Genomic DNA, 57,289 nt, shown 5'->3' with positions numbered 1-57,289 from the left:
AATGTGCTGCTGCTAACGAGATCGGCGAAACCCCCCGTTATGCTGTCCGTCTTTACGGGTGGCTCCGCGACCGCCACGCCCGCCGCCTCAAACCTGGTGAGTGTCTCATACTTCACATACAGCGGATTCGGTTCGACCTTCGATGAGCTGAACACCCGCAGTGCATGTCTCCTATATTCCTTCAACCACGTGGGTTCACCAATGATTTCGGGAAGGTCCGACTCGGCCGGTTTGAGCAAGTCGCGTGTTGTTACTGCCATAACGGAGCACCGTCGTTTCAGGTTCACCCGACGGAACCGGTCATTTCGAGCTGTATCAGTCTGTTCAGCTCGACCGCATACTCCATGGGAAGTTCCTTCGAGAATACGTCGAGGAAACCCATGACGATCATGTTGAGGGCGTCTGCCTCGCTCAGTCCCCTGGACATCAGATAGAACAGCTGCTCCTCACTTATCTTTCCGACTGTTGCCTCGTGCGTTGTCGACGCAGTCTCCTCATTAATCTCATTGTATGGATATGTGTCCGTTCTGGACTTTTCGTCAAGCAGCAGTGCGTCGCATCTGACGCTGCTCTTTGACGCAGTGGCGCCCTTCTCTATGTGCAGGAGACCGCGGTATGTTGTCCTTCCGCCGTCCTTGCTCACACTCTTCGACGTGATCCTCGACGTCGTCTCAGGCGCGAAATGCAGTATCTTCGCTCCGGCATCCTGATGCTGGTCCCTGCCAGCAAAGGCTATGGATATCACCTCACCCTTTGCTCTTGGTCCCAGCAGGTATACGGACGGATATTTCATTGTCAGTTTCGATCCTATGTTTCCGTCAATCCACTCAACGGTCGCGTCCTCATGCGCAAACGCCCTCTTGGTTACCAGATTGTAAACATTGTTGGACCAGTTCTGAATGGTGGTATAGCGGACGTATGCACCTTTCTTCGCCAGTATCTCCACGACCGCGGAATGCAGCGAATCCTTGGAATATGTCGGTGCCGTGCAGCCTTCGATGTAGTGTATGCGGCTCTTCTCCTCCGCTATGATCAGCGTCCTCTCGAACTGACCGACGCTCCTCGCATTGATCCTGAAATACGCCTGCAGCGGTATGTCGACCTCGACGCCTTCCGGCACATAGATGAAACTGCCACCGCTCCAGACGGCGCTGTTGAGCGCCGCAAACTTGTTGTCTTCTGGTGGTATGATCGTGCCGAAGTATTCTTTGAATATTTCTGGATGCTCTCTAAGGCCCTCGTCGGTGCCCATGAAGATGACACCCTTCTTGCTCAGGTCCTCGCGTATCTTGTGGTAGACGACCTCGCTGTCATACTGAGCCCCGACGCCGCCTAGGAACTTCTTTTCCGCCTCCGGTATCCCGAGTTTGTCGAATGTTCTCTTCACGTAATCGGGCACATCGTCCCAGCTGTCGCTGTTCTTGCCCGATGGCGCCATGTAGTAATAGATGCTATCGAAGTCTATCTCGCTCAGATCCGTGCCCCATGCGGGGAGCGGTTTCCGGTTAAACAAGTCCAGCGAGCGGAGTCTGAAGTCCAGCATCCACTGCGGTTCATTCTTGTGTTTCGATATGGCTTCCACGACTTCTTTGCTCAGACCTCTCTTGGTCTGGAAGACGTACTTCGCGTCTTCATCATAGAATCCATACTTGCTGTAGTCACGATCTATTGCCTGTTCGTTTACCATTTAATCACTTCCATTTCATTACCTGCCACATTGATATTCATCGTCAGTACCTCGGCAAGGACGGATCCACTTTTTCCGCCCATGCATTGATGCCGCCCTTAAGATTCCTGACCTTTCTGAAACCGATATCCTTCAGGAAATTCATTACGTATGCGCTGCGCTGTCCCGCCTTACAGTACACAATGATGTCGTCAGCCGTATTGAGTTCGCTTACCCTTGCCGGGACATCATTCATCGGAATGAGCTTCGCGCCGTTTATGCGGCATATGTCCCATTCCTGCGGTTCCCTTACATCGAGGAGCACAAACGATTCGCCTGCGCCGAATTTTCTGTTCAGCTCCTCAACAGTAATCACATCTCCTTCGGCTTCGGCATTATGTGTTATGCCGCAGAACTGCTCGTAGTCTATGAGCTCGGTCACTGTCGGATGGGTTCCACAGACAGGACAGTCCGGATTCTTTCTGAGTTTCAGTTCCTTGAAGCGCATTTTCATCGCGTCGAACAGAAGAAGCCTACCAATCAGCGGTTCGCCCTGGCCGAGTATTAGCTTGATTGTTTCCATCGCCTGAAGCGTTCCGACCGTTCCCGGAAGAACGCCGACGACTCCTCCTTCTGCGCAGGATGGAACGAGTCCTGGAGGCGGGGGATTCTCATACAGGCACCTGTAGCATGGACCCCTTTTTGCATCGAACACCGACACCTGTCCCTCGAATCTGTAAATGGAGCCGTAGACATTTGGTTTTCCGAGCAGCACGCAGGCATCGTTGACGAGGTAACGCGTCGGAAAATTGTCTGTGCCGTCTATCACCACGTCGTAATTGCGTATGATGTCAAACGCATTTTCAGAAGTTATCTGAACTTCATGCTTGACGACCCTGATGTGCGGATTTATTCCCTTTATCTTCTCTTCCGCAGAATCGATTTTCTTCCTTCCGACATCCTTCTGTGAATGTATAATCTGCCTCTGAAGGTTGCTGAAGTCGACTGTGTCGAAGTCGACAATACCAATTGTTCCTACGCCCGCGGCGGCCAGATAAAGCAGCAGAGGTGAGCCGAGACCGCCCGCGCCGATAACCAGCACACTGGAATTTCGCAGCTTGAGCTGGCCCTCCAGACCCACTTCGGGCAGAAGCAGATGGCGGCTGTATCTCTGTATGTCTTCGTACGAGAATGCTTCCTCCAGTCCGGCAGCGCCGCCGGCGATAGATGGAATGATCGCTATCACGTCGCCTTCCCTGACCTGTGTCCTGCCGCGTTCAAGGTAGCGTATGTCCTCCTCGTTCAAGTACACGTTAACGAAATTCCGTATCTTCCCTCCGTCGTCATACAGGTGTTTCTTCAGCTGTACGCTTGAATCGGCCAGACTGCGCAGCACTTCGTCTACCGTCTCGCCCCTGAGTTCAACTGTGTCCCTGTTACCCACATACTGCCTTAGCGGCGTGGGAATCATTACCTTTACACTTGATGCAGTCATAGATTGTCCTCCCAGAACTTTTCGCCAAGATACCGCTGACCGTTGTCCGGAAAAACCGTCACAATGTTTCCTCTCCCTTCTCTCTCCGCTATGTCCATGCACGCCTTTAGCGCGGCTCCCGAGCTCACGCCGAGAAGCAATCCTTCCGTCCTGGCGGCTCTGATTACCGTCTTCTGCGCGTCCTCGGTGCTGACATAGACGTGCTCATCAGCGATAGACTCGTCATAAATGCCGGGCCTCACCGATGCGTCCATTCTTTTCAGACCCTCTATACCGTGCAAGGGGGAATCTGGTTCGACAGCCACCGTTCTTATTGATTTATTTCTCTCTTTCAGCAGGCGGCTCACACCGGTAAACGTTCCGCCTGTACCGAGCCCGGCTACGAAATAATCAATTTCACCTTCTGTCTGTTCGAAAATCTCCCGTCCAGTGCGTAAGTAGTGAGCCTTCCAGTTGCTTTCATTGTTGTACTGGTCTGCATAAAAGTAGAGATCAGGATGCTGCTCGGCCATCTTTTTCGCAAGTCTCTGCGAGCCGTCTGTGCCTTCCATCGGGCTGCTGAGAACTACTTCTGCTCCGTATGCCCTGAGTATCTCGAGCTTCTCCTTCCCGATGTTGCCGGGAACCACTATAGTCGATCTGAATCCCTTGACAGCGCATATCATCGAGTATGCTATGCCAGTGTTTCCCGAGGAAGCATCCAGCAGCACTTTGTTCTTTGTGAGTTTGCCCGAGACTATTGCCTCATCCACGATACCCAGCGCCGTTCGGTCCTTCACACTTCCTCCAGGGTTGAACCATTCCGCCTTTGCGTAAATGTGAACTCGAGGCATGCCTTGCGTGATCCTCTCGAGCCTCAGGAGAGGCGTGTTGCCTATCCTGCTCAGTATGTCGTCACCATACTGCATTCTCACTTCATTGCAAATCACCGTACAGCCCCTCCTGCTGTTGCTTCATGAATCGTGTTAAGAGAAAGAGTCGCACACTTCATTCTAACAGCACTGAGTGGAATGTGCAGCATCTCCTTTATGTCGTCTGCGGTGAGCTTCGCAACATCCGCCAGCTTCATGCCCTTCACCTTTTCTGTGAGCATGGAGGCGGACGCCTGGCTTATGGCACATCCGCGTCCGTCGAACTTGACATCAGTGATTGTATCGTTGTTGACTCGAAGGTACACAGTTATGTCATCACCGCATACCGGATTATTGCCGTGGCTGAACATGTCCGGATGCTCTATCACACCCTTGTTCTGAGGCTTCTTGTAATGTTCTATTATTTCTTCCTGATAAATGTCAAATGCCATGTCGATGTCCTCTACCCGGTTATAGCCGGTTCTTTGAGCCAGTCATATCCTTTTTCCTCCAGTTCCTTTGCCAGCTCTCTTCCGCCGCTCTTCACTATTCTGCCATCCACGACAACATGCACAAACTGCGGTGTGATGTACTGCAGAAGACGCTGGTAGTGTGTGACCAGCACGAGACCGATGCCCGGACCGGCCATGGTGTTTATCGCGTTTGAAACAATTTTGAGAGAATCAATATCCAGGCCGCTGTCTGTCTCATCGAGTATTCCGAATTTGGGCTGCAGCACGGCCATCTGCAGCACTTCAGCCCTTTTCTTTTCGCCGCCGGAGAAACCTTCATTCAGTGAGCGCCCTATGAAATTCTCATCGATGCCAAGGAGATTTACCTTTTCCTTAAGCAGCCTGAAAAACTTTGTGGGGCTGAGCTGATTGTCGGCGTGAGCGCCGTTATAAGCTATCCTGAGAAAATTGCCCAGTCTCACGCCGGGCACTTCCACCGGGTACTGAAAGCCTAGAAAGAGGCCCAATCTGGCCCTCTTGTCCGGCGCCAGGGCCATGATATCCTCGCCGTCCAGCAACACCTGTCCACCGGTCACATGATACTTGGGGTGTCCCATCAGAGCGTAACTCAGAGTGCTCTTTCCCGAGCCGTTCGGTCCCATGATTGCGTGGACCTCTCCCTGCCTCACAGTGAGATTGATCCCTTTAAGTATCTGCTTTCCCTCTATGCTGACCCGCAGGTCCTTTATCACGAGTTCTGAAACCATTGCAACGCCTCTTTTTTGAAGGATTTTTTGGGGTGTATGCTATTCGATAAGTCATTTCCTATTTAAACATATCTTAGTGTTTAAATTGCATAAAATTAAATAGCTGCAGATAGCTGAAGAATTACAGTGAAACTATGGACTCTGACCTCTCTATGCTCGGCGAATCGAAAGCGAAGATCATAGCGAGCCTTGGGGAAGGGGAAAAGACTGGCCAGCAGCTTGCCGGCCTGCTTGGCATAAATACGACTGCCGTCAGGGAACACATGGATGCCTTGGAGCGAATGGGCATCATCTCATCGCGCTTTGTCAATCTTGGTGTCGGAAGGCCGAGGAAGGTTTATCACCTCACCCCGCTGGGAGTTGAGCTGTTGCCGAAGCATTACGACACACTGTTGAACGTACTGATGCGGAAAATACACGAAAAAAGCGGCGACGTGCTTCTTAGTCAGCTCATTTCAGAGGTCGTCAAGGATTTCAACAAGGACTCAGAGGGTGAAAGCACTCTGCCAGTTGAAGAACGCATCAGTAAAGTTGTGAATTTCCTGAACATGATGGGATTCATGGCAACGGTGGAAAAGGACGGCGAAAAGACATTTGTGGTCAGGCACAACTGTATTTTCAACAAGACTGCAAAACTCTTCTCAAGCGTGCTGTGCAATGAGTGCGACACATCATTTGTAAAGGAACCGATCGGGAAGGCGGAAGTGGAACTCGTCTCGTGTATAGGCAAAGGCGACACATCCTGCAAGAACCTTATCAGAACCTGAAAGAAACCAGACAGGCATTCCACGTAAGGGTAAATCAATTCGAAACGTGTTAAAGAAGTCTTTTATACCCCGCTGATTGATTTTGTGTGAGAATGTATAAGCACATCTCGCTCAAGATTGGCGCGATACTGATCGTTGCCGTACTGCTCGTTCCTCTGGCATACAGCTCTATTGCCAGGGCAGACAACGGCTCTCAGGACAGGGAAGTTTCAGTCGATGCATCAAACAACGGATATTTCAGCATCGACTCGAAGTCGATAGCGCCTCCGGGGCACAGTAACGAGTTCGAACTTGTTTTTGCAGGAAACACGCTTCTCATGACGTTCAGAAACAGCACCAATCAGCAGAATTCTTCGCTGGAGTTTGCAGTAACACTAAACAAACTTGTCTATAGCACTGCATCAGGCGGAAATGAGACGCTGATAGATTTCGGCGATTCCGGTTTCTCACTCATGGACAGCTCCATGTACAGCAATATGAGCATGTCCATGAACAACAATTTCAATAGCTCATATAGGGAATTCGGCGTATATGTGTTGCATGAAAACACGATGTTTGCGATGATCGCCCAGGTCAACGGAGCACCGTCGTCTGTGCAAACACCGGCAATGCAGGGCAAAATGATGACACTCACACCGAATGAGGTGAAGCTGTCGTTCATCATAATCAACACAAGCATAACCTCCCCGATGAATCTGCAGACAAGTCCGCCAGTGTCTGGTAACATATCGTTGCAGATGAAAATAAGCGCACCATCTGGAATACCGCCGGCAGTCAGCACGCATAATGGTTTCGCGCTCAATTTTACAGAAGGCAATAATTCTGGTTACTTTGCCTGGAACAAGACCGCCTATGTGTCCAACGGTGGTATGCAGGGCTGGACGCGCGCGGTCGTGGGCTATTCATTCTCAGGCCAGGAACTCACGCTTACTTATCCTGCAGCCCAGAAGATAGTACATGATCCGACGATAGGCATTAGCGCCCAGACGATTACCTCAGCTGTATACAATGCCGTCAAGGCGGCAGGAAACATAATAATATACGGCATTGCGCTGACACTCGCGATCGTGCTGGTGGCGGCTTCAGCAGCCTACAGGCGCAGGAACTGAATCGGCACGGCCGGAAAGTGCAGGGAATGTCCCTTCTAAGCTTCGCAACAGTCCAGAATTTCGTGGCGGCATGGGTCACGGTTGTTGCCTTCGTCCTTTTCATCATTTCGATACTCGCGTTCAGGAAGAAGAGGAATGCAAGAATAGCAATGATTTCGGTCTCCTTCTTCCTATTCTTTATTCAGGGCATCATCTTCACCTATGAGCTCTTCCAGCCTGTTTTCGCTCTTCCGGTCTTTTTCACGGCAGTTGGTCTGATAGACATTGCAATATTACTACTGATATTCGGCGCAACGCTGAAGAGATAGGGGGATTCTTAATTGGAGGATGACGTCCTCGAGCTGCAGACAAGGAAGCGGATTTTCGAGGAGGTCTGCAAGTTCCCTGGACTCCATCTCAGGGAGATCGCAAGGCAACTGGAAGAGAGCGTTCCGCTTGTGGATTACCATCTGAATTCACTTGAAAAGCACGGCATAGTCACTGCAATATCCGACGGGCAGTACAGGCGTTATTATCCGAAAGATCCCATAGGTGCAGAACAGAAGAGGGATGCCCTCTCCCAGGACGAGAAGAGGGCGATAGCGCTGCTCAGACAGAGGATTCCACTGCAGATTGTTCTCTTTATTTTGAAGAATGGCACCGCGCAACACAAAGATATGCTGCCGGCCATGGGCATTTCCCCTTCCACGCTGTCACATCATCTGAACAAGCTCGCCAGGAGGGGCATCATAACAAAGACTTCTACTGGAGAGGACAGAGGGTACAGGCTGACCAACGAGGCACAAACGGCGCGGCTGCTTTTGAACTACGAACCGCCGCCGGGAACAATAGTGGACAGTTTCATCGAGATTTGGGAGGAACTCAGGCAATGAAGACGCATCGCTTAAATATGCATAAACTGTCTGATTCTTGCACTGCTGAGAGAGAAGAATTCAATGAAAATATCCATAAACGGCTGGGACGCGGGCATCAGGTTTGTGGCCGGGCATTTCCTTCCATCCGTTGAGAAATGCAGCAGGCTGCACGGACATAATTACGCGCTGACAATAGTGGTGGAAGGCGAGCCGGACAGGAACGGCATAATACTCGATTTCATGAAACTGAAGGAGGCAGCCAACAAACTCATAGACAGAATTGACCACAGGATGCTTTTGCCCGGATCGGGAAAGTCTATGACTTTACGGCAGAGCGGCAATTCTGTTTCCGTGAAATTTGGCGGAAAGAGGTACATCTTTCCAGTATCGGATGTCGTGATGCTGCCGCTGAAGAATGTGAGCGCCGAGGAACTCTCGGCCTACTTCGCGGAGGAGCTCGCAGGAAGCGGCATTTTCGGCGGAAATGTGAAATCAATTTCAGTCGGCGTTTCTGAAGGCAGGGGACAGGAGGCATGGACGGAACGTCACCTGGCGTGAGAGAGGCCGTCCTGCTCCTCTCGGGCGGGCTTGATTCTACAACAGTTGCGGCGTTTCTGCATTCGGAGAACATCCACTTCATAGCACTGACGGTCGACTACGGACAGAGGCATTCCAGAGAAGTCGATGCTGCACGCCGCATAGCAAGCCATTACTGCGCCGAACAGATAACAATGAATGTCGATTTCTCCGAAATAGGCGGCAGCGCACTGACGGACCCGAGTGTCGAAGTGCCCGTGGGTGGAACAAAAGGCATACCTGTGACCTACGTTCCTGCCAGGAATACTGTGTTTCTGGCAGTCGCGCTTGCCATCGCAGAGGCAAGAGCATGCCGGCACATCTATACAGGCATCAACGCCGTGGACTACAGCGGGTACCCGGACTGCAGGCCGGAATTCCTGGATGCATTTAACAGGATGGCGGCAGTCGCGACAAAGGCGGGCATTGAAGGCAAATCGCCTGTGGTCCTCGCTCCGCTCATATCCATGAGCAAGGCAGACATCGTGTCGATGGGGAAAAAGCTTGGAGCTCCATATGAACTGAGCTGGAGCTGTTACAACGGAAGGGAGAAGGCGTGCGGCGTCTGCGATTCGTGCCTTCTCAGACTGAAGGGTTTCACGGAGGCGGGTTTTGAGGACCCGTTGGAATATGAGAATAAATGAAATTTTCAAGTCAATCCAGGGCGAAGGCATAATGATCGGCCTTCCAACCCTCTTCATACGCACGGCAGGCTGCGACCTCAGATGCAGATGGTGTGACACTCCTTACGCTCTGCTCACTGACCAGGGAACGGAGTGGACGGTGGAATCCATTGTAGCGGAGGCAAAACAAAGGCGCGTGCTGGATGTATGCATCACGGGAGGAGATCCGCTCATGCAGAGTGATGAAACGGCCGAACTTGCGACCCGACTGCTAGATGAAGGCTTCAGGGTCGTTGTAGAAACAAGCGGCGCGTACGATGTGTCTTGTCTCCCCTCGTCAGAGCGGCTAACGGTGAGCATGGACATCAAACTGCCCGGTTCGGGGATGGAGGACAGAAACATGCTCTCCAACCTGCAGCGACTCGGCAGGCATGATCAGGTGAAATTCATAATTGCAGACAGGAAAGACTATGAATATGCCAGAAGGGTGATGTCCGAAAACGGCATACCGTGTGAAGTCATAATGACACCTGTGGGTGGCAAAGAGATGGGATGGCTCGCAGAAACAGTGCTCAGGGACGGCCTCGAGGTCAGGGTGCTGCCGCAGCTCCACAAATACATATGGGGAGATGAAAGAGGGCGATAGAGACATTCATTGTTCGGCAAGTATCTGATCGAAAGTGAAGTCGGAAAACTTTCTGATGCCCAGTGCTATCTCTGTTTCTATGGGTGTGAGCAACGGCCGGGGGTATTTCGAAAAATCATCTATTGCGACCCGCGGACAGGCGGTGGACGTGAATGCGTCGAAGTCGTAGCTCATGATAAGTTCGGGCGATATGACGTTTGACTGAATCAGCGACGATCTTCTTCCTGTGCCCTGCACTTCGGATACGAGTTTTTCTGCCAGTGCCCTCCTGCGCTGCCCGACTTTCGTGCTCACCAGCACTCCGAACGACTTCGCACCCATGGCCCTCTCTATTGCCGTCAGGCGTTGCTTCATTATGATGTCCCGGAGCGCATCCAGCGTCCTCACAGTTCCGTTCATTGGATTAGCCGCAATGAGCGGTCTGTCGCTCAGCATAACAAGACCTATCGGATGAAAGTCGCCGTCCCCGACATAGAGAAAGGAGTCAACCCTGTCTTCTATGTCACGCGCGGATGTGTAATCACAACCCAGTAGTTGTGCGAATCCGCCGAGTCTCCGATCACCTCTTGAATAAAGCGCCTCCACCCCCCTGCTCCTCAGGAATGAGATGATGCCGTCGAGATAATGCATGTGCTGGGCCGTGGTCACAACACCAACCGTGCCGCTGAGAAGGGGTATAGCCTTCTCGACCACAGGTATCGGATCGATGTCGACAGAAATATTGGCAAAATACATGCGTGGCATAACGCCGATGCTCGGCATCTCGGTGTGGCCCAGCTGCACAACCATGTCCGCCGAACCAAACAGGTGCGTTGGTATGTCGCATGCGCCGAAACATGGCTCCGAATCAATGATTACGGCGACTGAAGCGGAAGATTCTATTCTACCGGCGATCTGTGACGCAAACGCCCTCAGTCCTTCGGGCAGCTGCAGCGCGACCGTTTTTGCTTTCCTGGATTTAGCCGCGCTGCTGATGCCGTCATAATCCACAAGCAGTCTTGATCCCTCAATGACAGGAACGAGCGCCATTAACAATCCAGGCCGTTCAATTCATATTCACAGTTATTAATCATTTGTATGAGACTGTGGATTAAGCGCACGATGAGCGATCAGCCGACGGCAGGCTGTTCCTGCGCTGCATCATCCATGCCTGAAAGAGATATGCCCATTGTCTCAGGTGCGAAAAAATATGTTATGGTGAGACCGCACATGGCGACGAACCCGTAAAGCAGGAACACAGAATGAATGCCGAAATCCTGTTTGAGAACCGGTTGAACCACAACGCCGACGACTGCTCCGAGTCTGCTCATTGTATTGGCGAATCCGGCACCCGAAGATCTTACATTTGTGGGAAACAGCTCCGGGGGCAGAACGAATTCTATTATACCAGGTCCGAACCCGGTTGAAAGCGCAAAAAGGAGGAGTATGCCGAGGGAGATGAAGATATTGTCGGATATGGAAGCGATAAACATTGAAAGAGCTATTCCTGCAAATCCAACAATGAGCAGTATCCTCCTTCCCAGCACATCCACATAACGCATACCTATGAGCGTTGCGACCAGTTCGATGGCGGCTATGAGCAGTGATCCGGCAAGAGATGACTCGTGACTCGCAAAACCAATTTCACTCACAACAGACGGGGCATATGTTGTTATGCCGTATTGAACTACATCGAAAATAAACCAGAACGAGGCTGCGAAAGCGGTCGCTCTTATCAGCGTCCTGCCGAATATCTGAGATGACTTTCCAGCCCTGGCGCTGCCCTTTACCTCCGACTGCCAGAGAGGCGATTCCATGGCCCTTTGTCTCATCAGTATGATGACTAGCGAGGGAATTGCCGGAGCGGCAAGCATAAACCGCCACGAATCGGCGCCGACGGGAAGGAATATCAGGCCAGTGAGTATCGCCGTGAAGAAACCCAGTGTCCATGAAAAACCAAGCTTGGCGGTCTGTCTCCCTCTCTTCGCCGCAGGCGAATGTTCTGCCACGAGCGTAGATCCTATAGGATAATCGCCGCCGATGCCGATGCCCAGAAGAAGGCGCGTAACAAACAGTTCCAGTGCATTGGATGAGAGAGCACTCGCAAGCGCGAATACAACAAAGAAAACAATGTCCCAGACCAGCATGTACTTGCGGCCCAGACGGTCGGACAGGTTGCCAAGGAAGAATGCACCGAAGAAGTTGCCTATGAGTGCCGAGGAGGCAATGAGAGTTGTGTTGAAATGGCTTGTAAAAGGCGTGCCGCCAAGTATGAGCAACACAGGTGCGATTATTATGAGATTGTAGCCATCTATGAAAGAGGCGGAAGATGCAAGGAGGGTTGTGAGAGAAGGCGCTACAGAACGAGCGGTCATGCCTGACCACTGGGAGAATATTACGATCGTTAAAACCTTTGGCAGTGGCTGATAGGGATAGGATGAAATCACATTGTATGAAGTCTATCGGCGCTGAAGGCGGCCGGGGAGTGCCGGCAACATAGTTCCGGTCTGTAACGGTTATGTCTGTGCAAGCAATGGCAACTCAATCTGGAAAATATCTCAAATCCGGCAATCCTTCGCAATTGTCTCTCCGAAATCCACATGTGCCGCAGAATGTCTGAGTGGAGGCATCGTCAAGCCAAATCGAACTCCTGCATTGAGGACAGCAATACATTGAGTCTGCCTCCATGATCAGTTTACCGCTGCCATTGATTTTTCTTGCCAGCACGAACCTTGTCGGCATCATTGGCATGCGGTAAAGAGAGAATGCCATCTTTTGAAAGAGCTCATCTGGTAACCTGTCGACAAATCTGTAATCTTCCAGGCCGGATGCGCTCTCAGCAACAGCCGCAAGGCCCGATTCGCTCATTAACCTGGCGAAATAACGGACACTGAATGAGAAAGCAGGAATAGACGAGGGGTGGATACGGACAACATCTCCGGTTGAAAATGTCACAGGTTTCCAGTTGTCCCCCACCATGCTGGAATATCTGAGGATTGCCTTCAGGTCATCAATGAAAGTGGCAATGGAAGGTTTCGGATTATACGACATTACCAGGCTGCCTCCGGGGGCAAGCACTCTTGTTATCTCTTGCATTGCCGATTCGGGCTTCGAGAGAAAATTGAAGACACGTATCATCACAACAGTGGTGAACGAATTATCCCTGAACGGCAGATGATAAAGGTTGGAAGACAGGAGTCTCATCTTCCTGTTTTCGCAAGAGCTGGAGATTCTGTTCAGAAAGGAGGGATTGATGTCGGTGCCCACATATTCCTGCGAATTTAACTGCACAACGCCGGACAGCCTGCCTTCCCCGGTCCCAATTTCCAGCGTTCTTCTTCCATCTGTCCTGCTGAGAAGAGAAGTGAGAATGAAACGCTCCGTTGAAATGACCTTCTCTCTTCCGCGCCAGAGGGATTGAAAGTCAAAACGCTCAAATGTGCTTATGGCGTCAGGATGTTCCTCGTCACTGCTCTGTTCACGCATTGTCAGACCATCGGACAAATACCATATCACTCCTGGCTGGCTCAGGTGCAACTATAGCAGCCTGTAACCTATCTATGGCATACGGCTTTCTTCACGTTTGCCGTCGATTTTGCCGTTGATTTTTATTGCGTTCTCAATAAGATCAATCTCATACCCCAGGTTTTCAACAACCTTGTCTCCTACAGGTCTCTTGCTGAAAATAACGCCTTTCTTTGAAAGAAGAAAGAGATACGAGCAGCGTTTCGTATCCAGACCAAAACAGATTCCCTTGTCTGAAAAGAGATACTTTATCGGAAACAGTTCCGAATATATTTTCATCCCTGATTCACCACAACTGTGTAATGCCAGAACCGGCGGCACGCTAACGCTGACGATTGTTACAATCCACATGATCCCGGTTAAGAATATAAACAATCGTAAATAGTGCGTTTTCACTCACGATTATACGACGCCTGATGCCAATGGCTGAACTCAGCACACTACCTCCGGTTGACATAGTTATACGTACATTTAATTCCGAAAAATATCTGTCGAAGTGCATTTCCTCAGCCATCTTATCACTGCCCATAAACAGAATATTGATCATCGATCACCACAGCACCGACCGCACAGCAGAGATAGGCGAAAGCTTTGGTGCAGAGATACATTCAGAGGACAAGGGCCTCGGTTATGCGACAACACTTGGCGCATCCCTCGCCAGCACCAAATTCACATTGTTCCTTGACGGAGATGTCATCATAACGAGGAAGAACTTCTATAGAGAAGCGATTGAGAGATTCGATAACCGGAGGACTGCGGCAGTTGTTGGTGTGGAAAACGGCCATCCGTTCATTTATGGTCTTCCGCTCGGATTAACGCTGTTCAGGTCAGAATTCATCAAGAGTGTTCGCATACCTGATGAAATTCAGGGAAGGGAAACGTACTTCATTCAGAGAGCTGTTTCGGCAGCCAGGCTGAAGGTAAGGTATGTCAAAGATTCCATGACTCATGATTCAATCTACCGGAGTTACAGGAACTGGCCGGAGTGGCAGGGGGCACAGATTAGGAACAGTGCCGGTTTGAGTCCGCATCAGCTCATATATTCGTTCATTGTGATACTTTTAATGCATATGAATAGCCGGAAGCCGAAAAACATTCTATATACACCAATATTTTATATCAAACTTCTGAGAGGGTTTTTTTCTCCGGTGAGATGGGGAGGAATGGATAGAAGGATAATCAAGATATCATGATTGCCCTTGAGGAGAGCCGTCAACTTTTATACTGTAAGCGGCTGTTTTAAGAGTGAAGATTCATGCAACAGCATTCCCAGCAGAGAAGCGACACTGTTGAACTGGCGGCGGCCGGCGGGTGGCTGACACTTTCGTACGTTGAAGGCTCAGACTGCCTGTTCCTTATGTCCACCGGGCATCACTCAAGATGGCCTTCGGAAATACTCAGAAAGGGGGAGGCAGTGGTGAAGCGTGAAGGACGAGCAATTTCAGGAAGAGCTGAACTTGTCGGGAATGAGGCGGAGAGAGAGAATGTAATCAAAATGTTTCGCAGGAAATATGGAGAGGAGAAATACAATCAGTGGTTTTCGGCACCGGGCAGGATCGTGAAGATCACCCCGTCCGTTCACGCCGCCGATGCAAAGGAAACATATTACAGGTGGCTGGAATCGGAGTTTGATGCTGTTGCGCATAATTATGACGGACACATCACTGGCAACAGTATCAACATGCTCCTCAGAGAACGCTCGCTGGCATTGATGAAAGATGTTTTTAGTCACTCAAAGAGACTGCTTGAGATTGGATGCGGATCGGGAATGGAAACACTGTCGTTGCTGAAGGAGGGACACGATGTTGTGGCTGTGGACATTTCCTCAGTCATGCTCGAAGTGGTAAGCAAAAAGGCTGCAGATGAGGGACTGAGGGAGCATATCATTACAAGGAAGTTGAGGGCGAGTGACATAGGATCGCTGGTTTCGGAGTTTGGGGAGGGTTATTTTGACGGATGCTACTCCACCTATGGCGCGCTCAACTGCGAGGAGTCACTCTCAGGAATACCGGAAGCAATACACGCCCTGCTCGTGAAGAATGGAAAGTTTGTTGCAGGCATATACAACAAGTACTGCCTCTCGGAAATTATCGGATACGGGCTTTCTCTCAGAATCAAGAGAATCTTGAGGAGAATGAATGCGCCCGTACGTGAGGGTGATTCAAGATTCTGCATCGACGTTTATTCGTTCGGTGTTAAGGATGTTGAGAAAATTTTTGACGATTTTTTTACAGTGGAGAGCGTAATCGGCGTTCCTGTGATCCTCCCTCCGTCTGATTTGGATGCTTATGCTAGAAAATTTTCACGCCATCAGGAAACGCTCAGGAATGCGGATCTGTGGCTTGGGAAGAGATGGCCATTCAATTCGCTCGGCGATCACTTTCTTATGACGCTTGCAAGACGCAGCTTGCGCTGAAGGTGACAATATGCAAGCATTATATTCTGCGGACCTGATGCCATTTACATGAGGCTGTCATTGATTGGTTCCGGATACGTTGGCATCGTCACAGGTGCATGCTTTTCATCACTGGGGCACGATGTCACACTTGTTGATGTGGTCGAAGAAAAGGTAAGGCTGATCAACTCCGGCATACCCACGGTGTACGAGAAAGATCTGGACACACTCGTATCAGGAGGTGTCAAAAGGGGAACGCTCAGGGCTACGAACCACCTTGAAAGCGCCGTGGCATCGACTGAAATCACCTTCATCTGTGTTGGAACCCCTTCCAGACAGGATGGAACACAGGACACACAATACATAGAGAAGGTTTCTGAAGAGATCGGTGCATCACTGAAAAATAAAGACGGTTACCACATAGTGATTGTCAAGAGCACCGTTCTCCCCGGCACGACGATTCAGACTGTCGGGAAAATTATCGAAATGACCAGCGGTAAAAAGGCAGGCAGAGACTTCGGACTGGGAATGAATCCGGAGTTTCTGAAGGAGGGAGATGCGGTCAGTGACTTCATGAAGCCCGACAGGATTGTTGTGGGTTATAATGGCGACAGGACCAGGGACTTCATGCAAAAGCTCTATGCCCCACTCGATGTGCCGATGCTCTTTACGGACTGCACGACTGCAGAAATGATCAAGTATGCGTCCAATGTCTTCCTTTCCGCGAGGGTCGCACTCATTAACGAGCTCGGAAACGTGGCAAAGAGGATTGGAGTCGACATACGCACCGTGTCCAAGGCCGTAGGCATGGACAGGAGGATTGGACCGTTCTTTCTGAATGCAGGTGCAGGCTTCGGAGGCAGCTGCTTCAGAAAGGATGCGTCTGCGATTTCACTGATGGGGAGGAAACTCGGTGCAGAAACACCGATTATCGATGCCGTGCTGTCCCAGAATGAAAAGCAACCACTCAAACTCCTTGAGCTTCTGGAGAAGCACGGACCCGTTTCCGGCAGAACCGTTGCCGTGCTCGGTCTCGCATTCAAGCCGGACTCCGATGACATAAGGGAGGCGCCGTCAATAAAGGTCGTTTCGGCGCTGATCGGAAAGGGTGCGAAGGTGGTGGCGTACGACCCGGCAGCAATGGAAAACTTCAAGAAACTCTTTCCTGCTATTGATTACGCCGAATCAGCCACCGCCGCCGTTGCACGATCAGACGCAGTGGTTGTGGTGACGGAGTGGAAGGAGTTCTCTGACCAGGAACTTTACGGCAGCAGGCTCGTGGTTGACGGCAGGGGGGTAACGAAGACGAAGAACTACGAAGGGATATGCTGGTGATGCGCTGAAGGCGATAATACCTGCCGCAGGAATGGGAACACGCTTTCTTCCACTGACCAAGGTGCAGCCGAAGGAGATGCTGCCGGTTGTGGACAAACCGGTCATTCAGTATGTGGTGGAGGAGGCGGTGAGCGCAGGCATAGAAGACATCATAATTGTCACCGGAAGAGAGAAGCGTGCAATCGAAGATCATTTTGATGCCTCACCCGAGCTTGAGAGGATTCTGGAGGAGAGGGGGAACGGCGACGCGCTCGACAGCATAAGGAGGATTACATCGCTCGCACATCTTCATTATATCAGGCAGAAGGCGCCGAAAGGGCTCGGAGATGCTGTTTACTGCGCCAGGCACCACATAGGAGAAGAGAGCTTTGCAGTCATGCTTGGAGACACGATAAACATATCAGGTGTTCCTGTCGTGAAGCAGCTCATGAATGCGCACAGAAAACTCGGCGCGTCGGTGATTGCCGTGGAGCATGTGCCTTACGAAAAAATCAGGGACTACGGCATAATCAAGGGAACTCTTAAAGACAGGAGAACGGTCGAAATACAGAAACTGGTCGAAAAGCCTAACCCGTCCAGTGCTCCGTCGGATATGGGCATAACAGGCACGTACGTGCTCACACCCGCCATATTCGACGCGCTTGAGCACACAGAGCCGGATGCCAACGGTGAGATACAGCTCACCAACGCGCTTGAGCTCCTCGGGAAGAAGGAGAAGATTTATGGCTATCTCTTCGATGGCACCAGATACGACATCGGCGACATGCTGCTCTGGATGAAGGTGAACATAGAATTGACACTGAGAAGCAAGAAGTACGGCGGGCGGCTGAGAAAATACTTTGGTGGTGCATGATGACGCGGACTGTGGTCATAGGAGGAGCAGGATTCATTGGCAATTCACTCTGCGAAAAACTGCTTGAAAGAGGGGATGAAGTAGTCTGTGTTGACAATCTGTCGAGCGGAAGAAGGATCAATATATCGCATATGGAGACCAACGAAAGAATGCGGTTCGTGAAACACGATATAACGGAGCCGCTGCACATCGAGGGAAGAATTGACAATGTTTATCATCTGGCGTCCATGGCTTCGCCTAAAGATTTCATGACGCACGCACTGGATATTGCGCTTACGGGTTCCCTTGGCACACTCAATGCATTGCAGCTTGCAAAGGAGAAGAAAGCACGTCTTCTCTTCACGTCGACATCCGAGGTCTACGGACAGCCGGCCAGACACCCGCAGTCAGAAGATTACTGGGGAAACGTCAATCCGGTCGGCGTCAGGTCGTGCTACGACGAGTCCAAACGTTTTTCAGAAATGCTTACGACTGTGTTCGGCAGCACGCATGACATCGACGTAAGGATTGCAAGAATATTCAACACATACGGACCGTCGATGAGACCCGGAGACGGAAGAGTGGTGCCAAATTTTGTGTCTCAGGCTATTGCCGGAAGACCCATCACTGTGAACGGCGACGGTTCACAGACGCGCTGTTTCTGCTACATTGACGACATGGTGGACGGGCTCATGAGGCTGATGGACAGGGACGGTCTCAGGAATGCCGGACCGATCAATCTCGGAAGCGACAAGGAGATAACTGTCCTGCAGCTGGCCAACATGGTGAGGGACGCGACCGGTTCCCAGAGCAAGATTGTGTTCCAGGAAATGCCTGGAGACGACCCTGTAAGAAGACGACCGGACATAAGGAAAGCGGGCCAGTTGCTCGGGTGGAAAACGAGAACACCGCTCGCAGAGGGGCTCAACAGAGTCATAGAACGGTACAGTGCCGCTGCGGCAAGGACTGCCCGGTGAGCCGGCGTAATTTCGATGCGGTCAGTCGGCGATTATCCTTTTATTCCTCTGACACATGACAGCCCTGGTGCGACATTGCCGGTTGAACAGACGCCACCAGAGCTAGTTTTTGCAAAGGAGGTGTTTTCACAGTATTACAGGAACACAGCCATACCCCCCATGGTGGACCTGGCGGCAAGGGAGTTCGGTTTCATGTTCTTCGACAGGGGTTTTGTGCACAGGCATGTCGGTTTCGCAAATGTAGACGAGCTGAGCCGCTACCTGTCAACGAGGGCGCCCTCCCATGCGTACTATTCGGTGGCATACTACAACGATCCGGACGCACATACGATGAATGAGAAGGGATGGCTTGGTGCCGATCTCATTTTTGACCTGGATGCGGACCATGTCACAGGTTCGGAAAAGCTCCCTTACGAGAAGATGCTGGCAAGGGTGAAGGAGGTCATGATAAAGCTGTACGATGATTTTGTTATTTCAGACCTCGGATTCGACGAAGATGAGACAGAAATAGTGTTCTCCGGCGGAAGGGGATATCACATACATGTCTACAGTGAAAATGTGCGCAAGATGGGAAGCCATGAACGGAGAGAGATTGTAGATTACATCACGGCATCCGAACTGGATATGAGTCTGCTGCTGAAAACAGACATAGTCGGCACAGATGAGGAAAGAAGGAGAAAAATTACCAGAAGACGGCTGCCCTCGGCGGACGACGGCGGATGGTACGGCAAGACTGCGGAGGCGCTTCACACCCTTCTTGGAGAGTTCGGCGATGAGGACCATGCGTTCTCTGCGCTGGTTTCCGCGGGCATCGGCGAGAAGCAGGCCAGACGCATGGCTTCAAAGCTTGCAGCCGGAGGAAGGGATATAATGCTGAGAACGGGGCTCGCGGATGTGTTTGACAGATCCGGACGGACTGACGACAACGCCGCTTTCATGGAAGTACTGAGAAAGCGCGTGACGGAGACAAAGGCGGGCCAGACAGATGAGCCGGTCACGAGCGATACGCACAGACTTATCCGCATACCCGGTTCGCTGCATGGCAAGACCGGTCTCAAGGTGGTTTCGCTCACAAGGAACAGCCTTGACATGTTCGACCCGCTTGTGGACGCGCTGCCCGGGCTGGGAAAGGAGGAAGTTACGGTCCGTTCAGACAGCGACTTCGATGCCACCCCGCTGGGCGGAGAGTCGGTGCACATAAGCAGTGGCACAAACTCGCTTCCGGTCAATCTGGCATTGTTTCTAATACTCAGGAGACAGGTCAGGCTGGAGCCCGGGCCCGTGCAATGAACGCAGGAAAGATTTTCTGATAACCGTTCAGAAACATATATAAAAAGTCCGCAAAAATGGTAGAGCCAATGAAAGCAAGAGATCTTGAGAACGATCCACGGCTATTCAGGATACTGAGGACACGGAGTCTGCTTTTTGGTATCCAGACGGGCATCATAGTTCTCTTCGCATTGCTCATAATGCTTCTGAACGGCCTCTCTCTGAAGCCGCCGTACTTCCCAATTTACAATGTAGTGCTGATGGTAATTTTCATAGTGCTGATCCTCGCGGTTGAACGGATATTTTTCTTCAGGCTTTCCATGAAGTACGGAAAGAGGAAGGGCGTCATGTTCCTGATTGCAAAGAGAGCGTTCAGAACATCAACAGCCCTGACAGTGCTGGGCGTGCTGTTTGTTGCTGCACTCTTCGTGGCCAACTATACACCGGTCTTTGACGTCCATGGTGCGGTTTCGGGCAATGTCGGAACTGCACAGTTCTCCACAGGAACTGTGTTCGGTCTTTTCACCGTAAGTTCAGTCACCATAAACAATCAGGGCGGAAACAACCTGACATTTGTTATCGTGTCGTCCGGTGATTATTTGTCTTCCGGGGCGACGCCACAATCGGCAAACGAGAGTCTGCTCATAAATTCGAATCTGGCGGGGGGAAACGATTTCGTACCAGCGGGCGGGACAACGACTGCACAGATAAGCACGGTACCCAACGCACATTACTACATTGTGATTTTCTCAAGCTCCGGCGGAGTGCAGGCGCGATATACATTGGACATGAAAGCCTCTCCCTCGATATTGGATGCGTTCATACTGGCTATAGGCATCATACCCGCCTCGGGATATCTTGCAGCCAGCTCAAGAAAGGAGATGGGTCTGCTTAAGTCCGAAACAATTTATACATGATTGCAACGTCTACAGTGGCTGGAGCAGGAATCGTCAACACCGCCCGTGGAAAAGCGTTTATGACACCTGTTGCTAACAGAACTTACGGGATGAAAGGAATGAAAGCATTCACAATAAAAGGTACGTTCAAGATATCGGAGAGAAGATGGCAGGCGTTCAGTATCGAAGTAGCATCTGCCGATGAAGAAGCTGCAAGAGAGAAATTACTGACCATTCTGGGAAGCAGACACAAGGTTCCGCGCAGACTCGTCAGGATAGATACGGTCACACAGCTTGCTAACGCCGACATAACCGATCCGGTAGTGAAACATCAGGTCGGTGCCGACGCGTGAATGACGACGAGCTGAGGCAGGCTGTCTCGGCAATGGATACGATGAGGGCGCAGCTGGAGGCGCTGTCCGAGCAGCTGCAGCTTATCCAGGCATCCATAGGCGAGTTTTCAAGAGCAAGGGACACGGCGAGCAGCTATTCATCTGTTGAGGAGAATGTGGAAGTGATGATACCCGTGGGCGGAGGGGTATATCTGCCGGCAAGGGCGGTGAATACAGGCAGAGGACTCGTTTCGACGGGCGCCGGCTACACGTTCGAGGAGCCTCTGAACAACATCGTAGAAATAATGGATGCCAGGATCAAGGAACTCGTAGAGGCCTCACAGAAGGTTTATGACCGCATGGGGGAAATGCAGAGGCAGATTAACGGCCTTCAGGCCATGATAGAGCAGGAAGCAGAGATGGAGCGGGGGCGTCAGGCAGGCTGATGCTGCATGTTTTCCGCCCTGAAAAAAAGGCTCGGTCTGCTGAAAGAACGAACTGAAGATGAACAGCTCAGCGGTGCCATCGGGGAAGACGGGAAAAAAATCAGGGAAGAAAAGCTGGCCGAGATCTGCTGGGAACTGGAACTCGGTCTTCTCGAGTCTGATGTTGCCCAGCCTGTAGCCGAAGAGATCGTTGCATCCATGAAGAAGGAGCTGAGCGGCAGGAAGATCGCGAGGGGGCGGGACCTGGAGGAGGCGGTCACTGCTGCTCTCAGGGATGCCGTTAAGGGCATCCTCAAGCAGTATGTCGTTGATTTTTACAGTGTTGTGGGCGGGTTGAAAAGACCGACAGTGATCATGTTTGTGGGCATAAACGGAACGGGAAAAACAACCGTTGTAGCAAAGTTTGCCAGCATGCTGAAAAAGAGGGGGTACACCGTTGCGGTTGCGGCCGGAGACACCTTCCGTGCCGGAGCCATAGAACAGCTGAAAGTGCATGGTGATGCGCTAGATGTGCGTGTAGTTTCGCACGAACACGGGGGGGACGCTGCAGCCGTTGCGTTCGATGCGATTGAGCATGCAAAGGCAAGGCACCGCGATTTCGTCCTCATTGACACGGCGGGCAGAATGCAGACAAACAACAACCTTATGGACGAGATGAAGAAGATCAGGCGGGTCGCTGAGCCGGATATCGTGGTGTTCGTTGGAGATTCGCTTGCGGGAAACGACATGATCGAACAGGCGAAGTCATTCAATGAAACGGTGGGGATAGACATGGTCGTTCTCACCAAGATAGACGCGGATGCAAAGGGAGGCAGCGCACTTTCGATAGCAAAGACGATAAACAGACCCATTGCCTTCCTCGGTACAGGACAGAAGTATGACGACCTCATACCGTTCGACGCGGACTGGATGGCAGGCAGGCTCGTCTCGTAAGACGGGCGAGGTGCGCTGGAGAGGCAGGGGATTTTCTGGCAGACTTTGATGTTGTGATTGTTGGCGCGGGTGTAACAGGGCTTTCGACCGCCATGAATCTCAAAGAGCTTGACGCTTCACTGAACATATGCGTTGTCGAGAGAAGTGCAGGCATCGCCATGGGCAACACGTCGAAGAGTGCCTCCGGATTCAGAACGTCGTTCACATCGGGCATCAACAGGATGCTTGCGAAAGCTACCGCAGACTATCTGCTGAAAATCGCTTCCTCGGGCACGGACATAGGGCTAAGGCAGGTCGGATATCTTTTCCTGCTGCCTGAGGACAGGGTTGAACATTTTTTTTCGGTATCGCGTGAACTGGAGAAGCACAACCATGCAATAGAGAGGTTTGACCCGCCTGAACTTGCAGGAAGACTGCCCGGACTCGTGCTGAGGCCGGTCACGGAGGACGCAGCCCTCATGGGACTGAGAGCCATAGGTGGTGCGCTGTACGACAGAGAGGCCGGCATACTTGATCCGGTTAAACTTTGCGAACACTATTACGCCGAGTGCCTGAAGAGAGGGGTGGTGTTTCAGTTCAACACGCCGGTCACTGGATTCATCGCTGAGGCCGACAGACCGCTTGGTATTCCCGGCGAGCCGTTCGCGTGGCAGAATGCACTGGTAAAGGGCGTTTCAACGGCGAGGGGCAATATCAGGGGAAAGGTGGTGGTGGCGGCAGGAACCTGGGCGCCTGCACTGATCAACCAGCTGGGTATCGACGCGAGGGCGAGGCCAAAGACGAGACAGATATTCGTGATGAGGGGGAAGGAGATATCGCCCCTGTACAGGACGGGCGGCTTCAGCAGTGAGGGCATACTTCCGTTCACCTTCCTGCCCGGGGGCGTCTATCTGAGACCGGAAGCCGGCGAGGAGGCTTTCGACATTGGTTTTTCGGACGAGTTCGGCAGACAATACGGCTTCGAAGAGGAGCCGAAACCGGAGGAGAGCTTTTTTGAACTCAACATAAGGCCGCCCCTGAAGGAATATTTTCCGCAGTTCAGTGGAATCAGGCCCTCCGGAAGCTGGGCGGGCCAGTACATAATCAACAGCTTCGACGGCAGTCCAATCGTTTTCGACGAATACGGCATGATCGTGGTCACAGGCATGAGCGGAAGCGGCATACTCAAAAGCTACGCCACCGGCAGAGTGGCGGCCTCACTGTGCATGGGACTCGAAAAAGCGGATCTGGGCAACGGCACTTCAGTCAGGACCGCGGCGCTGGGCTACATTAACAGAAAGGCCGACACGGAAGAGATGGTATTCTGATTGAGCGCATGTCTCATGCGGCAGTCATGGATGAGAATATAGCGGCCATCACCTTTGCATCTGCGGCAAGATTGCTGACGAGCGAGAACTCATTCGGCTGATGAGCCATACCGCATTCGGTACTCCAGACTGCGGCCTGGAAACCTCTCATGCGCACGATGTTTGCGCATGTTCCGCCGCCGATGCCGACGAAGTGCGGCTCTATGCCCCTCAATTCGCTAACGGCCTCGAATGTCCTCATGGCTATGCCGGATTTCCGGGACGTCGGCTCTGCGGCCGTGCTCTTCTTAAAAACATCAACAGCTATCTTTGCGCCTGTCTGCTCTCCGAATATATGTGCCAGATTCCTCATGTCCGAGAGCACCTTTGCAATGCTGTACGATGGAAGAATTCTGCAATCAAAATAGAATTCGTCGGTGCCCGGTATGGTATTGACATTTTCCACGTTGGAGAGGCGTTTTGTGGGTTCGAACGTCGAATGCTGAACAGGGTCAAAGAGCGGATCCCTTGCATCGTATTTCGCATAGAGATAGTCGGTCGCAAACGCCATGTATCTCGAAGCGGCGAGGCCCGCGTTTATGCCCGAATCGGGGCGGCTTGCGTGCGTCTGCCTGCCCGTGGTGCGTACCCTGGCCCAGAGGGAGCTCTTCTCAGCTATCTCAATTTCATCTCCCTTCTCGTTTCCGGAATCGGGAACGAGGAACTCATCCCCTTGTGAAAATGCGTGCTGTGCTGCCATATATCCTATGCCTTTCGCGCTGCCGAGCTCCTCATCGCTCACAAAGGCAATCTTCACCGCGGGAGCCAGATTGGCCTCGAGCACTGCCCTTGCGGCATATAGAGACGCTATGAGAGACTGCCCGTTGTCTTCGGCACCCCTTCCATAGAGTTTTCCGTTCCTCACCAGAGGATCGAACGGGTCGTGATTCCACAGCTTCCTGTCGCCGACCGGAACCGTATCCATGTGTGATATCACCCACAGGGATTTTTTTCCCTTCCCGAGGGTTGCGACGATGTTGGGCCGCAGGCCGCGCTTTGCCTTCCTGTCTGGTGCATCAAATCTGTTTATATCCGTCAGGCCATTTTCCTTCAGCAGGGAAACGAGGAATTCTCCCCTGTCATATTCCCCTTCGCCCCCGGACTCCGGGCTTATGGCCGGGATGCGAACCATGTCGGCCAGGGAGCGGACCATGTCCTTCTCAAATGATGCGACTGCGCTTACCAGCTTGTTGTTGATTTCCATTGCGATACCGTGGGGAAAAGCACCGGGTAAGTGATAAACATTGCCCGCGGCGTGTCTCCGATCTAGCTTATTCTCGGCGGTTTTTCGACCGGTACCATTTCAACACGCACACCGAGTTCCTTCATGAGTTCGAGTCCCATATGCTCAGGATAGTCTTCGCTGTAAACGACGCGTCCAATGCCGGCGTTTACAATCATCTTTGCACACGTGTTGCATGGAAGAATGGTCGAGTATATCGTTGCACCAAAGGCGCCGGGACCGGCCTGTATTATTGCATTCTGTTCCGCGTGAACGGCCGTGCATATCTCCATCTTTGTGCCGGAAGGTATCTGCAGGATGTCTCTGATGCAGCCTATATCGTCGCAGTGTTTCATGTTTCTGGGATTGCCGTTGTAGCCGCTGCTCACTATGTGATTCATGTCATCAACAATAACGGCGCCTATCTGCCTCCCGTTACGCACACACGTGCTCCTCTCGGATATTACATAGGCGAGCTTCATGTAGTACACATCGCGGGGCGTCCGGTGCTTCTTCTCTGCGGCATGGCTGTCCGTTTTCATGACACCAGGACCATGTCGGCAGGGGATTAAAAATGTAAGCGCAGGATAACCGGATTGCTAGCCTTATTAGGGAGTGTGCATAAGGTATGCTCACGGATGGTCAAGATGGATTGGGGCTCGAAGGCGGAGCAGAAGGAAGTCATACTGACAGTAATCTCATCGATTCTGATTGTTACAGTCCTGCTCGCAGGCATGTATGCCTACACGGGAAACTGGCCCCCCATGGTCGTTGTTGAATCAGGAAGCATGCAGCACAGTTCCACTTATGCATACCTCGGAGACCTGAACATTGGCGACATGGTTCTGGTCAAGAAGGTCTCCTCTCCATCACAGGTTGTCACCTATGTGCAGGGGGTGTCCCGTTCCTACTCCACGTATGGCGAAGCAGGCAACGTGATCATCTACAGACCGTACGGGAGCGATGCTGTCGTTCCGATAATACACCGTGCAATTGTCTATATCCAGTATAACAGCAGCGGAGGCGGATACAACATACCCTCCCTTCGGGACATTCCGCAGTCGCAGTGGTATGTCATGTCCCCGCAGGGGCAGGCTCATTATATCTACAACATCAAGTACAATGTGAAAATCCTGGACGTCGGGTATACACATTCACCCGTGATCATACCCATCGCTCTGATGATACAGCAGGCAAAATCCAGCGGATTCATAACAATGGGCGATCACAATCATGCAGTATTCGGCGAGAACGCAACTGATCAGGCACTGGGGATTTTTCCGCTGCCGGTAAAGATACAATGGGTCGAGGGCGTTGCGCAGGGGTTGCTTCCCTATGTCGGGCTGGTGAAGCTCATGGTCAGCGGAGGGCTGCCTCCCGGCACACCACGGAACAGTGTGTACGCGCTCGTGATCATCATTGTTGCGGTCGTCGGAGGAGCCATCGCGTCTGAATTCGTGTTTGAATACTGGAAGTCTCTGAGAGCCGAAAAGAGCGAAGACGAGGCCAAACCAGAGGACAAAGAACGGTCAGATTAGCGTGGTCTGCAGCCTCGCATGTGTGTTCTTGTAGTCGCTCAGCAGTTCGTCACTCACGAGCAGATCGCGCGTTTCGGTAGCGGGAACGGCAAGCTCGATTTCCTTCGTACGCCCGCCACGTCCGAACGAGCGCACCCTGGCACGAACTATGCCGAGCATGTCGAGTTCAGAAATGAGATCCCCAATCCTCCGCTGAGTAAGTGCCTGTACGCCGATGGAGAGGCAGAGACTGTGATAGGTGACATATATGTCGCCTGTGGTCATTATTTTCCTCTTCTCGGCATTTATAACCATTGAGAGGAGGAGCAGTTTGGACTGGTACGGAAGAGTGCGTACGGTCTCAGTCACGGTATCGAGTTCGATTTTATTCTTTGCCCTGTACACATCGTCGGCGAGCACCGTCGTCCTGCCCTCCCTTTCGGCGGACTCGGCTGCCACCCTGAGCAGTTCCAGCGCCCTGCGGGCGTCGCCATGTTCCTGGGCCGCGAGCGCTGAGCACAACGGTATGACGTCGGGCACGAGACTGTCTTCATGAAAAACCAGCCTTGCACGTGCAGTCAATATGTCGCCGAGTTCGGCTGCATCATACGGTGCGAAGACGATCCTTTCTTCCCCGAGTCTGCTCTTGACCCTGGCATCCAGGAAATCTGTGAACTTGAGGTCGTTGGCAATGCCGATGATGGAGAGTTTTGAATATTTCAGATCGTCATTTATTCTGGAAAGATTATAAAGCAGATCGTCTCCCGCTTTGTAGACGAGCCTGTCAACCTCGTCCAGAACCACGATCACCAGCCGCTTGAGTGCGTCAACCCTCTCCCTGAATAACGAATACACCCGTTCCATGCTCCAGCCGTTGTATGGCGCCCGCTCTTCCGGATCTTCAATGAATTTGTTGACTATGAACTGAACAACGCTGTAATTTGTATCGGCCTCGCAGCAATTCACATACACGAACTCCATATGCCTGACTGCCGAAGGAGCCTTCGAGGCTTCATTTGCGATGAATTTTACAGTTGCCGTCTTGCCTGTCCCTGTCTTTCCGAATATGAGCACGTTTGAGGGCCTGTCACCCCTCAGACCTGTTGAGATTATTGCAGCCATCTGGTCTATTTCCTTCTCCCTGTGAGGAAGAGCCTTGGGTAAATATGATGGCCGAAGCATCTCCCGATCGCTCTTAAAAAGCGAACCGATTGTAATATACTTCTCGAATATGTTGGGGCGGGCGGTCGATTCGTATACGGCTTCCTGTTCATTCATCAAAAATCAATAACTCCCACCAGTCTAAGAGGTAAGAGAACAGTAAAAATTCGGTTATACTAAAACGTTCTTATTATCTCTCTCTTCGACTAAATTAGTAACTCCCAAACATCTAATGATATAATAAAATAAAATTATTTGAAAATATTCCGAAAGGAGTAATTTGCGATAACAGCAAGAATAGAGAGTCCACCATTTCCACTGGAACCATTGAAGATGTGTCTTACTATCGGAATTACCTTCTCTGCCTTAATCGAATGAGTTGAAACTATGGTTGGATCGCGTGCATTTTACGCGTTGTAAAATAACAATTACCTGACAACTACATTCACAGTACATTTTGCATTTAAGTTATAATTTTACAATTATTCAATCATAAACACAAAACAAACAATCAGACCAATAGATCACGAACACAAAATAACTGTTTCCACAGGAAACGGTACTCTCTCTTATTCAACTTCAGGTTTAGATTTTAAACTGCCTCTTCTTGTCAATAACCATATCCTCATATTTTCGCGGGAGAACCCAGGCAAGATACTCTATTTCTTCGAGATTCTTGACAAATTTGGCCTTGCTGTCCACTTTGAGATATTTCATGAGCTCAAACGTCTTTTTCACAGAGTCGACAAACCACCATAGGCCACCGACGAGCATGATCGGTCCGATGACAAGCAACCAGTAGAGCCATGAACCAATCGCCTTTATTGCCGGCTGAAAACCCAACAGGTATGCAGGCAGTTTTGGTACAAACAGCCCTAGTGCTGACACGAACGTGATCACAACACCTATCGCAAGCATCAGCACAGACAACTCGAATCTGAACTCCCTGGTGAAAGCTTTTGCCATCGGGTAACATCAAGAGTCCATACTATATTTAAACGATTCATATCCGCTCCGCCTCGCACAGCCAGATTTTTTAACCCGGGGAAGATTGATATGACAGCAAGAGGAGCGTATGAGGATGTGCATACACATTGGCCTCGACGACACAGATTCGGCGAAAGGCATGTGCACAACATACGCGGTCACCGAACTTATAAGGGTTTTAGATTACCCTGTACTTCTCGGCTACCCGCGCCTGGTACGCCTGAATCCCAACATACCGTGGAAGACACGCGGCAACGGCGCCCTCTCGTTTACCATCGGCGGGGCGGCTAAAACAGCATTCAGGATTGGTGAAATTGCCGGTAAACCAGTCCTTGCGTCGTTCGAGGCAGACGGAGAGAGCCTGGACACGCGCAACATTGCAGAAAAAGTGTCCGCAGCCATTGGAGAGATTGCGGAACTCGATGAGGAAAATACGAATCCCGGAGTCATTGTCTGTGCCTCAAGACCGCCTTCTTCACTTTACTGGAGGGCTGTGAGATATGTTGTGGACAGAGAGGAGGCTGTAGCTGCCTGCAGAACGGCTGACGCGATCGTCACAGAATGGAAAAATGGAAGGGGCATCATCGGCGCTTCGGCTGCAGTGGCATGGCAGCCCGGAAGAAGGACATATGAAGTCATCACCTACAGGGACAGGGCTCGATGGGGCAGGGCCAGACAGGTGAGCGAGGAAGACGCATCAATGCTCGATGAGCGGTTTCCCTCAACATTCAACAATTATGACACCGAAACTAGACACATGTGCATATCCCCCGCATCCCCCTGCCCCGTCCTGTTCGGCATAAGAGGCAGCGATCCTGCCGTTCTCCCCGGTGCCATGGAATCCATACGATCCGAGCACATTGACCGCTGGCTTATATTTGAATCCAATCAGGGTACCGACGACCACATCATCAGACTGTCACAGGAACCGGAGCAATTCTGCTCATATGCCGTTACCGGGCAGGTTGCTACAAAACCGGCGACAATCCCTGGCGGTCATGTGTTCTTTGAACTCCGGTACGGGACACGCACCATTACCTGCGCTGCGTTCGAAGAGACAAAGAATCTCCGTAACACTGTGAGAAAGCTGGTTCCGGGCGACGACATCACGGTCTGGGGTGCATACAAGGCAGGACTGAAAGGCGCCGCTTTGAATTTAGAGAAGATCCAGATACTCTCTCTGGTGAAGAGATTCGTAAAGGTAGGAAATCCCCTGTGCACGAACTGTGGAAAAAGCATGGAGTCGATCGGCAGAGGGATGGGCTATCGGTGCAGGGCTTGCGGAACGAAGGCTTATGAGCCCAGGCTCAGGGAAGTCGATTGCGAACTCTCAACAGGTGTTTATTCTACAACCACCTCTTCACGAAGGCATCTTTCAGAGCCATCGGAGCTCATGGTTGGCCGTGTCATTGAGAAGGCAGCCAATAATTAACGGGAAAGTGATAATTAGCCTTTCGCACCTAGTGCCATACGATCTGCATGGTGAAACAAACGCTTGAGGATGCAGTTATCGTCTCTGCGGTCAGGGTTCCTGTAGGCAAATTTGGCGGAGCTTACAGGGAAACATCTGCAGTTGAGCTAGGGAAAGCCGTGGTGAAAGGCGCCATTGAAAAAGCATCTCTGTCTCCCTCCGATGTGGATGAAGTGATACTCGGAAACGTTCTGCCAGCTGGCCTGGGGCAGTCGCCCGCGAGACAGTGTGCACTCGGCGCCGGCGTGCCCGTTGCCTCCGGTGCGTTCTCGCTTAACAAGGTATGCGGTTCCGGCCTCAAGGCACTCATGCTGGCAGCAAACTCGATTCGTGTAGGAGAACATGAGATTATTGTTGCGGGGGGCATCGAGAATATGAGTATGGCGCCATATCTCTCTGCATCAACCCGCTGGGGAAGTAAATACGGCGATCTCCTCCTCATGGACTCCATGATACATGACGGATTATGGGACGCTTACAATGATTTCCACATGATGATCACGGGAGAAATTGTTGCCGAGAGGCACAATGTGACGAGGGAGGAGGCCGATATGTTTGCATACCAGAGTCACATGAAAGCGGCCATGGCGACTGAAGAGGGATTCTTCAGGGAGGAGATGCTGCCTTTTCATGTGCTGCGTGCCGGTGAGAAGGTGGCGATGACAAAAGACGAGGGCATACGTCCGGATTCAACAATCAAGAAACTTTCCTCGCTGGAGGCAAAGTTCAAGAAGGGTGGAATATGCACCGCTGGCAACTCCTCACAGCTCAGCGACGGCGCTTCAGCGCTTGCCGTCATGTCCTCAGCGAGGGCCGAAAAAATAGGCATAGAACCGCTTGCCCGGATTGTGGATTATGTCACCGGGGGCACAAGGCCCGAATGGGTTATGGAGGCGCCCATTGAAACAACAAGGAAGCTGCTGAAGCGCAACAACATGAGCATAGACGACATAGACCTGTTTGAGCACAATGAGGCGTATGCAACCGCCAGCGTTGCCGTGAGAAAAGCGCTCGGCGTCGATGAAAAACGCTTCAACATAACGGGCGGTGCTGTGGCGATGGGCCACCCTCTGGGCGCCAGCGGCGCAAAGATTACGACAACACTGCTGCACAATATGAAGAGGCTGAAGAAAGACAGGGGCATATCCACACTCTGTCTTGGCGGAGGAAATGCCGTATCGATGCTCTTTGAAAGGTGCTGAAATGCAAAGGATTGGCGTGATCGGGCTGGGAACGATGGGGGCTGGTATAGTGCAATCGGGCGCAGAAGCAGGATGCAACGTTGTGGCCATCGATGTCTCCGAGGAAATTGTTGCCCTGGCCCTGGAGAGAGTTAAACAGGGGCTGGACAAGCGGGTGGAAAAGGGGAAGCTCGATGCCCGGTCTGCTGCGTTCGCGATGGCCAGTATCCATGGAACGACAAAATTCAGCGAACTGGACGGATGTTCGTTTGTCATCGAGGCTGTATTCGAAAAGCAGGAACTGAAGAAGGCAGCGATTGAGAAAATAAGTGCTTCGGTCGGGGACGGCACCGTGATTGCCACAAACACCTCCTCAATTTCCATCACCCTTCTTTCCAGATACTCGAAAATGCCGGAAAATTTCGTCGGGATGCACTTCTTCAATCCAGTGCCGCTGATGCCGCTCGTGGAAATCGTCAGGGGTTACCTCACATCCGACTCGACGGTGTCTGCAGCCGTATCGCTGGCAAAGAGCATGAAGAAGCAGACCATTGAAGTCATGGACTATCCGGGTTTCGCATCCAACAGGATACTCATGCCTATGATAAACGAAGCCGTATTCGCTCTCATGGAAGGCGTGTCCACACGTGAAGGCATCGACGGCGTCATGAAACTCGGAATGAACCATCCGATGGGCCCTCTCGAACTTGCCGATTTCATAGGACTCGATGTATGTCTCGACATACTCAACGTTCTATACTCCGGTTTCAAAGATCCGAAATTCAGACCCGCTCCTCTTCTTGTCAACATGGTCAATGCAGGAAAACTGGGAAGGAAGAGTGGAGAAGGATTCTACCGTTATTGACACATCGCCGCTCAACGCCAGACCCCCCGGAACCACGCCCAGTCTGGAGACAGGTTAAATACGAACACATATGTAATCGGGCACAGAGGCAATGAGTCAAACAACTGCATCGGGTGGCCCGGAAGGTTCCACTTATATTTCATTTTCAAGGGAGGAGTGGAAGAGGCTCCGTGATTCTACTCCCCTCTCGCTGTCCCCGTCGGATCTTGAAAGCATAAGGGGAATAAATGAAAAGATTTCCATTGCTGAAGTGGAGGACATATTCCTTCCTATATCCCGTCTCCTTAACCTCTACTATCGCGGCTCCAGGGAGCTGTATGAAGCAAGGAGGACATTCCTGGGCACTGACCACGAGCGCATACCTTTCATTATCGGTGTTGCCGGAAGTGTGGCCGTCGGCAAGAGCACCACATCCAGAATACTCAAGGCGCTCATATCCGCATGGCCCTCCTCACCCGTCGTCGATCTGATTCCAACTGACGGCTTTCTCTTTCCGAACAGCGTGCTGGAAAGCAGGAAACTGATGAACAGGAAGGGCTTCCCGGAAAGCTACGATCTGAGGAAGCTCATACATTTCCTTTACAGACTGAAATCGGGAGAAGACAGTCTTTCAGTGCCGGTTTACAGCCATGTGCGCTACGATATTGTTCCAGGAGAATACACAACTGTGAGCTCGCCTGACATAGTCATACTCGAGGGGCTCAACGTGCTCCAGACCAGGAGCGTGAAATCGGCAAAGGAACCGGAACTTCTCGTGTCCGACTTCTTCGACTTTTCCGTTTACATCGACGCGGAAGAAGCGTTTGTAAAGAAGTGGTATATGGAACGCTTCAGGGTGCTGAGAGACACAGCCTTCCGTCGCGAGGACTCCTATTTTCACGGCATGGCCGGTCTGTCAGATAATGAGGCGGATGCTATCGCATCGAGAATCTGGGATGAGATAAATGCGGTGAACCTGCGTGAGAACATAGCTCCAACCAGGCACCATGCACATCTTATACTGGAGAAGGGAAGCGATCACAGCATAACCGGCGTCCGAATGAGAAAAATATGATTTAACTGGCACATCGCCGGGCTGGGTCCCAGGCAACGGACAGGGACGCATGCATATACACAGACCATTGCCGGTGTTCCCCATAACCTTTAAACAGGGCTTTTGATTCCTACCGGAGGACTACATTTGACCGCAGCGCCGCATTATGGCAATCCGAACAGAATTGTATTTGCAGCATGGCTCGGCTGGCTCATGGATGGTTATGTGACCATAAGCTATCTGATTCAGGTCGGTACGGTCAGCCCGCTTTTCTTCCCCGCCTCACTGAGCCTGTTCTATTTTCTTGCGTTCGGCGTCAACGGTGTCGCAAGAGCCCTGGGCTCAGCTGTCCTGGGCAATTTCATCGGAGACAGGATAGGCAGGAAGAGAATGCTAGTTCTAACAGTGGGTCTTTTCTCCCTTTCTACCGCCTCGCTCGGCCTCCTGCCCACATACCAGCAGGCTGGGATCATCGTGTCTGTTGCCGTATTTGTTCTTCTCTTCCTGATGGGTATATTTGCCGGTGCGGAATATGGCGGAGGCACAGCGCTCTCGATGGAAAGCGTCCCTCCCGAAAAGAGAAACCTTTACGGTGCGTTTGTCCAGAGCGGATTTGGCTGCGGCTACGCGATACTCGCCGGAGTCTTCACGCTCATTTACCTTTTGACGGGCCCCGCTGGATACGCAACCATTGGATGGAGACTGCTCTTCCTCTCTACGCTCGTGCCTGGTATACTCACATTATTCATACGTTCCCTCACGCCCGAGTCGCAGGTATTTGAGGAGACGGAGCGTAAAGGCGCGGTTGAAAAGACCCCTCTGCTGAAGATGTTCAGAGAAGTGTGGGGGCGACTCGCTGCTGTCGTGATGATTACCGCGGGCCTCCTTTACATAAATGCTTCCACCTTTTCGCTGTATCCGCTGATACTGGAAACCGTAAACGGTTTCAAGAACGGGATCTCGGGCATCGCTCTCATAGTCATAAACCTCATCTCAATCGCAGGCGTGATACTGGGAGGTTTTTTTGCAGCGCGCACAAGGGACAGGGCCGGCTACATACTCAAGTACACAGTGCTCTTTCTGGTTATTTCGCTCCCCGTAGATCTGTTTGCATTCGGCAGAAATGTGTTCCTGGTCATGTCTCTCTTCTCGGTCCAGGCTTTCTTTGAGGCAATGATCTTCTCCACATTGCCTGCTCTCATGTCGGAAGCATTCAGCAAAAGATACAGGACCACGGCAGTCGGTTTCGCATACAACCTCGGCGCCACATTCGGTGCCTTTGCGCTGGTGATCGTTCCACTGACCGCCTCTATTGCCGGCTGGGGAACAGCCTGGATATCAAATATACTGGTCGCCGGTGTGCTCATGATGGCCGGAACGGCACTATCGCTCAGCATCTGGTCTGCAAGGGATGACGCGGGGAAACTGGACCTCATTACGGAATGAGTGCCTGCGAATCTGCCCTGCGTAGCAAGGGCTTCCGGTCCATCACTGTCTAACTGAAAGCCATCCCTTTATGGGCGCAACGCCAGGAATCTCCCAGTCGTTCCACATCTCGTCCACTTTGGACTGCACAAACTCAAAATCAGAGTCTATGAAGTGCGAGAATCTTCCCTGCTTTTCCAGGTACTCCCTTACCGGCACGCGTTTCGTTTTACGCGCATCGTATGTGTAAACCACTTCTCCCTTTATGATTTCATAGAGGGGGAAAATGCCTGTCTTGATTGCCAGCTGGCCCAAATCACCGGAGTAACGCGGATGGTAGTCCCACCCTTTCGGACAGGGATCCATCGTGTGTATCAGTGTCGGTCCGCCAACAGAAAGCGCCTTTTTCACCTTGTTCATGTAATCCATGGGCGGGAATGTTGCGCAGGCTGTTGCGACATACTTGCAGTTTGGATGGCCGATGGCTATCATGGGCGCGAGATTCTTCTTCCACTTCTCGTGCATTATTCTCTTCTTTGAACCCGTCGGAGTGAATGTGGTCTGTGCGCCCCAGGGCGTCATGTTTGTTGCCTGTATGTCCGTGTTGGCTGCAGACTCGTTGTCATAGATGATTATCAGCATGTCATAATCCGTCTGCATCGCACCGGATATGCCTCCCAGGCCCATGTCGCCCCCGCCCAGGTCGCCGGAAAAGTTGATTACATTAATCTTCTCCTGGGGAATCTTGCCTTTTCTCATCAGCGCCTTCAGACCCGCAGCCATACCGACGGCCGATGCCCCGCCGCCCCCGAGTTGTGTATGCATCCAGGGGACGACCCAGGGTGTTGTCATGTAGCTGGTGTTAGCCACATACATGCACCCTGTCGCGCCTGTAACAACAGTTCTCGGTCCGGATGCCTTTGCAAAGTCACGCATCACAAGTGCAGACTCACATCCCTGACAGGTCCTGTGGCCCGATGTATAGAATTCCTCCATGTCAATTCCATGGACGCTCTTGTAGAGCTTCGCGTCTTTAAATTCCTCTTTGGACACTCCCGTCGTAGTTGCCATTTTACTCACCTCTCTTATTATTCATTCGTACTTTGATATCGCCCTTTTCGCTGCCTTCCCTTACTCTTATCCATGTGACCAGGTTGCCTTCCCCTTTATGGTTCTTTGTTATCTCGGCCATTCTTGCAACGTCCTCAATCGATATTTCCCTGCCTGCGAGACCGCCTATGAAGTCTACAATTCTCGGTCTGTTCCTGGAATTGTAAAGTGCCGAGCGCACATCGTTGAATAGCACGCCCCCGTCATCCGGGCCTCCGTGGGCAAAGTCACGATCTATCACGCCGATTGCCGCAACTTCGGAGAGGCTCTCCCTCAGTTCTTCGGCCGGGAACGGCCGGAACCATCTCAGCTTTATGTACCCTACCTTCTGCCCCTTTTCCCTGAGAAGCTTTACTGCCGCTTTGGCGGCGGATGACACTGTACCCATTCCAATGAGTGCTATCTCCGCATCTTCCATCATGAATTCCTCGAAGAACGGATTCTGGTAGGAGCTCTTGAAGACCTCATTGTATTCCTTGTAAGCTTTGTATATGACCCCTCTGGCTCTCCTGGCAGCTTCCCAGTTCTGTCTTCTTATTTCCATTCCCCAGTCTTCATTTATCTGCGGCGCAATGGAAACGGGATTGTCGGGATGCATACGCCTGCTGCCCAGGTCGTATGGAGGAAGGAATTTCTGAACGGCTTCCTTCGTCGGTATTTTCACAATGTGCTGCGAATGTGTAAGGTAGCCGCCATCAATTGCGACTGCGCATGGCATCATGACCAAAGGGTCTTCTGCCACTCTGTATGCAATAAGTGTCGTATCCAGAGCTTCCTGTGCAGTCGATGCCCATACGATGAGCCACCCGAGGTCTCTGACAAGCATAGCATCGTTGTGCTCCACTCCGAACGCTCCCGGGTCATCGAGTGCCCTGTTTCCTACAAGTGCCACCAGCGGCAGCCTGTCAGTGGCTGTCGCAGCAAGCGCTTCAGTGGCATACAGCCACCCTGTGCCGCTGCTGCCCGCAAAAGCCCTCGCACCAACCGAGGATGCATGCTTCGCGATCTCGAACTGTGAATGTTCTCCGTCCGCGATAATGTACTCCGAATCAAACTTCCCGTCAGCAATGAACTTGGCAAGCCTGTCCATGACACCCGTGTACGGCCTTATCGGGTACGCCGAGAATACATCGATATCTGCAAGCCTAACCGCATGCGCAACGGCATCGGTTCCAGTCGCAAGTTCCTCACTTTCATAGATCTTTCTGTCAACGAGCTCTGTAACCATTCAATTCCCTCCACTTGCTTTGAAGGGCACAGGAACCTTGATCTCCGTATGCTTCTCCCCCTTGCCGGTAACCGGCGAAGGCATGAAGCGAGCCGTCCCCTTCTTCTCTTCAATCATTTTCACATAGGCCTCGGGATTCTTTTTGTATAATTCCCACGGGCTGTTGTTGTTGTCGAAGTTAAGCTCATCCACCATGACTATGCAGTCATTCACAGGGCAGACCTGTGCGCATCTACCGCAGCCTGTGCAGTATTCATAGTTGACATCATACAATCCATCGGCTGCTGGATCGAAGCACTCGTCGGGGCAGTCGTACCAGCACAGTGTGCACTTGATGCATGTGTCAAAACGTATTACGGGCCTTTGCGTCTTGCTTGTTCCACGCTTGAAATCTGGATTCCTGTTCTGTCCCCTCGGTCCCATCTTGAATCCTCTCGCAACACTCTTCACAGCGATCCCTTCCTCGAAATTCTCCCAGGACGGGAGTTTCGGTTTCGGATATGGCCAGACTATCCCTTCGCTGGGATGCACTTCCCTGACTGCAACGGAGTCATAAGCTTCCTGGACGCCCTTTACCTTTCCTTCGTCGACGTACTTCTTCCTGACGTATTCTTCAACGGTCTTAATGCCTACTACATCAGGTGCAACCCTCGCAATCGCCGCAAGCGTCCTGACATCTGTCAAATCGTCCCTGTAATACCAGAGACCTGCAAAACTCTGATCGCCTGGCAGGATTGCAATGTTGTAACTGAACGGCTTCTTTTCCAGATGTTTTATAAGTTCCTCCGGTTTTCTCCGTGAAATGACAAGGAGCGTACCGCCTGCGATTACTTTTTCGTTAATCGGCCTTATCCCGTAGTGCCCCCACGGCTCCAGCCCCTTTACCATTGTGTCGTCCAGCACGACAACAACATTTGCCCTGTCGATGTCCATGCTTGCGCTTGCAACAGCTTCAAGATCATCCTCTGAAAGTTTGTCGGAGAAGAAAGCGAAGTTGGCACACGGCACACCATTTCTCTGCGGGTCGTCGCTGTACCTGCCGTTGGAGAAGGCTGTTTTTCCCTCAGAATGTGCAGCATAGACCAGGTCATTTGTAATTCTGTATGCCAATGACTTCTGGAATATGCCCCTGTAATTGACCTCAAGCCGGAGTACCGACTTTTCCAAATCCGCCGTGGAAACTGTACCGTTTTCCTTACTGTGATTATTTCCGCCCATATCGATTCGCCTTTACCGATTTTAGTTGGATTCATGCTCTAACAATAAAGATTTTATGTTGAACAGGTACCAACCTCTGTTTTTCTTCTGAACTGGCATTCAACGGTGCACCGGGTGGTACGTAGAGGCAACAGTTGATAAACCGATTTCGGAGTTTACAAAGACGGTGGCAAACGTCCCCTGAAGCTAAATCTGTATATGTGAATAAAAAATGTATAAAAATAATGTTTGCCGGGAATGCGGCACGTCCGCAATCCCGGTGTGTTTGTTTTTCAGGCTTCTCCCGAACTACCGTTTTTCATAGCCGGTCGGTATTTTTCTGTTTCCGATGAGGCCGCTGAAGAATGCAGTTGCCACACCTACCCAGATGAGTGCTATCCCGACCCCTACAACCACCTGCGAACTGCCATCAACCCCGACGACGCTAATCAGGAAACCGATCGCCATGATGACAAAACCCAATATGAACACGACCGTGTCAGAAACGTCAATCAGACCTTTGTGATCGGTGTATTCCATCTCTTCGGTCATTCGTCTCCCCCCTTCACCTGTTCAGTGCGTGTGGCTGTGATCTTGTTCATTATCTCAGCAGGAACGGGTCGGTTCAGTTTCTGTCTGATCCTTGCGTATTCCTCTTCGGTAGGCTGCTTCACAAATGCCCATATCAGGAAGGCACCTATCAGTGAGAAGCCTGCGCCCAGATAGAATACGAGCGGCCAGTTATTGGTTGCCGCGAGGATTGCCGCTGCAACAATGCCTGCGAAAGCACCGCCTATGACTTTGAAGACATAATTGCTTGACCAGTTCTTTGCAGCGTTGTTCTCTCCATAGTAGTCTGTTGCAATCAGCAGAGCGAAGACAAAGCAAGCACCGGATACTGCACCACTCACAACCGCGAAGAATGCCCAGAGCATCGCGTCATGAATCTCACCTGCATAAAGCGTTGCCAGACCACCCAGACCCATTATCAGGTATGCTATGTAGAACATCCTTCTTCTTCCAATGATGGTCGATATGTAGCCCATCGTTGGCCGGCCAATGCCATCAGTGAATGCAAATCCAGCCGCGCCGACTGTAAACACAACAATGCCGGACTTAAGTCCCATGGCAACACCGAATGGCGCATAGAACCCGACATTGAAAAGAGATGCGCACAGTCCGAGAGTAAAGGCTGCAATTAGTGCATTTCCCGCTCTTGAGGCCCAGAATTCACGCGTTTCAAACTGGGCAACCGCCGGGGGATTGTTTTTAAGCTCTCTTGACTTTAATTTGCCTTTTCTGGCTGCAATGGGGTCCACATCCTTCGGCCACCAGTATTTCGGTGGATCACAGACAAGGAAACTTGCGATAAGCATGCCGATGCCAAGAATTATGCCAGTTGCGTACAGCACTGGAATGAAATCGTTCGTGTGGAAATAGGCTGCGTAGTAAATAATGAACGGAACTGAACCGTAGGCCCATGCACCGTCGGCGAATCCCAATCTCCATCCTCTCTTGTCCGGGAACCATTTGGTTACAACATGGCCCCCTGTCGCATACCCCGCGCCTGAACCAAAGCCGCCAATGGCAGCGTAGCCCGCATAAGAAATCCAAGGTGCAAACGAATGTGCGAGAAAATAATAACATACTGCAACAAGAGGGACAGCCATAAGCATCGTCCTTCTTGGAGATATGAGACCCTTTTCACGCAGCCAACTGTATGTGTATGCGATTATAGTCGCTTCGAACAGAACGTATACCGTGTAATTGAAAAACGCCAGGGAATAATTCCATCCATAGTACTGTATGACTGTTGTGGATGCAACTCCCCATCCATATTCAATAACACTTCCGAAGAAGAAGCACATCCAGGCTCCCCAAAGCAGCGTTCTCCTGCCCTGGCCGATGCCCACACGTTTTGTTATGCCTTTGACATCTTCTCCCACTCTGTACTTTCTCCCGGCATCATCGACAATTATCCGGTACTCACCATAAGGAGATTTGTATACTTGAGAAGTTTCCGCCCCCATAACTTCACCTTGTGTTGTCAAACAAAAATCTGAATTATAAGCTTTACTTGTACAGGTTTAAGTGTTCTGCACATGATTCCAGCGTGAAACTCTCAGATTATTTTATGGTGATCACTGATTTGGTCTGGTCACTAATTCTGGACAAGAGGATTAAGGGGGCAGACCAGCACAATAACACTTTAGTCCGCATTCCACACACGCATGAACACGCTGATGCCTTTCAGTTACCTACTGTTCCTTCCCTGGCTTGTTCACAACTATATTGCCTCAGGACAGCTCGTATTTTCGGATAGAGCGGAGAAGGGGGCAGACAGAAATTGTGGAAACTGTAGATAATTTGCCTTACTGGAATCCTGTGCTGACACATGCAGCTCGCGCACTAGCAGGCTCGTTTTCAAAGCAAACATGCGGTTTTTTTGCAACTGAATATAGGCAATCTGTTTCAGCGTCATGTTTAATATCAGGTTGTTTTCTTTAGTAACCGGGGTGTGAAATTCCCGGGCAGCCGACTGACTTCAACACAGACAGAGCGAGACGCCGGGAAAAAGGTTCTGGAGATTTATCCGGTGCCATTTCACTCCGGTTTTAAATACTATCAGATTGCAATAGTCGCCATTCTGTTCGTTTCAGGCATAATTCTGTTTTCAAAGGGATTCTCAGGGTTTCCATGGCTTGTGGGCTTTGTATACTTCATATATTTGTGGAGGGCTTCCCGGTCTGACAAGGGAAACAGCGTAGTCATAACAGATACAAAGGCAATAGTGATGGCGGCCGATAAGAGGGGAGAGCGGAAACCAGTCAGCACTTTCGATCTTGCAGATGTTGAAATTATTGCTCAGAACAAGCGTTCGCTTCCGGTCCAGGACAGAGAGCGGGTAAATTTCGGCAAACCGAAGGTGAGCATAGACAGCCGGATGGTCGGCGATCTTGTGTTCATTCAGGGCGACAGGCTGCTCTTTAAGTTTGCAGGAGCCCGTGATCCAGAAGGACTGGCCGCAACAATCAGAGCCTTAATCAGAGAGAAAAATGGAAAGTGACCATTACACTATGTTCTCTGGTCTTTGCACCGCGTCAGGCAACCTGAGTGATAGCCCAGCACTCTCTTTTCGCATGCTATGGCGCACTGATGCGCCGACAGACAAGCTGTCGCTCCGTTGCGGAACATCTGCCGTTGTCCTGATTTACTGTCCGATTGGAATTGATGAGGCACAACCCTTTACTCAAAAGGCCTTCATCGCAGCGATGTGCCGGGGCTTTTGCAGCAGACCGGCGGCCTATGCTGCGGAGCATCCTGCTTCAGCCCTACTCAACCTACGGGCATGCAGGCCTGCCTGCTGCATGAACAAACGGGAAACGACCAAATCCAACCAGAAATCCGGTGTCATCTCACCTGCAGACGCCCGCTTCCTCAGTGAGCATGTTTGCGATCTTCTTTTCAACTCCCCTCACGTGGTAGGAAAGTGTGCTCTTCGACATCTTCATCTTATTGCTCAACTGTGTAAGACTGGCACCACGCGGCCAGTCAAAAAATCCAAGTTCATTGATTGTGCTTATCAGCTTCACTTCATCTCCCGAGAGCATTGCCATCATATGGGCCATGTTTAGCCTGTTGAAAGATGCCGGATATTGCTGAAAGAACTCCTCCTGTGCTATTGAATTCATGGAGATTATTGTTGTGAATTTATCATTCACGTCTTTCTCAGTGAGAGGTTTCAGCCCGCTGTTGATATAGAACCACTTCTCCCTCCCTTTGCCCACCATAATCGGGTGTATGCGGAAACCCAGTTTCGAGGTCTTGCGGAACATGGATGTCTGCTGCATCCTGTAGAAAACCATGGCAATGCCGCTTTTCTTTGATATCAGGTTGAAATTTGAAACTCTGCGATGCGATGAAAGGAACTTAAGTGCGGAATTCAGCTCCTGCTTTTCAGTTGAATATATTATTGCGAATATGTCCTGGTATTTTCCGGATGATTCGGTGTTCATCAGCAGTATGCATGTATTTTCGAAAGTTTCAGTTGTCTCTATATTCGGACAGTCAGTCTGGGTTATGGTCAGTTCCCACAGTTCCATGATCCGAACATGTACAACTGTAGATATTAACTCACTGCCTCGGCGATACTGTCTATTTTTGCCTGCAAACATTGACTTGAATGCTTCCACTCAGCATCTTTGATATAGCAGAGTTCAGGGTAATGCCGGAACTCTACTCCATACACGGTAGCATCGGACCGACTTGTTTATTTCAGAGAATACAGACGCACTACACTGTCCTGCTTCAACTTTCTCTGTTCACATTCGGCAAAGGTTCAGTTCCCGTGAAATCATAGATTGCTGTGTTTCTTCTCGCTGAGCGCGATCCTTGACGAAAATGACAGAGCTGATACTATTACGGTAGCCAATGAAAGAACAAGGAATGCGCCCTGAAGACTGCCCATCGCCCACGCCTCGCTCAGCAGGACGACGATCACGGGGCTGGCTGCAGAGCCGGAACCTACTGCTGTCCATATTACTCCCCGGCTCAGATGAGCGTCCCCGGCTCTGCCCATTTTCGTTGCGATCGGAAACAGGATCGGGAAACCGCTGAAAGCGAACAGGCTGAACAGGCCGAGCGACGCCGCATCGAAGTAGAGGTTCAGAGGATAGAGCAGGAATACCATGACGAAGACGCCGGACATCAGTGTCGTCAGGAACAGCGTCCTGATGAGACCGATTCTGTCTGAAATCCAGCCAATCATGATCTGACCGGGGATTGGAAGAGACAGTATGACCGTCATCATGAGACCAAGGCTCAGGCCGTAAGGGAGCAGATGTGCCCTTATGAAGTAGGTTGGCAGATACAGTATGATCCCGGTGGAGGCCGCATTCCTCACAAAAGTCAGAACAATCAGCGGCCACGTCCCCCTTACTGCCGGTCCTATCCTGTCCCAGCTGCGCGCACTGCCGCTTCCCGGGACTGGCACGTTTTCTCCTTCAATAAATCGGAAGAAGATGAATATCGGCGCACCGGCAGCAATGCACGCCGTCCCTATGAGCATCAGTCCGCCGGAGAGCATGAACGCTCCGAAAGCCACTACTGAGATTGTGAGAAATATCGCTCTTCCGAAACTGCCAAGAGATCCGTTCACTCCGAGTGCGACGCCCATCGCCTCGTTACCGAAACTCTTCTGCACGATGCCGCTGCCGATTGGATGGTAATAACTCGAGCCGAAGCCCGCTATGCACGATGAGACTATTATTCCCGCGTAGGCAAGTTGCGTGTATGTGCCGAGAAATGAGGCTGACAAGCCTGTGAGGAATATGCCTATACCGAGTATCAGAAGTCCTTCTCCCAGCCCCCTTCCGGTGTTTCCGAGGCGCGCGACCCGTGAAACGGCAACGGGACTGCCGAAGGAGGAGAAGAGGTAGAAGGACGCCGCGACCGCAGCAAGCGCGTAACTGCTCGAAATTGTGTACGCAAGCAGGGGTAAGACGACCGGAAGAAGTGCGCTTTCACCGTCGTTGACAAAATGCGCAACTGACGTCACCATGAGCACGAATGAGTTCTTTCCGAAGTGTGTGGACTGCGTCATGCTGCCCCCGGCTTCAGGGGGTCAATGAGTTCCGTAAGACCGATAAAGCTGCTGAGTGATATCACTTGCCGGCCTTCATGTCCAGGTCGAACTGCTTTATCGTGTAGTTTCTGGGGCTGGAAAAGGGCCTGAAGTATCTTCCGTTCCCTTTGTAGAATTTTGAAAAGAATTCCACATAGAGAAGCCTTGCGCCCTGTATCCCGGACTCGAAAACTGCTATGATGAGATTGAAAACCTGTCCCACGATCACGATGAAGATGCCTACGGGTATGAGCAGCGGATCGGATGCGAAAGCCCTCAGCGCTATGTTGATGACGCTCGCGAGTATGACGGAGGCAAGGAGTATGCCGACAATCCTTGTGTACGATAGAATGTGGCTGATTATTGACGGAATCTCCATCCCGCCCATCGTTCCCTCCATCGCAAGCACCGTCACAACACCGCCAATAATGAGCGCTATCGGCACCGAGACTGAGGGATTGGCCAGGTTCATCGGAACGCGGTGCAGAAGGTTGAGTCCGAACACGGCAATGCCCCACGCGAATGCGAGCCAGCCGGCCTTGGCTGCGATACCCTTCCTGTGGCCCACAGTGTGCTCATTGACGGCGCCGAGCACAAGACCAAATGAGACGAGCAGCAGACCGATGTATCCGGAAATCAGCAGCAGTTTTGCCAGTCCCGGCTCAACGGCAAATACGGTGAACGGCAGGACCTGAAATCCGAAAAACTCGTTGAAGAGCAGACCGATGACTATTGCAATAATGGAGGACGGAATAAGTGCCTTCGCAAGCGTCTTGAGGGCATTTGGTCCCATGATCATGAGCACGAACCGGCTCAGAAACCCGGGTATGTGGCTGTGCGCCACAGGATGGTCAAGCCTGTGAATTATGAACAGCGAAATCAGCAGTATTGCAAGTCCGTACCCCCAGTCGCCGACCATCAGTCCGAAGAAGAGCGGGAATACAAATGCAAAAACAAGCGTAGGGTCGATTTCATACTCTCTGGGAAGTGAGTAGAAACGGATGAAAAATTCAAACAGCCTGATGCTGCGCGGATTGCGGAAAAGTGTCGGTGGTTCCTCGTTCGTTTGCACTTTGGACAGTATGACGTTGCCGGATGTCAGGCTGTCAAGCATTTCACCGAGCATGCCGTAGTAGCGTGCCGGAATCCACCCCTCGAGTGCAAAAGCGTCCACCGTGCCGGCCAGCTTCTCCGACACATCGTATTTTTTCGCCTCGATGTCCAGCTGCTCCCTGATCTGCGCTATTGTCGCGAAATGCATGTCCGCGATCTCTGCTAGCCTCTTTGAAACGGCCTCCAGCTCGCCCTTCAGGGAATGCACTTCGGCATCTGTCCTTTCGATGAATTCGGAGGGCGTTCCGCTCATTTCCGGTATAGCCACCAGGCTTATGCCCTTCTCATTCGCGAGACGCGCGAGTTCTGTTTCCCTGTTGACACGGACTGCGACGAGGTACGCACCGTCAATGTCCCTCACAATGACATCGTCGATTGCGCCCTTCACGGCGCTCTTTATGTCTGCTTCACCGCCGGATGCTATGAACGACGAGATGTGTGCAGATCTGAACACCGACAGATCGCAGTCCAGTCCCTTCATCTTCTGAGCTATGTTCAGTCTGTTCTCAAGTTCTCTCAATGTGGCGTTCAGGGCAATCTCCTTATCCTTCAGGGACTTTATTTCGCCGTCTATGTTCACCTTCGCCGCTGCTTCCAGCAGCTCCTTTGTGGAGCTGAAATATTTCCTGTCGCCTACCCTGCGGCGTGGCAGGACTGCCTCCATTCCCCTGAACCTGAGCATCTCCCTGTTCAGCGCTTCAACATTCTCGGCTGTGACTCTCTTCTGCAGCATTTCGGCCGCTTCGCCGCTCAGTTCCTCAAGCTGCATGACGCCAACATCATGCAGCGCTGAAATCACGGTCTTTCTGCAGCCGTTGGAGCCTATAACCCTGACCCTGATTATCTTCTCCGACCGCAGCAGCATGCCTATTCCTCCAGATACTTTCCGATGAGGGTGTGGACTATGCCCTCTATGTCCTTCTTTGTTATATTGAGCACGACGTCTTCGGTGCTGCGCTTCGCTTCGGAGAGAATTTTCTTACGTTTCCTGTCCACCTGCTCCTTTGTCTTCTGAAGCGCTTCATCCCTTTCCCTGCCGGCCTTACTGACGGCCTCATCAATCCGGGCCTGCATTTCTCTCTTCATCGCTTCCAGCTTCTCTTCCTGCTGTCTGGAGAACTCCTGCAGGTCGTGTTCGACCTTCAGTTCGCTCTCTTTTATTGTCCTGAGTATCTCTATGTCGTCGGTAATTCAAAACACCCCTGTCATAACTATTATTATGCCGACCATCGCAATGACTGGATTAAGGACCAGGAACAGCATCCTCAGCCTGATGAAGAGCCTGAGTTTGCTGTTCTGCCTGATCATCTCGCGTGTTATGGTGATCCTGGGGTAGTAATCTCTCGCCCTGTACTTCACATTCATTTTACGCACCCTCCTCCGCGGCGGTGCGCTGGACCATCTTCCTCTTGATTGTCTTCAGCGTAGTGAATGTGTCCCTCTCTATCTCATCGAGTCTCATCCTTATGTGTTTGGCAGCCGCGCTCAGCTGAGGTATGAGCATATTCTCTATGGCGTTGGACCGCCTCTTTGTCTTGTCTATTTCCTGCAGCAGCCTGCGCATCGAATTCTCCTTTTCCGCTATCTCTATCATCGATGAGAAGACAGTCTCGAACCTTCTGATAGCATCATTTATCGGTGCCGGGACAGACGTCGCCCTGTATTCCGGGCTCAGAACCGATGCTCCAGCTCTGTAACTCAGTTCCGGAACCCTGACGCCCATCACGTTCTTGGCGCCCACGCCCAGTGCCGAATTTGCAGACATCTGTGCCACGCGCTCCACTTCCATCGCGCCGCTCATGACTTCGGCCATCTTCATGGATTCAAGCGCCCTGCCGACATCCGCTCTGAGGTTTTCCCTGAGCCCGCGCACCTTTCTGCTAATCGCAAAAAATTCCATTACAAGCGCATTTCTCTTCATCTTCAGCAGATCCAGGCCTCTCTTTGCCAGCTTTATCCTTCTGTTTGTCCGTATAAGCTCAATGCGCGTAGGCTTGATCTGCTGTGCAGGCATCAGTCTTTCCTCCACTTGCCGTACTTGCCTATGTATTCGCGCTTAACTCTCTTCATCTCGTTTTCGGGCAGTGTGCTGAGCAGCTCCCATCCGAGATCGAGCGTAGTCTCAATCGTCCTGTCTTCGTACACACCCTGATTCACAAACTTCTTTTCGAACTCGTCCGCAAACTTCAGGTAGAGTCTGTCGTTGGCTCCCAGTGCCTCCTCGCCGACGATGGCGCTGAGCGAACGGAGATCCTTGCCGTTTGCATAGGCTGAGTACAGCTGGTCTGCCACGCCCCTGTGGTCCTCTCTTGTCCTCTTTGCCCCAATGCCCTGGTTCATTAGTCTTGACAGGGACGGAAGAACATCGATTGCGGGGTAGATGCCCTTCCTCTGCAGATCCCTGCTCAGAACCGTCTGTCCCTCTGTTATGTAGCCTGTAAGATCAGGTATGGGGTGCGTTATGTCGTCACCGGGCATCGTGAGTATCGGTATCTGTGTTATGGAGCCGTTCTTGCCGCGTATCTTGCCCGCACGCTCATATATCGTGCTCAAATCAGTGTACATGTAACCGGGGTACCCCCTTCTGCCGGGCACCTCCTCCCTGGCAGAGGATATCTCACGCAGCGCCTCACAGTAGTTCGTCATGTCCGTCAATATGACGAGTATGTGCATGCCCCTCTCATACGCAAGGTATTCGGCCGTCGTCAGCGCCACCTTGGGAAGTATGATGCGCTCCATCGACGGGTCGGAGGAGAGGTTGAGGAAGAGGACCGCTCTTGAAAGGGCGCCCGTGTTTCTGAACTCGCTTATGAAAAAGTTTGCCTCCTCGCTCGTTATTCCCATGGCGCCGAATATGACTGCAAAATTCTCTCCCTTACCGAGCACCTTTGCCTGTCTGGCTATCTGTGCCGCGACCATGTTGTGCGCCATGCCTGAGCCGGAGAATATGGGGAGCTTCTGTCCTCTCACCAGCGTATTCATACCGTCTATTGTCGAGATGCCAGTCTCTATGAATTCCGACGGCTCTTCTCTCGAGTAGGGGTTGATGGCATTTCCAACGATTTCGATCTTCTCCTTGCTTACGATCTTGGGGCCGCCGTCCGTCGGCTCGCCAAGGCCGTTGAATATCCTGCCGAGCATTTCGTCCGACACGTTTATTCTGGCCGTGCTGCCCGAAAACTTCACGCGCGTCCTGCTCGCATCCAGTCCTGCTGTAGGTCCGAACACCTGCACCACCGCGAGTCCGGCGCTGGTATCCAGCACCTGTCCCATCCTGATCATGCCGTCTCCGCTCTTTATCTCAACGAGTTCGTTGTAAGCGGCATTCTGCACATTCTCCACAAACAGCAGCGGTCCCGAAATCTGTGATATCGACTTGTAACTGACACCCGGCATATTCATGCCTCCACGGCGCCCACCTGCGCCTTAATTTCGCTGAGCAGTCCTTCAAAGTACTGCTGGAAATCAGCTTCCCTGACTTCCTTCATCCTGGAAATCTTGCCCCTCACTTCGAGTGCTGCGAGCTTTTCCATGGAAACGCCGCGCTCGATGGCCTCGTTCTGGCAGCGCGACATCTCGATTATTGTTTTCAGCATGCCGTACTGCTTCCTGGTGGAGCAGTACGAGTCGACTTCATCAAACGCGCTCTGCTGCAGGAAATCTTCCCTTATCATCCGCGAAATATCCAGTATTGCCTTCTCCTTCTCAGGGAGGGCATCATATCCGACCAGCTGAACGACTTCCTGCAGTTCTGCCTCTTTCTGCAGTATCGCCATCGACTCCGCATAGACGGACTGCCAGTCCTGCGCTACGTTCTTTTCATACCATTTGGACAGTTCCAGCTGGTAAAGCGAATAGCTGTTCAGCCAGTTTATTGAAGGGAAATGCCTTCTCGAGGCGAGCGACGAGTCGAGTGCCCAGAAGACTCTTGTAACCCGAAGCGTGTTTTGTGAAACCGGTTCTGAAATGTCCCCTCCGGGGGGAGAGACTGCGCCGACGATTGTGACCGAACCATACCGTTCGTCCGGCGAGACGACACGCGAGTTACCCGAACGTTCATAGAATTCTGAAACCTTCCTTCCCAGGTACGCCGGGTATCCTTCTTCTCCAGGCATCTCTTCCAGCCTGCCGGATATCTCACGCAGCGCCTCGGCCCATCTGGATGTGCTGTCTGCCATGAGTGCAACATCGTATCCCATGTCCCTGTAGTATTCTGCAATCGTTATGCCCGTGTATATGCTCGCCTCCCTTGCCGCCACGGGCATATTTGATGTATTGGCAATGAGCACGGTTCTCTCCATCAGCGGTTTGCCGCTTTTCGGGTCAAGCAGCTCGGGAAATGTTGCCAGTATCTCCGTCATCTCATTTCCCCTCTCCCCGCATCCAACATAGACCACGATATCGCTGTCGGACCATTTCGACAGCTGATGCTGAACGACGGTCTTGCCCGAGCCGAACGGCCCGGGAACCGCAACCGTTCCGCCTTTCGCGACCGGAAACAGAGAGTCTATGACCCGCTGGCCGGTTATCAGGGGCGTGTTCGGAGGCAGTTTATGCATGACCTTCCTCGCCTCCCTGACCGGCCACTCCTGTTTCAGTCTGACCGGCACCTCTCCTTTGTCTGTCTTGACGGTGGTAACCGTATCAGAAACTGTGTACTCTCCCTCGCTGTTTTCGCCCAAGGTGCCTGACACGCCGTATGGAATCATGATCCTGTGTGTTATGAGGCTTGTTTCCTGGACCTCCCCTATTACCTGTCCAGTCGAAACCTTGTCTCCTTTCTTCAGCAAAGGCTTGTACAGCCATTTCCTGGTCTCGTCCAGCGGGCTGGCGGAAAATCCTCTTCTTATGAAATCACCGCTCTTTTCACGTATGACATCGAGCGGTCTCTGTATGCCGTCGTAAATGGATTTCAGCAGACCCGGACCCAGCTCGACCGAAAGTGGTTTCCCGACATTTTCCACTTTCTCGCCGGGCCGTATTCCGCTCGTATCCTCGTAGACCTGGATCGTAACACGTTCGCCGGAAATTCTTATCACTTCGCCCACGAGTCCGAGCTCTCCGACTCTGACGACGTCATACATCCTTACGTCTTTCAGATCCTCCGCGATGACGACCGGTCCAGAAACTCTTGCAACTTTTCCCATTTATTCACCTGCCTATTTCGACGCCAAGAACCCTCTTTGCAAACTTCTCTATCGACTCTTCCTCACTTCCGCCCGGAAGAGGAACAAATACTACAAGCGGAGTCGTGGATGTGTTCACCAGATCGACTGTCTTGCTGTCCATGTATTTTCTGACATTTTCGGACAGCATGATGAAGGAATGCTTTCCCGCGTCGTACAGTTCCCTGAACTTTTCCACAGCCTGGACGCCCTCCGCAGGAAAAGCATCGACTATGCCGAGGAGTCTGAACCCCAGGGCCAGCTCCCTCTCACCGATGACAGCAACTTCACCCATGAAACTGCTTCCGGGCAAGACTCACACCCCTCCAGCAAGCGGCGCTATCTTCTGCGGTTCAATGCCGTATACCTTGCTAGTGGCGATAGCACGCAATACATCTCTCTCCCTCTCCGCCCTGAACACAAACGCGAAAACCGAGCCGATGGACAGTGACTGGGATGAAAGGATGCCTGCATATCTGTCATAAATGTGGTTCCGCATGCCCGATTCAAAACTATTCAGATCGCCGCTTTCCCTGTATCTGGCTGCAACATCACCGGTGCCGAATCTGTCTCCGAGTTTGCCGGCCATCTCCTCGACGCTCTCAGATCCGTAGAGCGCCTGGAAGTTCTCCATTGAAAGCGTTCCGTACGGCAGCAGTGATTCCCTTATTCTCTCGAACTGCACCTTCATCTGTTTTGCCGTGAGTAGAACAATGATGTTGTATGCGTCAACTTCCTCACCGAAGTATCGAATAAGCGGTCCTTCGTTGCCCAGATAGAATCTCAGACTCGCGAACAGCCGTTTATAATAGAATCTGTCCAGCGCATGCAGCATGGGCGCAACATCACCCTCTTTGCGGTATTTTTCCATTTCCTGCATGAGAACCTGACCATAGCCGTATCGCGAAAGGGTTTCCACCAGTGCATCCATTCCGGACTGGCCCAGGAGTATGTTGAAATCGTCCGCCGTCATGTTGCCTGCAAAGGCTCCGACAGGTACATCCCTGAAGCTCACAAGAAAAGCCTCCGATTGTCTGAGGGAATAGCCAACGTATATCGAGGTTATTATTGATTTTATATTCCTGACGTCCCACTTGGATAGATAGGCCTTCAGCATATCCGAAGCATTGGGCGGAGGAGCGAACAGGGCTATTCTGTTTCTTCTGACAAGTCTCCTGTTGATTGCCATATCAAGCAGTTCGGGATTACTGTATCTGGAATAGAGGGCGTCAATATCCTCCTTGTATGCCGTTGCAGACAGTGCCCTTGTGATCGCCTCAATATCCATTTCACGGAGGTTTGCGATGAAGCCATCGCTGAGGAACTCCATTCTTGCTGCCTTTATTCTTCCATAACTTCCGGAATATGTGGAATCCATCTTACTTAGCACCGATTCTCTCATACAGCTCAAGCGAGAGGCTGTCTCTGAGATCTTTCATCATGGTCGTGATCGTCAGATCAATCTCCATGCTTCCGTCGCGCGACTCTGCAATCAGCCCGCCGTAAGGGTCTACTTCCTCCGCCTTGATTTTGACTCCCTTTATGCCCTTGATCAGCGGAGCGTCGGAACCGTTTACCCTGACTGTGCATCCCTCGCCCAGTTTCTTCACGGCAAGGCTTACCATCTCTGTCGTCATCTTCTTGTAAGATTTGGAGGAGTGCATCTCCTTCATGAAGTCAAACGCCTTGGCCAGCATCTCCTCGACAAGTTCCGTCCTCTTTTCCCATACGAGTTTCCTCGCCTCTATTTCCGCATTCGACTGTTCCATGTTCTCCAGGGACCGGCACTCCTCCGCACTCTGCCGGGCCGAAGCAGCGGCGATTTCCTGTATCCTCCTTTCCGTCTCCTTTTCAAGCAGGCGCATCTGTTCTTCAAATCTGGCTGCAATGTGCTCTGTCTCAGCTGCCTTGCGCTGCTCGATTGACTGGAGGATGTTCTCTAGTGGCATCTCAGCACTTCACAGTATGTGTAACAGCAGAATCAGACCAAGCACAAATCCGAGTATCCAGAGAGTTTCAGGTATAACAAAGAAAAACAGTACCTGCCCGAACTTCTCCGGTTTCTCCGCGATAATTCCCATTCCCGCAGCACCTATTCCCTGCTGTGCCATTCCTGTGCCTATCAGACCGCCTGCAATGGAAATCGATGCGGCTATTGCGAGAAGAGCATCCACTGTGGTTACGGTTGCTACCATTAAATATTCACCGTCTGCACTATTTGACCTCCTTATAAAAAACTTACCTTGTCCGGAACATGTTTCGGCCCTTCTGACTGAACACTTCCCGCCCGCTGCACCGGTGTTCCACAGTCTGCAGAACTATTTCTCCAGCGATGGGCTGAACGGTCGGGATCCGGAGGACATTCGCCATATGAAAAACGGCGAATAAAGTGGAAGCCGGGGAAAGGCGGCACTGCCCTCCTCTCACACGCCTTGGTGTAATTGAGACGGTTGCAGACATGATGGTTTTCCCATACAACATGCCTGCGCAATGGAGAATATTCGATTGAATGTTAACTGTGTGCCGGACGTGATTGCGTGATGCAGTCACAGCCGGAGCGGCATGGACTCCGCTCCTTTTGCCGGCATCTGCGGTGCCCGGTGCGCATCACAGCATTTCGGCCTTCCGTTCCCTCCTGCCGGCTCTCGAGAAATCACTGAAATTAACGACTCTCAGTTCCAAATCAGACAGACTGATTACGGGCATTTTGGCAGGAATAGGCGTAATGTTTTTCATCTTCTGGTATGAAGTCTGCGACTGCCAGGTGCTGCCGCTCACGAGCTTAACTCCCCTGTAATCGGAAAGGCCGTAGGAATGTATGTGTCCCGTTATGAACACGTCCGGCACCTCGTCAATGACCAGGTAATCCTTTCTCTCGGGAGCAAGCGGTGTCCGTTCTCCGTAGACGGGCGCCAGATGCCTTCTCTTCAGCAGCTCAACCATGGCCTCTATTGGCTTTTCCCACGAGAGTCCGGGGATGGTGCTGATGACATCATCGAAACTTCTGCCGTGGTAGGAGAGTATTCTCCTTCCCTCCAGCTCAATGAGCGACGGATTCCCGACGAATGTGACGTTCGAGTCGAACATTTTCCTTATCTCCTGCTGAAATGTCGGCTGCGGTTCGGCGGGTCTCACTGCATCGTGATTTCCGGGCATGAGTATCGGCCTGACCCAATCAGGCAGTTCGGAGAAATACTGCGACACGCGCTGATACTGCTCGAACACGTCGCTTATCTCCAGATCATCCTCCTGATCCGGATACACTCCGATGCCGTCTGCAAGATCACCTGAGACGATCAGGTAATTTATGTCTCTCGCCTCAGGAGAGCTCTTGAGCCAGGCGAGCAGGCTGTCCCATTCCTCCCTCAGGAATGTCCTGCTTCCCACGTGTGTGTCGGAGAGCACGGCCACTTTGGAATCCGTGGCTATCTTCTCCGTTACCCTGTTGAACGGCACATCTGGCCTGATCAGCGAGTCGGCCACCAGCATCTTTCTGTCCCTGCCCATCCTGCCGTGTATGCCTATGACTTCATCCTTCAGGATTGTGTCAAATCCCTTGTCCTTCAGCAGCAGAACAGTGCACCGCTCCTCCTCGTCCTCTATCTCCAGTATTCTGTGGCCGTTCTTTGTCTGATGCACTGAATTGACTATGCCTATGACTTTCGCATCTCTGTTGACGTGCACCACTTTGGAGATTGGTATCGCACCTGCCATGTCCTTTCTCTTCAGCAGTATCCTCTTGATCGAGTGAAATCGATCGCTGAAATACTTTGCAAAATCTTTGACATTACCGGTGGTCGTGCTGTTTCCGGTTATATCTCTGATGACGTGCGGGGCCTCCGGCACAGAAGATATGTGCCCCACCGTTCTCGGCACTTCGGGTGGCGCCGCCTGCGTGTCTTCCGGAGTGGCGGATAATATCATTTCAGCCGTTACGACGAGCGGAGGACTGTCAAGGGAATCGAGATATGACTGGAGCATCGCGAAACCGTCCATTCTTACACTCAGTCCCTTCAGTGCGTCAGGCTCAAGCAGGACGCCCCTGGATGAGGCAAGTTTCAGTATCTCCTCAGTTGAAGAATTCATTCCCCTTCTCTAATGCCATCTTATACTAAATGTACTTGCAGTGTGAGTGGCTGACTGCGACACGCAGCATATGCTATGAAAGCTGCTGGGTGCCAGCATCTGTCGATTCCGTGCTATACTCTTCACACATCGCACTTCCTGCTGCTGTACTATAACTACACCTGTCCATGGTGCAAAAGTCGTCGATGACTTGCCGTCCCAGTGTGAAATCATTCAAGAGAACACTCCCGCCGTATGGCAAAGGTTTTCATTGAGGTGACAAATGGTGTCTGCCGCCGGGGCAGCTGACTCGTTTAGATCCCGGGCGGTGCGGAACTTGAAATATATCGCAGTTACAATACTCGGGAGAGATACGGAAGGCATTCTGGCTCGTGCCATCGATTCCGTTTTGCGCGGCGGTTCACGCATAGTCGACATACAGCAGAGCGTCGTGCATGGTATACTCAGTCTGTTCATACTCACGGAAGGCGAGTCGGCCGCCGTTCCGTTCAAAGAGAGGATGATCGGCGCTCTTTCCGGCTTTGACCTCTCCGTTGACGTTCATGAAACAGAAGAATACGTTACAGACTCGTTCTCGGAAAAGTATGTTATAACGATGATAGGCAGGCCATCGGGCGAAATGCTCAGAATATTCGCGGTGACTGCCGCTTCACTGGGTATCAACAACATCAGGATCAATATGCTCAGCAGGGGGGACCTCTCTGCCATGCAGTTCGTGGTGGATCTGGACGGATGCCCGCCGGAAAAAGCAAGGAAGGGCATTGAGCAGGCTATGTCCGGACTGGAAGTGGATATTGTTTTTGAGCAGGAGTCGACATTCAGGATGGGCAAAAAACTCATAGTTTTCGACATGGACTCCACTCTGGTAAGCAACGAAACCATTGATGAGCTGGCGGAAATTGCGGGCATAGGGGAAGACGTGAGCAGGATAACCGCGAGAGCAATGAACGGGGAGATAGACTACATACAGTCCATACGGGAACGGGTCAGACTCCTCAGGGGAATGACCTCATCTGTGCTGGAGGAGATGAAATCCTCCCTCACGCTGAACCCTGGAGCACGTGAGTTGATTTCGTCCCTCCGCTCGATGAAATACCGCATCGCTCTGGTCAGCGGCGGTTTCACGGAATTCACGGAGAAGATGAAAGAGGAGCTTGGCCTTGATTACGCATTCGGGAACAGGCTGGAGGTGAAGGATGGCCGTCTCACCGGAAATCTGGAGGAACCAATACTTGACGCCAGAGGGAAACAGCGTGTTATCGAGGAAATAATGATGGCCGAGGGCATCTCTTCGAAAGAGGTTGTTGTCGTAGGTGACGGTGCAAACGACACAATCATGGTCAAGAATGCGGGCCTCGGCATTGCCTTCAGGGGAAAGGATGTGCTCAGGAAGGTGGCAGACGGCTCGCTCTCCAGGAGCGATCTGCGATCTATACTCTACTGTCTCGGGCATTACGGCAACTGAGCATCGCCGGTTCCCGCGCTCCCCTCTTTTCCGGATTCCACAGGAAGTGCCGCTTCAATCCATTTTCTGTATCCGCGGGCAAGGTTGTACAGTTCCTTTCCGCGTGTCTTTCTGAGCGCCATCCTTGATCTGTGTCCTGTAGAGCAGACGAAAACAGTCGGAACAGGAAACAGCGTATTTCTCTCAATCCTGGTGAGCGGTATGTTAATTGCACCGGGAATATGCCCTCTCATGAATTCGGACCTCGATCTAACATCCACAATTCTCAGATCTTTCTGACGCCCGATCAACTCATAGAGTGCTGCACTGTCCAGGTCGGTATATGTCCCCTTTTCTGCATACGGCCAGCCGTAATATCTGTACGGCAGAAGTGCTGCTGCCAGGCCCAGAACAAGGAGAGATGTCAGAGCAATGAACGGGGCAGTGAATCCAAATGCGTTGTAGAGTGCGGCAAGAAACATGGCACAGAGGGCGAAAAGCGTGAGTACCAGCGGCAGCGTCCGCATACTGCTTCAGACCTCTCCCGCGCCGTCATGCGCTTCCGATAATCCGCCGTCACATTCCATGCAGTTCATTGTTCCCTGCGAACCATTCTGGGCTCGCCTTTGACCATCATCGTGCCTGCCAGTATGTCACCAAGTCTCTGTTTCCTTTCCGTAAACAACCCTATTAAGAAACCCACTATGTAGAGATTGCCCGGGAAGGAATCAACGACACGCAGAACATTCCTTACTATCACCTGCGTGTGATCCTGCGCCTTCATTGAACCTGCGTCCACCACCCTTATTCCGGTGAATCTCTTGCCGGGCGTCTGGCGTCCGTTCCATTCGAACACAATGAAGTAGATGATGCTGAGGACCAGCACGTCAGTTGAGAAATCAGTGGCGAAGGTCAATGGTCTGAAGAGCAGAGAGAACGGTATTGCAACAATGAGTATCAGTATGCCGATGACAGCCACAATGACAAGATCTATTATGAGGCTCACTATCCTGTCCGCAAGGGGGGCGAGTTCATACCCCATTTCCGTCAGTGATGCACGTCCGTGTTCCTGCTGGCCGCTCCCGCTCTCTTCACCAGCGGTCGAAAGCGTGAGAATACTGCCTGCCAACAACTGTTCACCGGTCGGGGTCTAACACCACGTAGACCTTAAATCTTGGTGATGGGGATCGTGAAATAGGGCAATCCGCGGGTAAACGACCTTGTCAAATTTTTCTTGATATTCCAGCAGCTTTATGGTTTCTGCGTACTCCGCCCGCTGCAGTCACACCTCTCGTCGTCAGTTGCAGACAGCGACACGGTTACTGCAGCGAACACAGTCAGTGTTGTGCGGAAATAACATGTTTCGGCGACCTCCCCCTGTCGCCGTTTA

At 51.7% G+C, this 57,289-nt stretch carries 60 protein-coding genes (1 of these 60 cut by a window edge); 26 read left to right on the top strand and 34 right to left on the bottom strand.

Annotation, left to right across the window (positions count from 1 at the left end; translation table 11 throughout):
- The 6 genes in view from sufD to sufC are tightly spaced (at most 43 nt apart) and all read right to left on the bottom strand, a layout consistent with a single transcriptional unit that may run on beyond the window.
- Positions 1–260 carry the 5' portion of a Fe-S cluster assembly protein SufD gene (gene sufD, locus KIS30_00300; protein ID MBX8645190.1) on the bottom strand. The gene continues 1,144 nt to the left of window position 1, outside the view, so the window shows 260 of its 1,404 coding nt (coding positions 1–260); it begins with the start codon at positions 258–260; the stop codon falls past the left edge of the window.
- A 23-nt stretch (positions 261–283) separates the two neighbouring features.
- Positions 284–1,687 carry a Fe-S cluster assembly protein SufB gene (gene sufB / locus KIS30_00295; protein MBX8645189.1) on the bottom strand — a complete coding sequence of 468 codons (1,404 nt, stop codon included), beginning with the start codon at positions 1,685–1,687 and terminating at the stop codon, positions 284–286.
- A gap of 43 nt (positions 1,688–1,730) precedes the next feature.
- A complete protein-coding gene (gene moeB / locus KIS30_00290) occupies positions 1,731–3,161 on the bottom strand; it encodes a molybdopterin-synthase adenylyltransferase MoeB (GenBank protein ID MBX8645188.1) in 1,431 nt (476 codons plus the stop codon).
- A complete protein-coding gene (locus KIS30_00285; GenBank protein ID MBX8645187.1) occupies positions 3,158–4,069 on the bottom strand; it encodes a cysteine synthase family protein in 912 nt (303 codons plus the stop codon). Before KIS30_00285 ends, moeB begins: the two co-directional genes overlap by 4 nt.
- A gap of 17 nt (positions 4,070–4,086) precedes the next feature.
- The gene (locus tag KIS30_00280; GenBank protein MBX8645186.1) at positions 4,087–4,464 is read right to left on the bottom strand and encodes an SUF system NifU family Fe-S cluster assembly protein; all 378 of its coding nucleotides are present in this window, start codon (positions 4,462–4,464) and stop codon (positions 4,087–4,089) included.
- 11 nt (positions 4,465–4,475) lie between these two features.
- Entirely contained in the window at positions 4,476–5,231 is a 756-nt protein-coding gene (gene sufC / locus KIS30_00275) for a Fe-S cluster assembly ATPase SufC (GenBank protein MBX8645185.1), read from the bottom strand.
- Positions 5,232–5,365: 134 nt separating this feature from the next.
- Between sufC and KIS30_00270 the strand changes: the two genes are divergently transcribed.
- From KIS30_00270 to KIS30_00240, 7 genes are all read left to right on the top strand, one after another.
- Positions 5,366–5,998 (top strand): ArsR family transcriptional regulator, encoded by a 633-nt coding sequence (locus KIS30_00270; protein ID MBX8645184.1) that lies wholly within the window; start codon positions 5,366–5,368, stop codon positions 5,996–5,998.
- 92 nt (positions 5,999–6,090) lie between these two features.
- Positions 6,091–7,107, top strand: a complete 1,017-nt coding sequence (locus tag KIS30_00265) for a hypothetical protein (protein MBX8645183.1) — start codon at positions 6,091–6,093, stop codon at positions 7,105–7,107.
- Between the two features lie 26 nt (positions 7,108–7,133).
- The gene (locus tag KIS30_00260; GenBank protein ID MBX8645182.1) at positions 7,134–7,415 is read left to right on the top strand and encodes a hypothetical protein; all 282 of its coding nucleotides are present in this window, start codon (positions 7,134–7,136) and stop codon (positions 7,413–7,415) included.
- A gap of 12 nt (positions 7,416–7,427) precedes the next feature.
- Entirely contained in the window at positions 7,428–7,979 is a 552-nt protein-coding gene (locus tag KIS30_00255; protein MBX8645181.1) for an ArsR family transcriptional regulator, read from the top strand.
- Between the two features lie 63 nt (positions 7,980–8,042).
- A complete protein-coding gene (locus tag KIS30_00250) occupies positions 8,043–8,519 on the top strand; it encodes a 6-pyruvoyl tetrahydropterin synthase family protein (GenBank protein ID MBX8645180.1) in 477 nt (158 codons plus the stop codon).
- On the top strand, positions 8,495–9,181 hold the full coding sequence (gene queC / locus KIS30_00245) for a 7-cyano-7-deazaguanine synthase QueC (GenBank protein ID MBX8645179.1): 687 nt from the start codon (positions 8,495–8,497) through the stop codon (positions 9,179–9,181). The genes KIS30_00250 and queC overlap by 25 nt, the downstream gene beginning before the upstream one ends.
- Positions 9,168–9,806, top strand: coding sequence for a radical SAM protein (locus KIS30_00240; GenBank protein MBX8645178.1), 639 nt, complete (start codon positions 9,168–9,170; stop codon positions 9,804–9,806). Before queC ends, KIS30_00240 begins: the two co-directional genes overlap by 14 nt.
- Before the next feature lie 6 nt (positions 9,807–9,812).
- On the opposite strand, the gene dph2 is transcribed toward KIS30_00240, so the two are convergent.
- From dph2 to KIS30_00220, 4 genes are all read right to left on the bottom strand, one after another.
- Positions 9,813–10,835: a diphthamide biosynthesis enzyme Dph2 gene (gene dph2 / locus KIS30_00235; protein MBX8645177.1), complete on the bottom strand. Its 1,023-nt coding sequence runs from the start codon at positions 10,833–10,835 to the stop codon at positions 9,813–9,815.
- Positions 10,836–10,915: 80 nt separating this feature from the next.
- Positions 10,916–12,160: an MFS transporter gene (locus KIS30_00230; protein MBX8645176.1), complete on the bottom strand. Its 1,245-nt coding sequence runs from the start codon at positions 12,158–12,160 to the stop codon at positions 10,916–10,918.
- Between the two features lie 166 nt (positions 12,161–12,326).
- Positions 12,327–13,289, bottom strand: a complete 963-nt coding sequence (locus KIS30_00225; protein ID MBX8645175.1) for a methyltransferase domain-containing protein — start codon at positions 13,287–13,289, stop codon at positions 12,327–12,329.
- 54 nt (positions 13,290–13,343) lie between these two features.
- A complete protein-coding gene (locus KIS30_00220) occupies positions 13,344–13,589 on the bottom strand; it encodes a hypothetical protein (protein ID MBX8645174.1) in 246 nt (81 codons plus the stop codon).
- 137 nt (positions 13,590–13,726) lie between these two features.
- Between KIS30_00220 and KIS30_00215 the strand changes: the two genes are divergently transcribed.
- The 11 genes from KIS30_00215 to KIS30_00165 all read left to right on the top strand — a co-directional run bounded on the left by KIS30_00215 (position 13,727) and on the right by KIS30_00165 (position 24,032).
- Entirely contained in the window at positions 13,727–14,503 is a 777-nt protein-coding gene (locus KIS30_00215; protein ID MBX8645173.1) for a glycosyltransferase family 2 protein, read from the top strand.
- Positions 14,504–14,565: 62 nt separating this feature from the next.
- Positions 14,566–15,726, top strand: coding sequence for a class I SAM-dependent methyltransferase (locus tag KIS30_00210; protein MBX8645172.1), 1,161 nt, complete (start codon positions 14,566–14,568; stop codon positions 15,724–15,726).
- Positions 15,727–15,774: 48 nt separating this feature from the next.
- Entirely contained in the window at positions 15,775–17,040 is a 1,266-nt protein-coding gene (locus tag KIS30_00205) for a UDP-glucose/GDP-mannose dehydrogenase family protein (protein ID MBX8645171.1), read from the top strand.
- A 4-nt stretch (positions 17,041–17,044) separates the two neighbouring features.
- The gene (galU, locus tag KIS30_00200) at positions 17,045–17,893 is read left to right on the top strand and encodes a UTP--glucose-1-phosphate uridylyltransferase GalU (GenBank protein MBX8645170.1); all 849 of its coding nucleotides are present in this window, start codon (positions 17,045–17,047) and stop codon (positions 17,891–17,893) included.
- Positions 17,890–18,849, top strand: coding sequence for an SDR family oxidoreductase (locus KIS30_00195; protein ID MBX8645169.1), 960 nt, complete (start codon positions 17,890–17,892; stop codon positions 18,847–18,849). Before galU ends, KIS30_00195 begins: the two co-directional genes overlap by 4 nt.
- Positions 18,850–18,924: 75 nt before the next feature.
- Positions 18,925–20,139 carry a DNA primase small subunit PriS gene (locus KIS30_00190; protein ID MBX8645168.1) on the top strand — a complete coding sequence of 405 codons (1,215 nt, stop codon included), beginning with the start codon at positions 18,925–18,927 and terminating at the stop codon, positions 20,137–20,139.
- Positions 20,140–20,207: 68 nt separating this feature from the next.
- Positions 20,208–21,035, top strand: coding sequence for a hypothetical protein (locus tag KIS30_00185; GenBank protein ID MBX8645167.1), 828 nt, complete (start codon positions 20,208–20,210; stop codon positions 21,033–21,035).
- An 89-nt stretch (positions 21,036–21,124) separates the two neighbouring features.
- Positions 21,125–21,367, top strand: coding sequence for a 50S ribosomal protein LX (locus KIS30_00180; protein ID MBX8645166.1), 243 nt, complete (start codon positions 21,125–21,127; stop codon positions 21,365–21,367).
- Positions 21,364–21,792 (top strand): prefoldin subunit alpha, encoded by a 429-nt coding sequence (gene pfdA, locus KIS30_00175; protein MBX8645165.1) that lies wholly within the window; start codon positions 21,364–21,366, stop codon positions 21,790–21,792. Before KIS30_00180 ends, pfdA begins: the two co-directional genes overlap by 4 nt.
- 6 nt (positions 21,793–21,798) lie before the next feature.
- The gene (ftsY, locus tag KIS30_00170) at positions 21,799–22,725 is read left to right on the top strand and encodes a signal recognition particle-docking protein FtsY (GenBank protein MBX8645164.1); all 927 of its coding nucleotides are present in this window, start codon (positions 21,799–21,801) and stop codon (positions 22,723–22,725) included.
- A 53-nt stretch (positions 22,726–22,778) separates the two neighbouring features.
- Positions 22,779–24,032 (top strand): FAD-binding oxidoreductase, encoded by a 1,254-nt coding sequence (locus KIS30_00165; protein MBX8645163.1) that lies wholly within the window; start codon positions 22,779–22,781, stop codon positions 24,030–24,032.
- A 13-nt stretch (positions 24,033–24,045) separates the two neighbouring features.
- Here the strand turns inward: KIS30_00165 and KIS30_00160 are convergent, their stop codons facing one another.
- Together KIS30_00160 and KIS30_00155 are read right to left on the bottom strand one after the other, a co-directional pair.
- Positions 24,046–25,275 carry a M20 family metallo-hydrolase gene (locus tag KIS30_00160; GenBank protein ID MBX8645162.1) on the bottom strand — a complete coding sequence of 410 codons (1,230 nt, stop codon included), beginning with the start codon at positions 25,273–25,275 and terminating at the stop codon, positions 24,046–24,048.
- A gap of 62 nt (positions 25,276–25,337) precedes the next feature.
- Complete coding sequence (locus KIS30_00155; protein ID MBX8645161.1) at positions 25,338–25,835, bottom strand: dCMP deaminase family protein; 498 nt, start codon at positions 25,833–25,835, stop codon at positions 25,338–25,340.
- Positions 25,836–25,931: 96 nt separating this feature from the next.
- Here KIS30_00155 and KIS30_00150 point away from each other — a divergent pair, with 96 nt between their 5' ends.
- Positions 25,932–26,831, top strand: coding sequence for a S26 family signal peptidase (locus KIS30_00150; protein ID MBX8645160.1), 900 nt, complete (start codon positions 25,932–25,934; stop codon positions 26,829–26,831).
- Here KIS30_00150 and KIS30_00145 read toward each other — a convergent pair.
- Together KIS30_00145 and KIS30_00140 are read right to left on the bottom strand one after the other, a co-directional pair.
- Complete coding sequence (locus KIS30_00145; protein ID MBX8645159.1) at positions 26,823–28,088, bottom strand: ORC1-type DNA replication protein; 1,266 nt, start codon at positions 28,086–28,088, stop codon at positions 26,823–26,825. The two genes, KIS30_00150 and KIS30_00145, sit on opposite strands and share 9 nt — an antisense overlap.
- Positions 28,089–28,556: 468 nt before the next feature.
- Positions 28,557–28,937 (bottom strand): DUF3198 domain-containing protein, encoded by a 381-nt coding sequence (locus tag KIS30_00140; GenBank protein MBX8645158.1) that lies wholly within the window; start codon positions 28,935–28,937, stop codon positions 28,557–28,559.
- Between the two features lie 115 nt (positions 28,938–29,052).
- Here KIS30_00140 and KIS30_00135 point away from each other — a divergent pair, with 115 nt between their 5' ends.
- From KIS30_00135 to KIS30_00115, 5 genes are all read left to right on the top strand, one after another.
- Positions 29,053–30,390: a tRNA(Ile)(2)-agmatinylcytidine synthase gene (locus KIS30_00135; GenBank protein MBX8645157.1), complete on the top strand. Its 1,338-nt coding sequence runs from the start codon at positions 29,053–29,055 to the stop codon at positions 30,388–30,390.
- A 47-nt stretch (positions 30,391–30,437) separates the two neighbouring features.
- Positions 30,438–31,631: a thiolase family protein gene (locus KIS30_00130; GenBank protein MBX8645156.1), complete on the top strand. Its 1,194-nt coding sequence runs from the start codon at positions 30,438–30,440 to the stop codon at positions 31,629–31,631.
- A complete protein-coding gene (locus KIS30_00125) occupies positions 31,600–32,475 on the top strand; it encodes a 3-hydroxybutyryl-CoA dehydrogenase (protein ID MBX8645155.1) in 876 nt (291 codons plus the stop codon). The genes KIS30_00130 and KIS30_00125 overlap by 32 nt, the downstream gene beginning before the upstream one ends.
- A 91-nt stretch (positions 32,476–32,566) precedes the next feature.
- Positions 32,567–33,529 (top strand): type I pantothenate kinase, encoded by a 963-nt coding sequence (gene coaA / locus KIS30_00120; protein ID MBX8645154.1) that lies wholly within the window; start codon positions 32,567–32,569, stop codon positions 33,527–33,529.
- Positions 33,530–33,655: 126 nt separating this feature from the next.
- A complete protein-coding gene (locus tag KIS30_00115) occupies positions 33,656–34,954 on the top strand; it encodes an MFS transporter (GenBank protein MBX8645153.1) in 1,299 nt (432 codons plus the stop codon).
- A 42-nt stretch (positions 34,955–34,996) separates the two neighbouring features.
- Here the strand turns inward: KIS30_00115 and KIS30_00110 are convergent, their stop codons facing one another.
- The 5 genes from KIS30_00110 to KIS30_00090 all read right to left on the bottom strand — a co-directional run bounded on the left by KIS30_00110 (position 34,997) and on the right by KIS30_00090 (position 40,498).
- Positions 34,997–35,929, bottom strand: coding sequence for a pyruvate synthase (locus KIS30_00110; GenBank protein ID MBX8645152.1), 933 nt, complete (start codon positions 35,927–35,929; stop codon positions 34,997–34,999).
- A 76-nt stretch (positions 35,930–36,005) separates the two neighbouring features.
- Positions 36,006–37,271, bottom strand: a complete 1,266-nt coding sequence (locus tag KIS30_00105) for a pyruvate ferredoxin oxidoreductase (GenBank protein ID MBX8645151.1) — start codon at positions 37,269–37,271, stop codon at positions 36,006–36,008.
- On the bottom strand, positions 37,272–38,489 hold the full coding sequence (locus KIS30_00100) for a 4Fe-4S binding protein (protein ID MBX8645150.1): 1,218 nt from the start codon (positions 38,487–38,489) through the stop codon (positions 37,272–37,274).
- A 288-nt stretch (positions 38,490–38,777) separates the two neighbouring features.
- The gene (locus KIS30_00095; protein ID MBX8645149.1) at positions 38,778–39,020 is read right to left on the bottom strand and encodes a hypothetical protein; all 243 of its coding nucleotides are present in this window, start codon (positions 39,018–39,020) and stop codon (positions 38,778–38,780) included.
- Positions 39,017–40,498, bottom strand: a complete 1,482-nt coding sequence (locus KIS30_00090) for an MFS transporter (protein ID MBX8645148.1) — start codon at positions 40,496–40,498, stop codon at positions 39,017–39,019. The genes KIS30_00095 and KIS30_00090 overlap by 4 nt, the downstream gene beginning before the upstream one ends.
- A gap of 488 nt (positions 40,499–40,986) precedes the next feature.
- Here KIS30_00090 and KIS30_00085 point away from each other — a divergent pair, with 488 nt between their 5' ends.
- A complete protein-coding gene (locus KIS30_00085) occupies positions 40,987–41,535 on the top strand; it encodes a hypothetical protein (GenBank protein MBX8645147.1) in 549 nt (182 codons plus the stop codon).
- Positions 41,536–41,884: 349 nt separating this feature from the next.
- On the opposite strand, the gene KIS30_00080 is transcribed toward KIS30_00085, so the two are convergent.
- From KIS30_00080 to KIS30_00020, 13 genes are all read right to left on the bottom strand, one after another.
- The gene (locus KIS30_00080) at positions 41,885–42,484 is read right to left on the bottom strand and encodes a helix-turn-helix domain-containing protein (protein MBX8645146.1); all 600 of its coding nucleotides are present in this window, start codon (positions 42,482–42,484) and stop codon (positions 41,885–41,887) included.
- 338 nt (positions 42,485–42,822) lie between these two features.
- The gene (locus tag KIS30_00075; GenBank protein ID MBX8645145.1) at positions 42,823–44,070 is read right to left on the bottom strand and encodes an MFS transporter; all 1,248 of its coding nucleotides are present in this window, start codon (positions 44,068–44,070) and stop codon (positions 42,823–42,825) included.
- Between the two features lie 61 nt (positions 44,071–44,131).
- Positions 44,132–46,069: a V-type ATP synthase subunit I gene (locus tag KIS30_00070; protein MBX8645144.1), complete on the bottom strand. Its 1,938-nt coding sequence runs from the start codon at positions 46,067–46,069 to the stop codon at positions 44,132–44,134.
- Positions 46,070–46,071: 2 nt separating this feature from the next.
- Complete coding sequence (locus KIS30_00065) at positions 46,072–46,290, bottom strand: hypothetical protein (GenBank protein ID MBX8645143.1); 219 nt, start codon at positions 46,288–46,290, stop codon at positions 46,072–46,074.
- Positions 46,291–46,395: 105 nt separating this feature from the next.
- Complete coding sequence (locus tag KIS30_00060; GenBank protein MBX8645142.1) at positions 46,396–46,569, bottom strand: hypothetical protein; 174 nt, start codon at positions 46,567–46,569, stop codon at positions 46,396–46,398.
- A 1-nt stretch (position 46,570) separates the two neighbouring features.
- Positions 46,571–47,218 (bottom strand): V-type ATP synthase subunit D, encoded by a 648-nt coding sequence (locus KIS30_00055; protein ID MBX8645141.1) that lies wholly within the window; start codon positions 47,216–47,218, stop codon positions 46,571–46,573.
- Entirely contained in the window at positions 47,218–48,600 is a 1,383-nt protein-coding gene (locus tag KIS30_00050) for a V-type ATP synthase subunit B (GenBank protein ID MBX8645140.1), read from the bottom strand. Before KIS30_00050 ends, KIS30_00055 begins: the two co-directional genes overlap by 1 nt.
- A gap of 2 nt (positions 48,601–48,602) precedes the next feature.
- Complete coding sequence (locus tag KIS30_00045) at positions 48,603–50,351, bottom strand: V-type ATP synthase subunit A (GenBank protein ID MBX8645139.1); 1,749 nt, start codon at positions 50,349–50,351, stop codon at positions 48,603–48,605.
- Positions 50,352–50,355: 4 nt separating this feature from the next.
- Complete coding sequence (locus KIS30_00040) at positions 50,356–50,664, bottom strand: V-type ATP synthase subunit F (GenBank protein ID MBX8645138.1); 309 nt, start codon at positions 50,662–50,664, stop codon at positions 50,356–50,358.
- Positions 50,665–50,685: 21 nt separating this feature from the next.
- The gene (locus tag KIS30_00035) at positions 50,686–51,747 is read right to left on the bottom strand and encodes a V-type ATPase subunit (GenBank protein ID MBX8645137.1); all 1,062 of its coding nucleotides are present in this window, start codon (positions 51,745–51,747) and stop codon (positions 50,686–50,688) included.
- A gap of 1 nt (position 51,748) precedes the next feature.
- Positions 51,749–52,318 (bottom strand): hypothetical protein, encoded by a 570-nt coding sequence (locus KIS30_00030; GenBank protein ID MBX8645136.1) that lies wholly within the window; start codon positions 52,316–52,318, stop codon positions 51,749–51,751.
- A gap of 9 nt (positions 52,319–52,327) precedes the next feature.
- Entirely contained in the window at positions 52,328–52,564 is a 237-nt protein-coding gene (locus KIS30_00025; protein ID MBX8645135.1) for an ATPase, read from the bottom strand.
- Positions 52,565–52,976: 412 nt separating this feature from the next.
- Positions 52,977–54,455 (bottom strand): DNA-directed DNA polymerase II small subunit, encoded by a 1,479-nt coding sequence (locus KIS30_00020; protein MBX8645134.1) that lies wholly within the window; start codon positions 54,453–54,455, stop codon positions 52,977–52,979.
- A 316-nt stretch (positions 54,456–54,771) separates the two neighbouring features.
- Between KIS30_00020 and serB the strand changes: the two genes are divergently transcribed.
- Positions 54,772–55,920 (top strand): phosphoserine phosphatase SerB, encoded by a 1,149-nt coding sequence (gene serB, locus KIS30_00015; protein MBX8645133.1) that lies wholly within the window; start codon positions 54,772–54,774, stop codon positions 55,918–55,920.
- Here the strand turns inward: serB and KIS30_00010 are convergent.
- Both KIS30_00010 and KIS30_00005 read right to left on the bottom strand, forming a co-directional pair.
- Positions 55,908–56,426, bottom strand: coding sequence for a rhodanese-like domain-containing protein (locus tag KIS30_00010; protein MBX8645132.1), 519 nt, complete (start codon positions 56,424–56,426; stop codon positions 55,908–55,910). The genes serB and KIS30_00010 overlap by 13 nt on opposite strands.
- A 65-nt stretch (positions 56,427–56,491) precedes the next feature.
- Positions 56,492–57,028 (bottom strand): RDD family protein, encoded by a 537-nt coding sequence (locus tag KIS30_00005; protein ID MBX8645131.1) that lies wholly within the window; start codon positions 57,026–57,028, stop codon positions 56,492–56,494.
- Positions 57,029–57,289 lie beyond the last annotated feature (261 nt).

It is taken from the genome of Candidatus Sysuiplasma acidicola (assembly GCA_019721035.1).
In the GTDB taxonomy this organism is placed as follows: Archaea; Thermoplasmatota; Thermoplasmata; order Sysuiplasmatales; family Sysuiplasmataceae; genus Sysuiplasma; species Sysuiplasma acidicola.
This window is presented reverse-complemented; position numbering and strand designations above follow the sequence as displayed.

What these genes read in the sequence shown, in the direction of transcription:
- KIS30_00075 (MBX8645145.1), bottom strand. Translation starts at nt 44,070, where the DNA reads ATGACGCAGTCCACACACTTCGGAAAGAACTCATTCGTGCTCATGGTG.
- KIS30_00100 (MBX8645150.1), bottom strand. Translation starts at nt 38,489, where the DNA reads ATGGGCGGAAATAATCACAGTAAGGAAAACGGTACAGTTTCCACGGCG.
- KIS30_00180 (MBX8645166.1), top strand. Translation starts at nt 21,125, where the DNA reads ATGAAAGGAATGAAAGCATTCACAATAAAAGGTACGTTCAAGATATCG.
- KIS30_00240 (MBX8645178.1), top strand. Translation starts at nt 9,168, where the DNA reads ATGAGAATAAATGAAATTTTCAAGTCAATCCAGGGCGAAGGCATAATG.
- KIS30_00110 (MBX8645152.1), bottom strand. Translation starts at nt 35,929, where the DNA reads ATGGAGGAATTCTATACATCGGGCCACAGGACCTGTCAGGGATGTGAG.
- KIS30_00185 (MBX8645167.1), top strand. Translation starts at nt 20,208, where the DNA reads ATGAAAGCAAGAGATCTTGAGAACGATCCACGGCTATTCAGGATACTG.
- KIS30_00030 (MBX8645136.1), bottom strand. Translation starts at nt 52,318, where the DNA reads ATGCCACTAGAGAACATCCTCCAGTCAATCGAGCAGCGCAAGGCAGCT.
- KIS30_00010 (MBX8645132.1), bottom strand. Translation starts at nt 56,426, where the DNA reads ATGCGGACGCTGCCGCTGGTACTCACGCTTTTCGCCCTCTGTGCCATG.
- KIS30_00140 (MBX8645158.1), bottom strand. Translation starts at nt 28,937, where the DNA reads ATGGCAAAAGCTTTCACCAGGGAGTTCAGATTCGAGTTGTCTGTGCTG.
- KIS30_00090 (MBX8645148.1), bottom strand. Translation starts at nt 40,498, where the DNA reads ATGGGGGCGGAAACTTCTCAAGTATACAAATCTCCTTATGGTGAGTAC.
- queC (MBX8645179.1), top strand. Translation starts at nt 8,495, where the DNA reads ATGGACGGAACGTCACCTGGCGTGAGAGAGGCCGTCCTGCTCCTCTCG.
- KIS30_00125 (MBX8645155.1), top strand. Translation starts at nt 31,600, where the DNA reads ATGCCGTATCGATGCTCTTTGAAAGGTGCTGAAATGCAAAGGATTGGC.
- KIS30_00035 (MBX8645137.1), bottom strand. Translation starts at nt 51,747, where the DNA reads ATGGATTCCACATATTCCGGAAGTTATGGAAGAATAAAGGCAGCAAGA.
- KIS30_00020 (MBX8645134.1), bottom strand. Translation starts at nt 54,455, where the DNA reads ATGAATTCTTCAACTGAGGAGATACTGAAACTTGCCTCATCCAGGGGC.
- KIS30_00050 (MBX8645140.1), bottom strand. Translation starts at nt 48,600, where the DNA reads ATGCCGGGTGTCAGTTACAAGTCGATATCACAGATTTCGGGACCGCTG.
- KIS30_00055 (MBX8645141.1), bottom strand. Translation starts at nt 47,218, where the DNA reads ATGCCTGCACAGCAGATCAAGCCTACGCGCATTGAGCTTATACGGACA.
- KIS30_00105 (MBX8645151.1), bottom strand. Translation starts at nt 37,271, where the DNA reads ATGGTTACAGAGCTCGTTGACAGAAAGATCTATGAAAGTGAGGAACTT.
- moeB (MBX8645188.1), bottom strand. Translation starts at nt 3,161, where the DNA reads ATGACTGCATCAAGTGTAAAGGTAATGATTCCCACGCCGCTAAGGCAG.
- KIS30_00160 (MBX8645162.1), bottom strand. Translation starts at nt 25,275, where the DNA reads ATGGAAATCAACAACAAGCTGGTAAGCGCAGTCGCATCATTTGAGAAG.
- KIS30_00155 (MBX8645161.1), bottom strand. Translation starts at nt 25,835, where the DNA reads ATGAAAACGGACAGCCATGCCGCAGAGAAGAAGCACCGGACGCCCCGC.
- KIS30_00130 (MBX8645156.1), top strand. Translation starts at nt 30,438, where the DNA reads ATGGTGAAACAAACGCTTGAGGATGCAGTTATCGTCTCTGCGGTCAGG.
- KIS30_00270 (MBX8645184.1), top strand. Translation starts at nt 5,366, where the DNA reads ATGGACTCTGACCTCTCTATGCTCGGCGAATCGAAAGCGAAGATCATA.
- KIS30_00045 (MBX8645139.1), bottom strand. Translation starts at nt 50,351, where the DNA reads ATGGGAAAAGTTGCAAGAGTTTCTGGACCGGTCGTCATCGCGGAGGAT.
- sufC (MBX8645185.1), bottom strand. Translation starts at nt 5,231, where the DNA reads ATGGTTTCAGAACTCGTGATAAAGGACCTGCGGGTCAGCATAGAGGGA.
- KIS30_00210 (MBX8645172.1), top strand. Translation starts at nt 14,566, where the DNA reads ATGCAACAGCATTCCCAGCAGAGAAGCGACACTGTTGAACTGGCGGCG.
- KIS30_00195 (MBX8645169.1), top strand. Translation starts at nt 17,890, where the DNA reads ATGATGACGCGGACTGTGGTCATAGGAGGAGCAGGATTCATTGGCAAT.
- KIS30_00095 (MBX8645149.1), bottom strand. Translation starts at nt 39,020, where the DNA reads ATGACCGAAGAGATGGAATACACCGATCACAAAGGTCTGATTGACGTT.
- KIS30_00060 (MBX8645142.1), bottom strand. Translation starts at nt 46,569, where the DNA reads ATGAATGTGAAGTACAGGGCGAGAGATTACTACCCCAGGATCACCATA.
- KIS30_00280 (MBX8645186.1), bottom strand. Translation starts at nt 4,464, where the DNA reads ATGGCATTTGACATTTATCAGGAAGAAATAATAGAACATTACAAGAAG.
- ftsY (MBX8645164.1), top strand. Translation starts at nt 21,799, where the DNA reads ATGTTTTCCGCCCTGAAAAAAAGGCTCGGTCTGCTGAAAGAACGAACT.
- KIS30_00135 (MBX8645157.1), top strand. Translation starts at nt 29,053, where the DNA reads ATGTGCATACACATTGGCCTCGACGACACAGATTCGGCGAAAGGCATG.
- sufB (MBX8645189.1), bottom strand. Translation starts at nt 1,687, where the DNA reads ATGGTAAACGAACAGGCAATAGATCGTGACTACAGCAAGTATGGATTC.
- KIS30_00205 (MBX8645171.1), top strand. Translation starts at nt 15,775, where the DNA reads ATGAGGCTGTCATTGATTGGTTCCGGATACGTTGGCATCGTCACAGGT.
- KIS30_00145 (MBX8645159.1), bottom strand. Translation starts at nt 28,088, where the DNA reads ATGAATGAACAGGAAGCCGTATACGAATCGACCGCCCGCCCCAACATA.
- KIS30_00065 (MBX8645143.1), bottom strand. Translation starts at nt 46,290, where the DNA reads ATGAAGAGAGAAATGCAGGCCCGGATTGATGAGGCCGTCAGTAAGGCC.
- KIS30_00230 (MBX8645176.1), bottom strand. Translation starts at nt 12,160, where the DNA reads ATGACCGCTCGTTCTGTAGCGCCTTCTCTCACAACCCTCCTTGCATCT.
- coaA (MBX8645154.1), top strand. Translation starts at nt 32,567, where the DNA reads ATGAGTCAAACAACTGCATCGGGTGGCCCGGAAGGTTCCACTTATATT.
- KIS30_00040 (MBX8645138.1), bottom strand. Translation starts at nt 50,664, where the DNA reads ATGGGTGAAGTTGCTGTCATCGGTGAGAGGGAGCTGGCCCTGGGGTTC.
- KIS30_00080 (MBX8645146.1), bottom strand. Translation starts at nt 42,484, where the DNA reads ATGAACACCGAATCATCCGGAAAATACCAGGACATATTCGCAATAATA.
- KIS30_00215 (MBX8645173.1), top strand. Translation starts at nt 13,727, where the DNA reads ATGCCAATGGCTGAACTCAGCACACTACCTCCGGTTGACATAGTTATA.
- KIS30_00070 (MBX8645144.1), bottom strand. Translation starts at nt 46,069, where the DNA reads ATGCTGCTGCGGTCGGAGAAGATAATCAGGGTCAGGGTTATAGGCTCC.
- KIS30_00220 (MBX8645174.1), bottom strand. Translation starts at nt 13,589, where the DNA reads ATGAAAATATATTCGGAACTGTTTCCGATAAAGTATCTCTTTTCAGAC.
- KIS30_00250 (MBX8645180.1), top strand. Translation starts at nt 8,043, where the DNA reads ATGAAAATATCCATAAACGGCTGGGACGCGGGCATCAGGTTTGTGGCC.
- KIS30_00260 (MBX8645182.1), top strand. Translation starts at nt 7,134, where the DNA reads ATGTCCCTTCTAAGCTTCGCAACAGTCCAGAATTTCGTGGCGGCATGG.
- KIS30_00285 (MBX8645187.1), bottom strand. Translation starts at nt 4,069, where the DNA reads ATGCAGTATGGTGACGACATACTGAGCAGGATAGGCAACACGCCTCTC.
- KIS30_00265 (MBX8645183.1), top strand. Translation starts at nt 6,091, where the DNA reads ATGTATAAGCACATCTCGCTCAAGATTGGCGCGATACTGATCGTTGCC.
- dph2 (MBX8645177.1), bottom strand. Translation starts at nt 10,835, where the DNA reads ATGGCGCTCGTTCCTGTCATTGAGGGATCAAGACTGCTTGTGGATTAT.
- KIS30_00025 (MBX8645135.1), bottom strand. Translation starts at nt 52,564, where the DNA reads ATGGTAGCAACCGTAACCACAGTGGATGCTCTTCTCGCAATAGCCGCA.
- KIS30_00150 (MBX8645160.1), top strand. Translation starts at nt 25,932, where the DNA reads ATGGTCAAGATGGATTGGGGCTCGAAGGCGGAGCAGAAGGAAGTCATA.